The sequence below is a fragment of the Aeromonas sp. QDB30 genome, assembly GCF_027707645.1.
Taxonomy (GTDB): domain Bacteria; phylum Pseudomonadota; class Gammaproteobacteria; order Enterobacterales; family Aeromonadaceae; genus Aeromonas; species Aeromonas caviae.
In genome coordinates this window covers 1-41,184 of sequence record NZ_JAPCIY010000036.1, presented here as the reverse complement: position 1 = coordinate 41,184, position 41,184 = coordinate 1, and the positions used below count along the sequence as shown (strand labels likewise).

The following is a 41,184-nucleotide window of genomic DNA, read 5'->3' as shown; positions in this document are numbered from 1 at the left end:
CTGCCAGGCACCCAATACAAGAAACCCCGCTCACTCGAGCGGGGTTTTTTATTGCCTGAAATTCAGCACTCACTGGAAGGCAAGCGGGCACTATGGTGCTGTTCGTCGTTCACTTGTTGCCTGCCTGTACCGGAAAAAGTTGCGGCTGCTCTGGCCGCATTGAACCCACATGTTGGCTCTCTCCGTTTTCATCATTTTTAGCGTAATAACCCAGTCGGAGCCGTTCTGTCTAAACCCGCCGCCCGCGCTGCGATTGGGGTTGTATCTGAATCATAACTCGGTAGAGTAAGGGGCATTCCGGGTTTGCCCGTGCCATGGTTTCGGTTTTTTTTCTGGTATGGGACTCTCCGCCTGTTTTTATTCACCTTCACTCAGTGGTACCGATATGGAACAAGTAAACAAGTCAACCTTCAACGATGTGCTGGAATATGTGCGTATGTCCCGCCGTCAGAACAAGCTCAAGCGTGAAATCGCGGACAACGAGAAAAAGATCCGTGACAACCAGAAGCGGGTACTGTTGCTCGACAACCTGAGTGACTATATCAAGCCCGGCATGAGCATTGACGAGGTTCAGGCCATCATCGCCAACATGCGGACCGATTATGAAGAGCGTGTAGATGACCATATCATCAAAAATGCCGAGCTTTCCAAGGAGCGCAAGGAGCTGAGTACCAAGCTGAAGAGTATGAGCACCAGCAAATAATACCGCCCCGCTCTCGTTAACACCGGCCTCTGGCCGGTGTTTCATTTTCATGCCGCAGCTCGGATCTCTTGCCGCGTTGCAACAATCGGCTCCCATTTTCACAATCGCCCTGTTAACATCGCTGCAAAGCGGTCAATAGATTTCAAGCCCTTGACTTGAAACGACTAAGCTTGATTGAAAGACAATAAATTGCGCAACCATGGTGGGGCTGATATGGGCGCATCAAAACAGACGGATTCAAATAAAGTGGCATCTCAGGATTCATCCGTACCTAATGCGGACGGGCAACAGCAGCGTAAACGCCGACCCTGGTGGCGCTGGTTGTTCTGTTTTATCTTCTTGCTTTGCCTGGCTGCCGTGATCGCCCTGGTGGGTTATGAAATGAAGACCTCCCGACTGCAGTCACAGGAGATCTCCCGCTATGCGGCCACCCTGACCTATCAGATCGAACCCGGCCCCAGCAAGCAAATTGCCTTCCCCGACGACGGCCCGTTCGACAAGCGACTCGGTTATGTGCTGATGCCCATGATCCAGGAACGTCTCGTTCAGCGTGGCTACCAGGTGAGCGAACAGGTCCGTTTTTCCGATGCGCTCTACAACTACGCCAGCCACGGTTTCTTCGTGCCTTATACCGAGAAGGTCCAGGCAGGATTGACACTCTATGACTGCCGTGCCGAGCCTTTCTACCAGTACAAGTATCCGACTCATTACTATCCGGATTTCAATGCCATACCGCCCCTGGTCATCCAGTCTCTGCTGTTTATCGAGAACCGTGAACTCCTGAGCAACAAGGAACCGCTGGCCAACCCGGCCGTAGACTGGCCGCGATTTGCCAAGGCGGCGCTGTCTCAGGTGGGCAAGGCGCTGGATATGCAGGATCAATCTGCTGGCGGCAGCACTCTGGCGACCCAGGTGGAGAAGTATCGTCATTCTCCCGATGGACTGACCGTTTCGCCGACCGAGAAGATCCGCCAGATGGTCTCGGCCAGCGTTCGTGCCTATCGGCTGGGGCCCGAGACCCTGGAGGCCCGCAAGCTGGTTGCCTGGGCCTACCTCAACTCGGTCCCGCTCTCTGCAGCGCCCGGTTATGGCGAGGTGCACGGTCTCGGTGATGGCCTCTGGGTCTGGTTTGGCGCCAATGTTGATGAGGTGAATCGACTGCTGGATCCCGCTCGCAACCAGGATTCTACCCTGGCCGAGCAGGGGCTTGCCTTGCGCCAGGTTGTCTCCCTGATGATCGCCCACCGCCGTCCTTCCTATTACCTGGCGCAGGGTAGAGAAGCACTGTCTACCCTGACAGACAGCTATCTGCGACTCTTCGTGCAGGAGGGAATGATCACGCCCCCCCTGATGGAGTCGGCTCTCAAGGCCAAGCTGGTCTTCCGCGATTTCCTGCAGGCACCTGCCATCACTCGAGTCAACAACAACAAGGGACTGCAGGTGGCTCGCACTCGTCTCAGTCGTCAGCTCGGGGTGCAGCTTTATGATTTGGACCGCATGGATCTGACGGCCAACACCACCCTCAATATGCCGCTGCAGAACGAGGTGTCACGGTATCTGCAGCAACTGGCAGACCCTGCATTCGCAGCCCAGGTGGGTCTGTTTGGTGAGCGCCTGCTCTCGCCGGAGAAGACGGGTGATGTGAAGTACAGCTTTACCCTGTTCGAGAAGACGCCGGAAGGGGTCAAGGTGAGGGTGCAGACCGACAACACGGACCAGCCGTTCGACATCAATGAGGGCAGCAAGCTTGAACTGGGATCCACCGCCAAGTTGCGGGTACTGACGACCTATCTCGAAATTGTCACCGAGTTGCATGACAGCTACGGCAACATGCCGGTGGAGAGCCTGCGAAAGATCGAAGTGTCCGATCAGGACAACATCAGCCGCTGGGCCATCGCCTATCTGATGAGTGCCAAGGACAGAAGCCTGCCGGTGATGCTGGAGGCCGCACTGGACCGCAAGTATTCCGCAAGTCCCTATGAAGGCTTCTTTACCGGCGGTGGCATGCACACCTTCAACAACTTCCGCAAGGAAGACAACGGTCGCATCCCGCCCATTCGCGATGCGCTGCGGGAATCCATCAACCTGCCCTTCGTGCGCTTGATGCGGGACATCGTCCGCTACAGCCTCTACAAGGAGGGAAATCGTGCCCAGTTGTTGAAAGATGACAGGGATCCTCGCCGTACCGAGTATCTGGCCAAGTTTGCCGACAAGGAGGGCCAGACCTATCTGCTGAGGTTCTGGCGCAAATATCGTGGCAAGAGTGCAGAAGAGCAGCTCGATACCTTCCTCGATGGTCTCAAACCCAGCGCGGTGCGTCTCGCCGCCGTGCATCGCTATCTGATGCCGGAAGCCTCCCAGGCCGATTTTGCCGCTTTCCTGGCCAAGCGCCTGCCGCGGGAGAAATTGACCGAGAAGCGCATAGAGCAGCTCTATACCAATTACGGCCCTGGCAAATATTCTCTGCCGGATCAAGGTTATATCGCACGGGTGCATCCACTTGAGCTGTGGTTGCTTGCCTATCTCAAGGAGTTTGACAAGGCCACCTTTACCGATGCGGTAACCGCCAGCCGTGACGAGCGTCAGGAGGTCTACAGCTGGCTGTTCAAGACCCGTCATCGCAGTGCCCGGGATAGCCGGATCCGCACCATGCTGGAGGTTGAGGCCTTCCTCGACATCCATCAGCGCTGGGCTCGCCTGGGTTACCCGTTCGATCACCTGGTTCCGTCCCTGGCGACCGCACTGGGCAGCTCGGGCGATCGTCCTGCTGCGTTGGCCGAGCTGATGGGGATCATCCAGAACGGCGGTATTCGTGCGCCGACCCTGCGCATCGAGCACCTCTCCTTTGCCAAGGGGACCCCCTTCGCCACCGTCTTTGAGCCGGCGAACACCCAGGGGGAACGGGTGATGCCTGCCGAGGTGGCCAACGCCTTGCGCAATGCACTCTCCAAGGTGGTGGAAGGGGGGACGGCGCGGCGCATCGCCGGGGCCTTCGCCTTGCAGGATGGTACTGTCCTGGCCCTGGGGGGCAAGACGGGGACCGGGGACAACCGGATCGAGACGGTCGGTCGCTACGGCAATGTGACCAGTTCACTGGCTCGCAACCGAACTGCGACGTTCGTCTTCTACATCGGGGATGATCACTTCGGCACGCTGACGGCCTATGTACCCGGCAGCCAGTCCGACAAGTTCCGCTTCACGTCGGCGCTGCCTGTACAGGTGCTCAAGGGGATGGCACCCCTGCTGGTCCCCTATCTGCAACCTGCTACTCATACCCAGTGCATGGCAGGCAGCTGAGCGGAAATCGCATGAAAAAACGGGGCCATTTCGGCCCCGTTTGATTGTGTACTGCACGCCGCCATAAGGCGGACGTGAGTCATCACTTACAACAGATCTTCAATTTCACCGCGCAGGTACTGGTACATCTCGCGATAGGCTACCGGCGGCTTGTTCAGCTCCCGCTCCTTGTTGGCGGTGCGGATCAGCTGACGCAGCTTCTGGCGATCCAGCTCGTGGAACTGGGACATCAGCTCGTTGAGGGCGCTGTCGCCTTCGGTGATCAGCCGCTCGCGCCACTGTTCGAGGCGGTGCAGGCGGGCGTTCACGGTGGAGTGACGCATCTTGATGATGGAGAGGGCCTCTTCGATGGGGGCGACATCGCGGCTACGCATCAGACGGCCGATGAACTGGAGATGGCGGCGGAAGGACTCATCCTTCTTCGGCTTGAGCTTGCGGCCCAGCTCGACCGCTTCGGCAAGCTCTTCATCCAGGGGGATCTTCTCCAGCTCGCTGTGACTCAGGGAGACGATCTCTTCCCCCATCTTCTGCAATGCCTCGGCATCACGCTTGAGCTGGCTCTTGCTGGGGCCCCAGTCTTCCCACTCGTTGTCGTCTTGATATTGACTCATCGGTCTCTGTATTCCTGTCATTCACGTTTGGCGGATATGTTACCAGCTTCTCCCGCTGGGCGCAGGGGTCTGATATGCTTAGCCCCTTTCCTTCCCTTCATACAGATGTGAGTTATGGACCAGCAAGATCAAATCCGCCAGGATCAATCCCATCTCGAGGCCGTGGTCGCCGAGGCCCTTGAGATAGCGAAAGGGCTGGGCGCCGGGCTTGCCGAAGTCTCCATCAGCAAACAGACCGGCCTCTCGGTGAACACCCGGGGCTGCGAGCTGGAAAGCATCGAATTCAACAAGGATGGCGCACTCGGCATCGCCGTCTATCGCGACGGTTGCAAGGGGTCCTCCTCCACCACGGATCTGACCAAGCCGGCCATTCGCGCCGCTGTGGAAGCGGCCATGGAGATCGCCCGCCACACCTCTCCCGATGACTGCGCCGGTCTTGCGGATGCGGATCTGCTGGCCTGGGATGCCCCGGACCTGCAACTGTGCCACCAAATCGAGCTGGATCCCCAGCGTGGCATCGCGCTGGCCATCGAGTGCGAGCGGCTGGCCCTGGGGCGGGATGCCCGCATCAAGCACTCTGACGGAGCCAGTTTCTCCAGCCACCTGGGCGTCAAGGTTTATGGCAACAGCCACGGCTTCGTCAAAGGCTATGCTGCATCGCGCAACTCCCTGAGCTGCGTACTGATCGGCGAGCAGGATGGCGACATGCAGCGGGACTACGGCTACTCCTCCAGCCGCTCCCTGGGCGGGTTGTGGAGCCCAGGGAGCATCGCTGACGAGGCGGTGGAGCGCACTGTTTCCCGCCTGGGGGCTCGCAAGATCAGCACCCGCCATGCCCCTGTGCTGTTCCACCCCGATACCGCTGCCGGCCTGTGGGGCCATCTGGTGATGGCCATCAGCGGGGGCAACCTTTATCGCAAGTCGAGCTTCCTGCTGGACAAACTGGGCAAGCAGATCCTGCCCGAGTGGCTCACCATCCAGGAGTTCCCCCACTTGCCGGGAGGACTTGCCAGCACCCCGTTCGACGGGGAAGGGGTTCGCACCCGCGACATGGACATCGTCCGCAGCGGCGAGCTGATGAGCTGGCTGCTCACCTCCTACTCCGCCCGCAAACTGGGCCTGACCACCACGGGCCACGCCGGGGGCATCCATAACTGGCAGGTCTCCAATACCGGCCAGGACTTCCAGGGCATGCTCAAAGAGATGGGCACCGGGCTGCTGGTGACCGAGCTGATGGGGCAGGGGGTCAACATCGTCAATGGTGATTACTCCCGCGGCGCAGCCGGTTTCTGGGTTGAAAATGGCGAGATCCTCTATCCGGTGGAGGAGATCACCATTGCAGGCAATCTGGCCGACATGTTCAGCCATATCGTGGCGGTGGGCAGTGATGAGGATGAGCGTTCCAGTCTCAAGACCGGCTCCGTACTGGTCGAGCAGATGAAACTGGCGGGGCACTGATCCCCTCCGTCCGATCTGGACTATGGTGTCTAGTCCTGAGATAGGTCTACACATTTTCAGCTAGCTTTTAGCACTCAGAACCCCCGATGCGTCACATCAGGGGTTCTGTATTTCAATGCCTGATGCGGTTGCTCCAGGTTATAAGTATCCACTGCCTTTCGCACTTTTCCCCGCCTGCGCCAGCCTCTGCAGGCTTTGCAGCAGTGACTCTCTTTTCAAGATCTCAGTGCATTTTGGTGACAGTTATGAGTATCTGTCATCAAGCATTTGACCCCGTGTTGTTCATGCAATGACTGATACAACCCCGAACAATACTGCACCTGGTGGTCCGAATGATGAATAAGCTCTCCGTGGTCACGTTGTTGCTTCAGTGTTTTCTCGATCACCATCGACTCGGCATTCATCTCTTAGTTGCCACTATTTTGCGTGAGCAGGTGTCCGTCACCTAGCTCAGGTAGAGCGGCCCTGAGTGTCATAACGCGTCTGCGTCTGTTTATAGGTGAGCTTGCCTTCTTCAATCTGCTCGACCAGGGCCAGTTTAAAAATCAGAGTAATTGTGTTGTGTTCGTTTACGCCCTGTCCCATCGAGATCTCCATCTATTCGGAGGAGAAGATGCAAACCATATTCAGGCAGATGCGCCGATCAGATGTCGGCCAGCTGCAATGCCTGGCGGTAGTACTCGTTGGCCTTGTTGGTCAGCCGGCGCTTGTCCATCACCTGGCCGAGGGCGTGGTAGAGGGCGGCATCCGGCGCCTTCGCCACTTCCTGCTCCAGCAGCCGCTGGGCTTCGTCCAGTTGACCGGCCAGCAGGCAGACCCGGGCCAGCGCGGCTTCGGCGCCCGGCTGATCCTGGATCTTTCTGAGCAGGGTCAGCATGGGCTGGTAGTCGTCCAGTTTGAGCTTGGGCAGGCGGGCGAACAGCTCGGGGGAGGGATCCTTGCGCAGGGCCTCCAGCCAGAGATCAGCGGCTTCGGCATCGGCCCCCAATCGGCGCAGGCGATCCCCGTAACTGGCCAGCAGCACGGGATCCTGGCGCTGTTTGCGGGGCAGACCCTGCCAGACCGTGCGCAGGGTGTCGAGGGAGCCGCTGGCGGCCTCCAGACGACCGCACCACGCCTGGTGCAGCAGGGTCTCTTCCTGCTGGGCGGTCAGCTTGCCCACCTTGCGCAGGGCAGGGGCGAGATCGATGAGGGCCGCCCAGTCTTCACGGGCCAGATACACCTGACGCAGCTGATCCAGCACCATGGGGTGGCGCGGGTTGAGGGCATAGATGGACTCGAGGCGACCGAGGGCGCTGTCGTACTGGCCCTGCTCAATCTGCAACTGGGTCTGGATCAGGGTCAGTGCCAGCTCTGCCTTGGGGTTCTCTTCCTGGGCTTTCTGCAGGTAGTGGTCCCGGCGCACGTCGTCACCCCGGGCCTGGGCCACCCGGGCGGCGCTCAGGTAGTTGAGCAGCGGGGTGTCGCTGTTGTCGGCGCCCTTGATGAGGAGCTTCTCGGCCTGGTTGTAGTGCCCCTCTGCCATGGCCAGGGTGGCATTGACGGTTTGCAGGTTGGCCTTGCGGCGGCGGCGGGAACCGAACCAGCCCTGGGTCTTGCGGCGCAGGCCGAACAGGCGGGCCAGCACCCATTCCACGATGAGCAGGGCACCGTAGAACAGCACCGCCAGGATCACCGCGCTGGTGACCGAGGATTCCACCGTGTAGTTGCCCAGCGAGATGAGCACATAGCCCTTGTTGCCGGAGGCTTCGGGACCGAAGATGAGGCCCGCCACCATCACGGCGACTATGACGATCAGACGAATCATGGTCTCCTCCTCAGTTGCCGGCCAGGATGCGTTGCAGGCGTTCGGTTAGCACCTGTTCCAGCATGGTCTGGGTCTTGAACTGATCCGGGTAGTCAAACTGGATCTGCTCGCCTTTGAGCTTGTCGAGCTCGGACTGCATGTACTGGGTGGCGCTGTTGTCGGCATCGAAATACTGGGTCAGCCAGCGCTGGGCCTTCTCCAGGCTGTCGACATAGAGGGACTGCTGTTCACGATAGACGGCGAGCTGGGCCTGCAGCAGCTTGGTCTTGAGGTTCTCCCGCAGGAAGATCTCCTGCTGCGGGGAGAGCAGGGCTTCCACGGCGCCATCGCGGCGACGAATGGTGATGAAGTTTTCGGTGAACTTGACCCAGTTCTTCTTCAGGTTGCTCTGCCACTCGTCCGGGTTGGTGCTGACTGTCTGGTCGGGCTCGCTCTTGGCTTCCGGCATGCTGACGGTGGAGAGGGGCAGCAGCTCGATCTGGTCCGAGAGGGCGGCCAGCTTCAGGGTCAACCCCTCGCGATCGACCCGTGGCATCCCCTTGAGCTTGGCGATGTCTTCCGCCAGCGCCTTGCGAATGGGCATCAGGCTGGGGTCGTTGAGCGCCTTGATGCGCTCGTCGGCGTTGCCGAGCAATGTGATGGCGGAGACGATGTCGTGTTCGAGCCACAGCTTGCGGCCCGCCATGCGCACCAGGTATTCGGATTCGGCCAGCATCCAGTCATTGGGGCGCTTGTCGTCCAGATCCAGCACCTTGGTCTGCAAGGCGTCCAGCGCCTCCTGCAACTGCTGCTGGCTCTTGCCGAGGGCACCGATCTGTTCGGCATCCTTGCTGCTGCCCTGATCAATCCTGGTCATGGCGTCGGCCAGTTGCTGCTTGAGGGCTACCAGTTCGGCCTGCTGGGCAACGGCGTTCTGGTGTCCGTGCACATAGAGACCACCGGCCAGCCCCAGGGCCAGCAGGATGGCGATGCCGCCAAGCACGGTGCCAGAGCTGCCCTTCTTGCTCCCAGTCGTTCCGGGCGCGGGCTTGTTGTTGTCGGCCACGGTGGCCGCGGCACTCGGCTGGACTTCTTGCTGTTCAGTCATTCCATCTTCCTCAGTTCCAGGGCGGCCACCAGAGCCTGGTTGGATGCACCTTGGGCAATCACGATACGGGTAAAACCAGCCCCTTCTGCCATCTCGGCCACCCGGGGACTGGGCACCACCAGCAGGCGGTCATAAAGCCAGGGGTGCTGCGGGCCGGGCACCAGGGCCAGCAACCGCTGCAACAGTTCGCCACTGGTAATGAGCAGGCTGTCGAGCCCGGCTGCCTGCCAGTGGCGGATCAATGCGTCCCCGTCAAGATCGGGGTAGTGGCGCTCGTAGGTGGCACAATAGTGCACCAGTGCGCCCCGTGAGGCCAGCGTCCGGGCGATGAGATCCCGCCCGTCGTTGCCGCGCAGGATCAGCACCCGGCGGCCACTCACCCCTTGCAGTGCCGGCAGGGCCAGCAGCCCTTCGCTGCGGGGATCGGCCGGGCACAGGGCCTGGATGCCCGCCTCGGCAAAGGCATCCGCACTCGCCTGGCCGACTGCAAAGTAATCAATATGTGGCCAGGTCTGACCAGTTTGCAACAGAAAATAATGTGCAAAATGAACGGCATGCATGCTGACGGCGATAACGAGGTCCGCCTCTCGCAGCATCTCACCCAGGTGAGGGAGGTCGCATCCCGGTCGGGTTTCCAGCAACGGACAGCAGAGCGGTGCATGACCCAGCTGGCGCAGCATCTGCACCAGCTGGTTGGCCTGGGCGGCCGGGCGCACCACCAGGGGGATCATCAGGCGGCGCTCCGGGCAGATGACCGCGAACCGGTCTGTGCTGCACTCATGCCCGGTAGACCTCGGCGAGGATGACGTCGGCGCCAGCGGCCAGCAGGCGCTGGGCCAGGGTGTGGCCCAGTGCCTCGCCCTCTGCCAGGGGGCCGCGGATCTCGTCGCGAATGACGCGGGCACCGTCCGGGCTGCCCACCAGGCCGCGCAGCCATACCTCTTCTCCCTGTACCAGGGCATAGGCCCCGATAGGCACCTGACAGCCCCCTTGCAGGGCGCGGTTCATGGCGCGCTCGGTCAGCACCCGGATGCGGGTCTCGGGGTGTTCGAGCGGCGCCAGCAGGGCGTGCAGCTCGTGATCGTCGAGGCGGCATTCGATGCCGACCGCCCCCTGGCCGTTGGCGGGCAGGCTCTGCTCGGGCTCGATGAAGGCGGCGATGCGATGGGCCATCTCCAGCCGTTTCAGGCCGGCGGCGGCCAGGATGATGGCGTCATATTCACCGGCATCCAGCTTGGCGAGGCGGGTGTTGACGTTGCCCCGCAGGTCGCGGATCACGAGATCAGGGCGGGCAGCGCGCAGCTGGCACTGACGGCGCAGGCTGGAGGTGCCGACCACGGCCCCTTGAGGCAGCTCGTCTATCTGGTTGAAATGGTTGGAAACAAAGGCATCGCGCGGGTCTTCGCGCTCACAGATGGTGTGCAGGCCGAGTCCGTCGGGGAACTCCACAGGTACGTCTTTCATGGAGTGGACAGCGATGTCGGCACGCCCTTCCAGCATGGCAGTCTCCAGTTCCTTGACGAACAACCCCTTGCCGCCGACCTTGGCGAGGGGGGTGTCGAGGATCTTGTCACCCTGGGTGCTCATGGGCACCAGTTCGACCTGCAGATCCGGATGGAGTGCCTCCAGCCGATCTTTCACAAAATTGGCCTGCCACAGGGCCAGTGGGCTCTTTCGAGTGGCAATTCTCAGGGTTCGGGCTGCCATATCAATCAGTTGTTTCATCTTTTGAGAGGAAAACGATCTTACCACCCTTTGCAGGGGCTTTCATGGCGCAGCCCGCAAAAGCGGGGCCAAGCTCAAAAACGGGGGCTGAAAATTATTTTCATTCAGCCAACAATTGATTTTAACTCATTGAAAAAAGTCATTTTTATTGCTTTCCGATGATACCGTTACGAACGGGGTCAGAAATAATCCGGTGATTGTGTGCGGGCTTGTTTACCACTGCTGTTTGCATTGTTAACATGATCACACTTTTTTGACGTCTCCCCGTTTTGGTGCGTCATTTCTCTTCCCCATAGGTAGGGCATTGCTGGTTAAACTCGACACGCTGGTGGCGCGCTACGACGAACTCAATCGTCTCAAGACGCAACGAGCGCTGGATCTCATGAGTCGCTACGGGCAGCAGGTTTTCCACTTGCTGCCTGTCATGCTGCACTTCAATCACCCCCTGTTGCCCGGTTATGTGGCAGGGGATGTGCCTCATGGTATCTGGAGTTTTGTCGCCAACGAGGCCCAGCAGGCCTTCATCCAGGATCTCTGCCAGAACGCCAACTGCCAGGGCGGTCTCAGTACCCACGACAAGTCCATCCAGGGCCTCTACTCCATGGGGAGCACCTCCTCCATCGGTCAGTGCTGCCACTCGGATCTCGACATCTGGGTCTGTCACGTGGCCGGTCTGTCGAGCGAGCGCCTCGCCCTGCTGGAACAGAAGTGCCAGCACCTCTCCATGTGGGCCGAGCAGCGGGGGGTCGATCTCAACTTCTTCCTGATCCCCGAAGACAAGTTCCGCCAGCGCAACGATGCCCAGATGCAGGGGGAGAGCTGCGGCAGCGCCCAGCACCTGCTGCTGCTCGACGAGTTCTACCGCAGCGCCATGCACATCGCCGGCAAGCGGCTGCTCTGGTATCTGGTGCCGGCCGAATATGACGATCACTACGACGACTACGTCAACGGCCTGTTTGCCCACGGCAAGTTGAGCCAGGATGACTGGCTCGATCTGGGGGGCTTTGATCGCATTCCTGCCGAGGAGTACTTCGGCTCCGCCCTGTGGCAGCTCTACAAGGGAATCGACTCCCCCTACAAGGCGGTGCTCAAGTCGGTGCTGATGGAGGCCTACTCCCACGAGTATCCCAACACCCGGCTGCTGTCGGTGACCAGTCGCGACTGGTTCCAGCACAACGAGGGGATGCACTACCGCCTCGACAACTACTGCCTGATGCTGGACAAGGTGACCAACTACCTCAAGTCCATCGGCGACATGCAGCGCCTCGATCTGGTGCGTCGCTGCTTCTATCTGAAGGTGTGCGACGGGCTGAGCCATCCCAAGGAAGATCACTCCCCGGACTGGCGCCGGGAGCAGATGGCCCAGCTGGTAGCCTACTGGGGCTGGAGTCCGGAGCGCCTTTACCACCTTGATCACCGCCAGGAGTGGAAGGTCGAGGACGTCAAGGTGGCCTACGCCGAGTTGCTGGAGGCTCTGATGCAGAGCTACCGCAATCTCATCCAGTTCGCCCGACGCAACAACATCAGCGAGTCCATCAACCCGGAAGACATCGGCATCCTGTCGCGCAAGCTCTATGCCGCATTCGAGAGCCTGCCGGGCAAGGTGCAGCGCATCAACCTCAAGATTGCGCCGGATCTCGGCGAGCCGGATCTCAGCCTGGTCCAGGTACCCCACGGCCGCCTGAATCGCGCCGGCTGGTATCTCTACAAGCATTCCCTCGAACCCGCCGACATCATCGGCCGGGCGCCGCTCGAATATAACGGCTACATCAGCAAGCTGGTGGCCTGGGCCTATTTCAACGGCCTGCTGACGCCCCAGTCCCGGGTGCACCTGTTCAACCAGGGCTCGGATCTGCACATCGACAACCTGCACCAGTTCTGTCGCGATCTCTCCGGCACCTTCCCGGTCAAGTATCCCCGCGCGACCAACCTGGCCCTGAGCCGGCCGTGCGAGATCCGCCAGCTCTCCATCTTCCTGAACCTGGAGACGGACCCGTCCAGTCACTGGGTGGGGCAGGTGATCGAGTTCGATGCCAACGCCGCCGATGTCTTCTCGTTCGGTCGCAACCAGGAGTGTCTGGTGGGATCCGTGGATCTCGTCTATCGCAACTCCTGGAGCGAGATCCGCACCCTGCACTTCGAGGGAGAGGAAGCCGTGGTGGACGCCCTCACCACCATCCTCGGCAAGATGCACCAGGACGCCGCGGCCCCCGAGATGATCGAGGTGTTCTGCTACAGCCAGCACTTCCGCTCCCTGGTGCGCACCCGCTTCCAGCAGCTTGTGGCTGAATGCATCGAGTTGCGTCTGGCCCGGGACAAGCAGCAGCTGGTCAAGACGCTGGCGCTCGGCAAGGAGAAGTACGGCATCTTCTTCGAGCGGCGCGGGGTGTCGGTCAAGAAGCTGGAGAACGCCATCGACTTCTACCGCCACATCTCCCACAACAAGCTGGATCACCTGCCGCTGCGCCTCGACAAGACTCACAGCCAGCACCTGCCCGGCATCGTCGACGCCTACGCCAGCGAAGGGCTGGTGCAGTTCTTCTTCGATACCCGGGATGCAGGCACCAACATCTATATCCTGGACGAGGCGAACCGGGTGGAGATCTACCAGCACTTCGCCGGCAGCAAGGACGAACTGGTACAGGGAGTGAACCGGTTCTACACCTCGGGTCACGAGCGATTCAGCAATGCGGGTCAGTTCAGCAACTTCAACCTTCCCCAGTACTACGAAATCGTGCAGGTGGGTGACAAACTCGATGTGATCCCCTACCGCAGCCAGAGCCCGCAGCGGGACACCCCAGGAGCGGCGCGGGAAGTAGGATGATGCGCTGATAGCCGCACCGGCAAGATGGCAAACGGCCTGCATGATGCAGGCCGTTGTCGTATCCGTGGTGCGGGAATCTGGTGTGGAGGGGGCCGCGGCCAGTGGGGGATGCCGTCGAGCATCGCCGTCAGGGATGAAAGCAAACGGCCTGCTGATGCAGGCCGTTGTCTTACCCGTGATCCGACAATCAGGCACCGAGGCGGGCCAGCAACCAGCGGCGAATGTCGCCCAGCTGGGGGCGACAGATCTCGTGGCGCATGGGGTATTCGTGCCACTCGGGGCTGAGTCCCGCCGCTTCCAGCCGGTTCTTGGCGTCCCAGCCCATGGAGAGGTTCACCACGTCGTCATAGATGCCGTGCATGTAGCAGATGGGCAGGGCGCGTGCGGCCTCACTCATCTCGCCGGGCAGGGCATCGGGTACCGCCAGGTAGGTGGACATGCAGAGCAGGCCTGCCAGGGGCACCGGATGGCGCAGGGCGGTGAAGGAGGCGATGACGCCCCCCTGGGAGAAGCCGGCCAGCACGATGCGCTCGGGGGTGAAACCCTCGGCCACCAACTGGTCGATCAGCGCGGCGATACGGGCCGCTGACTCCCTGACATGGGACTCCACGGCGCGATCCGCCGGATCCTCGAAGCTTTTGATGTCGTACCAGCCGCGCATCCGGTAGCCCATGTTGATGGTGATGGGGCGCTCGGGCGCATCGGGCAGCAGATGGCGGACGGGCAGGTCGGCGGGCAGGGCCAGCGCCTCCACCAGCGGGGCGAGGCCGGCGCCGGAGTCCCCCAGCCCGTGCAGCCAGATCACCGCATGGCGGGCACCTTCGGGATGCAGATCCGTCATGAGAAGACCACGGGCTCGCCGGCCTGGGTGGTGCAGGCCCGGGTCAGCAGGGCCTTGAGCTCGTCGCCGAAGCGGTTGTCGATCCAGCTGTCACCGCGCAGCTCGAAGTGGAAGCCGTTCTCCCGGGTAGCGACCCAGATCTGGTGCAGGGGCTCCTGCTTGTTGATGATGACCTTGGTCTTGTTCTCGAAGCTCAGGGTCAGCACCCCGCCTGCGCGTTCGCAGTCGATATCCGGATACCCCTCGTCGATGGTGTCTTCCACATACTGGAAAAAGGCGTCGGTCAGGGCGTGATACTCGTGATCCTTCATCGGTTTATCCTGTTGCTTTTAACAATGTGAGTGCGATTATAGAGGGCCAAAAATTTTTTCGCAGCGAACCATTATGATTACCCAGTTCACCAAGTGCCTGTTTGCCGCGTCGCTGTCGCTCGGGTTGGCCGCCTGTGGCCTGACGGGGCCGCTCTACATGCCGCCGGCCGAACAGCCCGCACCTGCAGAGCAGACACAGCCCAAGACAGAGAGTACACCGCAAGCCGCCTCGCCTGCGACCGCTACACCGGCCTCAGAGGCCGCGCCGCAATAATCTAGGAAGGAACCGCCCCCTTGGATCACTTTAACTACGACGCAGACGGTCAGCTTCAGGCCGAACAGCTTCCCCTGCAACAGCTTGCCGACCAGTACGGCACTCCGCTCTATGTCTACTCCCGCGCCACCCTGGAACGCCACTGGCATGCCTTCGACCAGGCGGCTGGCGACATTCCCCACCTGATCTGCTATGCGGTCAAGGCCAACTCCAACCTGGCCCTGCTCAATCTGCTGGCACGCCTCGGTTCGGGCTTTGACATCGTCTCCGGCGGCGAGCTGTCCCGGGTGCTGGCGGCGGGCGGTGATCCGGCCAAGGTGGTCTTCTCCGGCGTCGCCAAGAGCGAAGCCGAGATGCGCCTTGCGCTGGAAAAAGAGATCCTCTGCTTCAACCTGGAGTCCGAAGCCGAGCTGGAGCGCCTCAACCGGGTCGCAGGCAGCATGGGCAAGAAGGCGCGGGTCTCGGTGCGGGTCAACCCGGACATCGACGCAGGCACGCACCCCTATATCTCCACCGGCCTCAAGCAGAACAAGTTCGGCATCCCCATCGAACAGGCGCCCGCCATCTACCGCAAGGCAGCGGCCATGGCCCACATCGAGATCAAGGGGGTGGATTGCCACATCGGCTCGCAACTCACTGAATTGAATCCCTTTATGGAGGCGGCGGACAAGCTGCTCAAGCTCATCGACGAGCTGGCGGCGGAAGGCATCCACATCCATCACCTGGACGTGGGCGGCGGTCTGGGGGTCAACTACGGCGCCGAGCAGCCGCCGCACCCCACCGAGTATGCCGAGGCGCTCAAGCAGAAGCTGGCGGGCCGGGATCTGACCCTCTTGTTCGAACCGGGCCGCGCCATCGTCGCCAACGCCGGTGTGCTGTTGACCCGGGTCGAGTTCCTCAAACCCGGCGAGACTCGCAACTTCGCCCTGATCGACGCCGGCATGAACGATCTGCTGCGCCCCTCCCTCTACGGCGCCTGGATGAACATCATCGAGGTGGACAGCCGGGCGACCCACGAGAAGGCACTCTATGACGTGGTGGGCCCGGTGTGCGAGACCGGCGACTTCCTCGGCAAGGAGCGTACCCTGGCGATTGCCGAGGGCTCCCTGCTGGCGGTGCGTTCCGCTGGCGCCTACGGCTTTACCATGTCCTCCAACTACAACACCCGACCCCGTGCGGCCGAGGTGCTGGTGGACGGTGACCAGGCGCACCTCATCCGTGAGCGGGAGCAGTTGGCGGATCTCTGGCGTGGCGAGCACCTGCTGCCGTGATGGATGGATTTTCAGCGTTCCTCCATGTGAGAGCGTGATTAACGGTGAGACAGGAACGCGCGATGTTGATTGAGTTTTCCAAAATGCACGGCCTCGGTAACGACTTCATGGTGGTGGATGGCGTCACCCAGAAGGTGTTCTTCAGCAACGACATCATCAAGAAGCTGGCGGATCGTCACTTCGGTATCGGCTTCGACCAGCTGTTGCTGGTGGAGCCGCCCTATGACCCCGAGCTCGACTTCCACTACCGCATCTTCAATGCCGACGGCAGCGAGGTGGAACAGTGCGGCAACGGGGCCCGTTGCTTCGCCCGTTTCGTGCGTCTCAAGGGGCTGGTCAACCGGGATCGCATCGCGGTCAGCACCGCCCGGGGCCGCATCACCCTGCAGCTGGAAGGGGAGAACCAGGTCACGGTCAACATGGGGGTGCCCCAGTTCGAGCCGGGCAAGATCCCGTTCCGTGCCCAGAAGGCGGAGAAGACGTATCTGCTGCGGGCCCAGGATCACACCGTGATGTGCGGCGCCGTCTCCATGGGCAACCCTCACTGCGTCATCGAGGTGCCCTCGGTGGCCGATGCGCCGGTGGAGACCCTGGGACCCATCATGGAGCGCCACGAGCGCTTCCCCGAGCGGGTCAACGTCGGCTTCATGGAGATGGTCAACGCCAGCGAGATCAAGCTGCGAGTCTTCGAGCGCGGGGTGGGGGAGACCCTGGCCTGCGGGACCGGGGCCTGTGCGGCCGTGGTGATAGGCATCAGCCAGGGCAAGCTCAAGGAGCGGGTCACCGTCACCCTGCCGGGTGGCAAGCTGACCATCGCCTGGAAGGGACCGGGTCAGCCCGTCTACATGACGGGGCCGGCCGAGCACGTCTTTGACGGCCAGATAGAGTTGTAGACAAGGAGCGGGTGATCCCGCTCCATCAACGGATCATATCGGGGCCCTTGGCCCCTTTTTCGGATGGATCAACCAAGTTATGAGCGAACTCAAACGGCAGGAATCACTGGTGGATGAAGCCACAGTGCTGGAGTACCTGGCCCGTTATCCCGAGTTTTTCCTGCGTCACGGGGCCATGCTGGACAAGATCCGCATTCCCCATGCGCAAAAGGGCACCATCTCCCTGGTGGAGCGCCAGCTGGACAGACAGCGGGAGCGCATCGAGCAGCTGGAGCAGGAGATCACCGAACTGATGGGGGTCGCCAGCGAGAACGAGCGGATCTTCCGGGTCTATGCGGATCTCTACGGGGAGATCTACGGCTGCCAGACCCTGTTCGAGCTGAGCGCCGTGATGGGCAAGGCCTTCGTCCAGCGGCTGCGACTCACCGGCCTGCGGCTCTGGCTCAATCCCAGGCATTTCCAGCTGAGCGGCCCCGAGCAGCGTTTCCTGGCGCAGGGCAAACAGCTCGAACAACTGCTGGGGCAGCGCCTGCCCGGCACGGACTACTATTTCGGTCGCCTCAACCAGAGCGAGAAGCAGGCGCTGTTTGGCAATGATGTGCTGGTCAACTCGGTGGCCCTGATGCGGCTCGGGGAGCTCGGCGTGCTGGCCTTCGCGAGCTCGGATCCCAGCCACTTCACCCCCCACAACGACACCCTGCTGCTGGGTCAGCTGGGGCGTCTGCTGCAGCTGCGTCTGCCCGAGCTGGCCCGTGGCTAAGGCAACGACCCGATCCCCTGCCAAGGTGCTCCCTGCCGCCGACCCTCTGCCGGTCGCACTGGCGGGGGAGCTGGACGCCTTTATCGAATACCTGAGAGTCGAGCGCCAGCTCAGCCCCCACACCCGCAGCAACTATCAGGCTCATCTGGAAGCCATGACCGCCGAGCTGGTGAAGCTCGGGGTCGACGACTGGGCCCGGCTCGAGGCGAGCCAGGTGCGCAGCCTGGTGACCCGGATGCACAAGGGGGGGTTGGCGCCCCGTTCCCTTGCCACCAAGGTGTCGGCCCTGCGCAGCTTCTGCGACTGGCAGGTGCGCCAGGGGCGGCTCACCGCCAACCCGGCGCGGGGCATCGTCACCCCCAAGCAGGGGCGGCCCCTGCCCAAGAACCTGGACGTGGACGAGATGTACCAGCTGCTCAACATCACCGACGAGCAGGATCCGCTGGCGGTGCGGGATCGCGCCATCATGGAGTTGATGTACTCCTCCGGCCTGCGCCTTGCCGAGCTGGTGGGGCTCAACCTCGCGGACGTGAAGCTCGAGGAGCGCCAGCTCAGGGTGATCGGCAAGGGCTCGCGGGAGCGGGTGCTGCCCATCGGGCGGATGGCGGTGGAGTGGTTGCACAAGTGGCTCAAGGTACGCCCCCTGCTGGCCGGTGACGAGGGGGAGGCATTGTTCGTCTCCAAGCGCAGGCAGCGGCTCTCGGCCCGCTCGGTACAGGAGCGGCTCGACGGCTGGGGCAACAAGCAGGCTCTCAATGCCCACGTGCACCCCCACAAGCTGCGCCACAGCTTCGCCACCCACATGCTGGAATCCTCCGGCGACCTGCGGGCGGTGCAGGAGCTGCTGGGGCATGCGGATCTCTCCACTACCCAGATCTATACCCACCTCGACTTCCAGCATCTGGCCAAGGTATATGACAGTGCCCACCCGCGGGCGAAGCGGGATCCGGAAACGCCGGAGGATGAGTGATGTGGTGTGCGATCTGCGGGGATGACAATCTCCACGTCGCCCCGGTCAGGCGGGAGCTCGCAACGCCAGAGGATGAGGAGTAAAGAGGAACAGCCATGCAGTTTTACCGTCGCTGGCAGCCGGTGGCCGCCATCTCGTTCGATCTGGACGACACCCTCTATGACAACGGCCCCGCCATCGCGCGGGCGGAACAGTGGATGCTGGACCACCTGCGCAGCGAATACCTGGCTACCGCCATGCTGGACAAGCCGCGCTGGCTCGCGCTCAAGCGCCAGTTGCTGCTGGACCACCCGGCGCTTAGCCACGACGTTAGCCTGGCGCGCCAGCGTGGCATTCGCGAGGCCCTGGTGCAGGGGGGCATGGAGCCCGGGCTGGCGGAGCAGCAGGCCCGGGCGGTGTTCACCGGCTTCATGGCCGAGCGCTCTAAGATAGAGGTGAGCGAGGCGACTCACGCCCTGCTGGCTCGTCTGGCGGCGCGCTACCCGCTGGCGGTGATCACCAACGGCAACCTGGATCTGGAGCAGGCGGGTCTGGCTGGCTACTTCACCCTGGTCTGCAAGGCGGGAGCGGGAGCCAGAATGAAACCGGCGCCCGACATGTTCGTGCAGGTGCAAGAAGCCCTGGGGCTGGCCCCCGGCCGCATCCTCCATGTGGGGGATCACCCGGTGACCGACGTGCTGGGTGCCAGGCTGCACGGCTTTCGGGCCGCCTGGCTCAACGAGAGCGGTCAGTCCTGGCAGTCGCTGTCGCTGCTGCCGGATGTGGAGCTGGGGCAGCAGCAGGATCTGGCCACCCTGCTGCTCTGAGCTGGTGATGAGGGACAGATTCCGTGATCTATATCTGGCAATAACAACAAGGGAGCAAGGGCGTGAAGGGAATGAAGGGTGTCATCTGGCTGGCGATCCCCGTGATGCTGGCGGGATGCGATCTGGTACAAGACCGTTACCGGATGGAGTTCAGGGACGGATCCTGGCGGGAGATCGCCATCTCCCCGTTTTCCAACGAGGCGCGCTGGCGCGAGGGGTGTGCCACCGGCGAGATCCAGGTGGACATGACCCTGCCCCTGAAACGGGGCAAGGTGGTGAATGGCCGGGAGCAACTGCTCATCGGCGGCGAGCTGTTCGAGCTGGAGGATGCCCGTCTCTATCGCGGCAACGGCATGGTGCTCGGGCAGGCCCCGGACCATATCCAGCGGGGCCTCAAGGGGCTGGATGTCTGCCGAACCCTGCGCCCTGATCGCGGGGCCCTGCCCAAGCTCAAGGGCAAGGGATTCGGCGACTAGCCCGTCTGCTGCCTGAACGGGCAGGAGGCGTCGCCGAAAGCAGTGGGCAGCTTGATGGCGTGGGGGGGTCACAGGCCCGTCACGTCGGATGCCTCTGGGTAGCCCCCGATGTACGAGGCCCTGCCCAGGCTCAAGGGCAAGGGGTCGGCGACTAGCCGACCTGCTGCCTGAACCGGCGACAGGCGTCGCCAAAGGCGGTGAAGAGCTTGATGGAGTGGGGGTTCTCGCTGGCCTTCCACTCCGGGTGCCACTGCACCGCCAGCAGGAAGGGGGAGAGGGCGGGAGCGTGGATCGCCTCGATCAGCCCGTCTTCGGCATGGGCCAGGGGGGCCAGCCCCTTGGCCAGCGTCTTGATCCCCTGCCCGTGGAGGGAGTTGACCGGAATCGACGGCTGCCCCATCAGCTCGGCCAGCCAGGTACCGGGCACCAGCTCGACCTGATGGCTCTCGCCATACTGCTCGTCCACCGGGTCATCCGCATCCTCCCGATGATCGTCATAACCCGGCTCGCAATAGACCTTCTGGTGAATGTCGCCTCCCAGGGCCACGTTGATCTCCTGCATGCCGCGGCAGATCCCGAGGATAGGCAGGCCACGGTCGAGGGCGGCGCGCACCAGGGGAATATCGAACAGATCCCTGTCCCTGTCCTGGGGCTTCTCCGGGGTGAGGTTCTCCTGGCCATAAAGGGCAGGATCGATGTTGGATCCGGCACCGCTCAGATAGACCCCGTCGGCGAGGTCCAGATACTGCTCCAGATCCTCGGTGCCACAGCAGGTGGGCACCAGCAGCGGCACGCAGCCGCTGATCTCCACCAGAGGCTTGATGTATTTGTGGGTCATGACCTGGTAGGCGTGGCCACTGCGGGCCTGGGCCCCCATGGTCATCAGCACGACGGGTTTGTTATGGGAACTGGGGTTGGGCATAGGTCACCTTGGCTATCCTTGGCGGTCTCATCCTGCGCCTTGGGAAGGCCCTTGCCGCCTCGGCTCGCAAGGGCATGCCTCAAGGCATGGTCGTGGGATCAGGGTCGCGCCAGCGTGCCAGAATCGTCGGTCAGCCTTGGCAACGACAGCCTGGATCCTGCCTCCAGTCTGCCAAGGCCGTTCAATATGTCAAACAAAATGATGCAATTATGTTAACCGCTGATGCCGAGATAGGGCTGTGAGTCCCATTTAAAGGGGCTTGAGGGGGGATGCCTGGTGCGGCGAGCGATTTGATGGTGGATATATTAAACATCTGGCCGGGCGGCCGGATAGCAGAAGGGGCCCACAGGGCCCCTTGTCGACTCAGGTGTTCAGGATGAAACGCTCGATCACCTGGGCGACCCCGTCTTCATCGTTGCGCCCCGTGGTGTGCTGTGCCAGCGCCTTGATCTCGTCGGTGGCGTTGCCCATGGCGACCCCGAGTCCGGCGTAGGCGATCATGTGGTGATCGTTGCCCGCATCCCCCACCGCGATCACCTGGGAGGCATCCAGCCCCAGGTGCTCGGCCAGGGCGGCGACGCCGGTGCCCTTGTTGCTGCGCTTGTTCATGAACTCGAGGAAGTAGGGGGCGCTGCGCACCACGGTATAGCGCTCGTGGAGTTCGGCGGGCAGCTGGGCGATGGCACGGGAGAGCAGGGGCTCTGGGTCAATCATCATCACCTTCATGATCTGCTCGTCGTCGGGCAGGGTGGCGAAGTCCACCAGGTTGATGGGTTGACCGATGAGGCGGGATTCGTGCTCGGTGTAGGGGCTGATCCTGGGGCTGATGAGCCCCTGGCGGACGGAGAAGCCGTGGATGTTCACCCCCAGCTCACAGGCCAGGTGGGCGATGGCACGGGCGTCGCTGCCGGTCAGCAACTGGCTGCGGATGATGCGTTGCTCGGACACCTGCTGCACCAGGGCGCCGTTGTAGCAGATGACGTAGTCATCCTGGCCGGTGAGGCCCAGCTCGGTCAGGGCGGCGGTCATGCCTTCCAGCGGGCGGCCGGAGGCTAGCACCACGGTCACGCCCCTGGCGCGGGCTGCCGCGATGGCGGCCTGGGTGCGGGGGGAGATTCGGCCCTCTGGGGTCAGCAGGGTGCCATCCATATCCAATGCGATCAGCTTGTACATCTTCTCACTACCTGAGTCTGGCCGGCCCGCCCGATGGGGCCATGGGGAGGCCGAGTGTAGCGAAAATCGCCGCCGGGATCACGCCGCCTGCCGAAGCGGGGGCACGTTGCCCCTCAGCGCTGGCCCTGGTAGGGGGTCAGTTGCAGCTGATCTTCCCGGATGGCGAAGTGGATGGGGCCGTGCTCGATGTCGACCCTGTTGTGGTGATGGGCCATCTCCACCTCGACGCCGGGGAAGAGGCGCTGGGTGGCGATGATGTCCATGTTGGCCATGAGCGCCTGCAGCTCCCGCTGCGCCTCGGCGAGCTGTTCGTCCAGGCTCTTGCTCTCGTCGAACTGGCGGGTGCGCAGCGCCTTGATCTTCTGCAGGGTCTCGGGATTGCGCTTGTCACGGGGCAGTTGCAGCAGCCGCAGGATGAGATCCTGCAGCTTGTCTATCTGCTCGGCGCAGGTCTGTTTGCGCTGGCGCAGCGCCAGCTCCTGCTCCTTCTGGCTGAAATAGCCACCGAGGATCTGCAACCGGGTCCGGTTGGCCGCCGAGGCTCCGAGCACCGGGGCCATGATGAGCCGGTTGGCGATGTTGATGCCGCCGATGAGGTGCCCCTTGCGCATGGTGCTGTCCCCCACCTTGAGATCCTGGCCGCTGCGGCAATAGCAGTGGCTGAGCTGGCTCAGGATATGGATGTCGCCATCGGCCTCCAGCCTGGCGTACTGGGCATAGCTGGCGTGGATCTCCCCCCCGGCGTTGAGGTGGCAGAGGTATTCGTCGTCCGCCAGCTTGCGCCCTATGATGCCGTTGCGCACCGTGATGGTGCCGCCGGATTCGATGTAGCCGCCCTCGACGAAGCCGCCGATCACCACGTCCCCACTGGTCTTGACGCGCATGCCGGGCATGACGTCCCCGGTGACCAGCAGCGATCCCTCGAACTCGACGTGACCGTGGCGGATGTCGACCTGCTTGACGTTGAGTACCTCGTCGACCCGCATCCCGGCACGCTCCTGACAGGGGAGCCCCGGGCGGGTCGCCAGCAGCAGGTCCGGGTCCTCGGGGGAGAGGCAGGTGCCGTCACCCGGCGTCATGGCGCTCTCCTTGCCGTGGCGGGCGGTCAGGGTCTGGCCCGTCACGGTGAAGCCGTCGATGCCCTGGGTGGCGGGGTGCCTGCGCATCAGCAACGCCCCCGCCTTGACGGTGAGCAGGGTGCCGAGGTCGCGCATGTCCACCTTGCCGTGATCCCGCTCCTGGGGTTTGAGGATCCGCTCGGCTGCGGTCTCCACCAGCCGCTCCAGGCGGGTATCCAGGCCGTGCCTGGCGGCCTTGCCGAGGGCGATGACGGGATTGAGCTGGGCACCGGGTGCCGCCTCACCCGCTGCCTGGATGGCGGCGGCAAGGAGTCGCTCGCTCACCCCCTGCTTGACCGTGCTGGCCGCCAGGGCCTCCTGCAACTGGGCCAGGGTCAGGGGCTGGCCGCCCCAGTCCGCGGTGATCTGCGCCCTGGCGCTCATCTGGTCCTTCTCTACTTGGATGAGCAGCCTGGCATCCTGGCGCCGGGCAATGGGGACTGGCGGATGCGCGGGGGCATCCGGCTCTGCGATGAGGGCGTTGAGCAAGGTGACGGCTTCACGGATCCCCTCGCCGAGGGGTTCGTAGCGCCGGCAGTTGGAGAGTCGCAGCAGGGCCAGGACGTCGCTTTCCTGGATGGGCTCCGTGAGGCCCGGGGTGATGCGCAGGCAGACATAGCTCATGTCGGCCGACAGCTGAAACCACGCTTTGCTTAACACCGGGCCCTCCTTCGTTGTCCCTGTCCGGTTTACCCCATGCCGGGGCCTCTCCTTGCCGGCATCCCATGCCGCCGGGGCGGATCCAACGCGCAGTATTCGGGTATTTTTCCTTCCGGGTCAACGATCTGAATGCAAATGGGTGAGCCGGGTTGAGGAAATTTCGGCTGACGGGAGAGGGGCAGAGCCGGCCATGTCATGGGCTCCATTGCAGTTTTTTAGCGCAATATGCTGACGTTTTATGCTTTCGCTATCCAGAGTGTCCATCACGTTGAGGTAGGCGATGCAAATCACCTTGCCAGACAGGAAGAGAAGGATTTTAATCTGCCGCCGCCCCAGGGCGAGGACTCTGGTCGCCACCGATCAGCCCCTTTTTCTGTCCAACCGAACGAGCCCCATGACCGCCCAAGGCCACCTGCTGTTTTCCGTCACCTGCGTCCTGCTTGCCCACAAGGTCGAACTGACTCCGGCCCTGGCCGATGCCAGCCTGTGGCACATCGTTCCCATGGCCCTGGCGAGCGCCCTGCTGCCGGATCTCGATCACCCCCGCTCCCTGCTCGGGCGGCAACTGCCCTGGATCTCGGGGCCGCTCTCCCGGCTGTTCGGCCATCGCGGCTTCACCCACAGCCTGCTGGCGGTGGGGATGGGGGTCTGGGGGCTGGCCCAGGTGGAAGCCCCCTGGTTGCTGTCGGGGGCGGTGAAGGATGCTCTCATCGTGGGCTATCTCAGCCATCTGCTGGGGGACTGGCTCACCCCCATGGGCATTCCCCTGCTCTGGCCCTGGCGTCGGCGCTTTCGCCTGCCCGGCCTGCCCCTCAAGAGCGGCGGGGGCTACGAGAGGGCCTTCTGCCTGCTGACCCTGGCGCTCGCCGGGTACTGGGTCCATGGCGGCGCAGGCTTGGCTCACTTCTAGCCCCGGGCGCCCTCCTGGCATCTGGCCGTTCGGGTCAGGGTGAGGTAATCGGCGAGCACCGGCAGCCCCAGCAGGTGGCGGCGCAGCATGTCGAGGGCGGCGAAGGCGAGGATCCGGCGACCGCTCGCGGGATCCGGGTGGCTGACCCTGAGCGTCTGGCCGTGCAGTTGCCCGTCGGCGCAGAGCAGCAGCGGCACGCCGTCCGGCCCGGCACGGCCTATGGTGAGGCTCAGGGGAGCGGCGGGCACCGCCAGTTGAGTCAGATCGTCGCTCAGGGTGTGGCTGAAACCGGCGGTCAGGGCCGGGTGCCCGTGACACATGGCCAGCAGGGCGCCCCGGCTCTCCCCTTCCTGCAGGTGCAGCGACCGCTCCCCCAGCAGGGCCAGGATCTGGCTGGCAGGCGTCTCGTTGCCACGCCCCACCAGCCAGGGGGCGATGGCCGCAAGCAGCCTCGCCTCGGCGGCGTCCATGTCGGCGGTGCTGGCACCGTGACCGATGAGCTTGAGCTCGATGAGGGGCATGGAGGAGCGGTAGCCCAGCTCGATGCCGGCAGGCCAGGGGGCCGCATCCAGCATGTCGCTGAGGGCGGACTCCGAGACGCCGAAGGTGTAGAAACGGCGCAGCTCGGTGTCGGTTTCTTCCCCGGCCAGCGCCCTGAGGCGGGGCATGATCTGTTCGCGCACCATCTGCTTGAACTCGAACGGCACGCCCGGGGTGAAGAAGAGCCGGCTCTGGCCGTGGCTGGCCGGGTGGCAGACCACAAAGCCGCAGGCGGTGCCCACCGGGTTGTCGAGGATCTCGCAGTCCCGGGGCAGCCAGGCCTGCTTGGTGTTGCTCCGGGCCATGGTGCGGCCCCGGCTGGCATAGCGTTCGGCCATGGTGGCGAGCCAGTCCGGGAACAGGGTCAGGGGCTGGTCAAACGCCTCGGCCGCGGCCTGGGCGGTGAGGTCGTCCGCCGTGGGGCCGAGCCCTCCGCACACCAGGACCACCTCGGCGCGGTTGGCGCTCTCCTGCAGCACGGCTGTCAGATCCGCGAGGTTGTCCCCCACGGTGGCGCGGCGGCGCACCTGCCAGCCTTGCTCCAGCAAGAGGGCGCTGAGCCAGGCGGCATTGGTGTCCACCACCAGGCCGGTCACTATCTCGTCGCCTGTGCTGATGATCTCGATGCGCATGGGGACTCCTTGGGTGGGGCCAGCCCTCTCAGGGCTTGCCGTGTTCGAAGTAGTAGCTGATCCGGGTGCGGGGGTTGAGGTATTCGAACACCGCCGGGGGCAGGCGTTTGGGCTGGATCACCTTGGCGATGGTCAGCCCGGCCGCGTCGAGGTCGATGATGGCCGCCTCCTGGCGCGGAATGCGGGGGTCGTATACCAGCACGGCGGGGTAGAGCAGGCGGGAGGCGTTGACCGACATCACCAGCCCCACCTGGCCGTTGGAGAGCTGCACCACGCTACCCGGGGGGTAGACCCCCATCAGCCGGATCAGCATGCCGAGGTGATCGGCGTTGAACTGGGACTTGCGCTGCTTGTAGAGGCTGCCGAGGGCCGCGTAGGGCACCTTGGCCTCCAGGTGGCAGAGGTTGTCGTACTCGTTGATGAGGGAGACGATCTGGGTGAGGGGATCGAGCTGATCGCCCTTGAGCCCCTGGGGGCCGGTGCCGTCCAGGTACTCGTGGTGGTTCTGCACTATCTGCTTGGCTGCTTCCGGAAAATCGCTGACCAGCCCCAGCAGTTCCAGGCCGTAGCGGGGATGCTGGGCCATCAGGTTCTGCTCCGGCTTGGTCAGCGGCTCCGTCTTGCGCAGGATCTGGCTCGGGATCCTCAGCTTGCCGATGTCGTGGAACAGGGCCCCCATGCCGACCTGGCGGATCGCCTCGGCCGGCAACTTGCACTCCCGGGCGAGCAGCATGCTGAGCACGCTGACGTTGAGGGAGTGAAACTGCAGGCTGTTGCCATCATCGCTGTCGGAGACCAGGTGCAGCACCATCTCGTCCACCGAGAGGAGCTGCTCCGTCATGGCGTTGATCAGCTCCTGGGCCTCGCTGATGGCGTTGAGGGGGCGGGACTGGATCTTGCCCATGAGGTTGCGCACCTGGGCCAGGGATTGGCGGAACTGTTTCTCGCACTGCTGCAGGTCGCGGCGATAGCGCTGCAACTGCTCGATGCGCCGCAGTTTCTCCTGCTGCATCTCCTCCTGGCGGGCGACAAGACCCTCTCCTTCAACCTCATCCGCCTGGGACTGGGTTTGTCCGAGGGGCTTGGGCGGCGTGTCGCTCTTGTCGGGAATGATGGTCACCAGCTTGAGGCCAAGGCGACGAATGAGCTCGATCTCCTCCTCGCTCTTGAGCTTGAAGCTGGAGAACAGAAACGGGTGCTCACGCCATCCCAAAGGCAGGGAGACATAATTGCCGACTTGCAGCCGTTCTACGGAGATCTTGATTCCTGTCATGGGGTTGGGCACGAGGGACACACTGAGCCGTATGCTAGTCAAAGGGCGGGGTGAATACAAAAGGTATCTGATGACAGCGGGAGCGCTTTATTATAGGCTTCTAGATGTCCAGACATATTTACCGATGCAGTACAGGGAGTCAGCATGCCGATCAAGATCCCGGACCAGTTGCCCGCCGCCGAAGTGCTGGGGCAGGAGAACATCTTCGTGATGACGGAATCCCGGGCCGTCACCCAGAACATCCGCCCGCTGCGGGTGCTCATCCTCAATCTGATGCCCAAGAAGATAGAAACCGAGATCCAGCTGATGCGGATGCTCTCCAACTCGCCCTTGCAGGTGGACGTGGATCTGTTGCGCATCGACGATCGGGAGTCGAAAAACACGCCCCAGGCGCACCTGGAGAACTTCTATCACGATTTTGAGCAGGTGAGAGGCAACAACTACGACGGCATGATCATCACGGGGGCGCCGCTCGGGCTGGTGGAGTTCGAGGAGGTGGTCTATTGGCCCCGCATCGTCGAGATCATCGAGTGGTCCCATCAGCATGTCACCTCCACCCTCTTCCTCTGCTGGGCGGTGCAGGCGGCGCTGAAAGCCTTGTACGGCATGGAAAAGCAGACCCACGGCGAGAAGCTCTCCGGGGTCTATCGCCACCACCGCCTCGACGAGCACGAGGCGCTGCTGCGCGGCTTCGATGACGAATTCGTGGCGCCCCACTCCCGCTATGCGGCCTTCGACGGGGATCTCATTCGCGCCCACACTGATCTGCAGATCTTCGCCGAGTCGGAAGAGGCGGGCGTCTATCTGGCCGCCACCAAGGATTGTCGCCAGGTGTTCGTCACCGGCCATCCGGAATATGACGCTCTGACCCTGGATGGGGAATACCGGCGGGATCTGGCGGCCGGGCTCACCCCCGTCATTCCGGTCAACTATTACCCGAACAACGACCCAAGCCAGACCCCGCGCGCCACCTGGCGTAGCCACGGTCACCTGCTGTTTTCCAACTGGCTCAACTATTACGTCTACCAGTTGACCAGCTACAAGGTGGAAGACATCGGCAAGGTGTTTACCTACCAGCAGCCCAAGGGATAGAGCCCATCAGTCCGCCCCGGCCAGCCGCCGTCCACGGGTATCGAGCCAGTGACGGTGGCAGGCCAGGGTGAAGGCCCGTGGCCGTCTGGCCCGGATGAGGGTCATGGCCTCCTGCTGGGGCAGCCCCTGGGTCATCAGCAGCAGGGCGGCCGCCAGCCCGGTACGCCCGCTTCCGCCGTGGCAGTGAATGGCAAGGTGCCGTCCCTCGCGCAGCAGGGCGAGCAGTCGGGGTTGCACCCCGGGCCAGGCCTGTTCGAAGGCGGCATCCGGTGCCTCGTCATCCGCAATGGGCAGATGGAACCAGCTCATGCCTCTGGCCTGCACCAGCTGCCCGAGAGAGAGGGGCCCGCACAGGGCCAGCTCCTCCACCGTCATCAGGGTCAGCACCCCGCCGGCACCGGCCAGCTGCAACTGGGCAAGGGCGTCGGCCATGGGGACCTGCTGGCTGCCGGGGCAGGGGGTGAGCAGGAGCTGGCCGTCGAGCCGTGGAACGTCCAGGCTCCAGAAGGGATGGGCACTGAGCATGGGGTTCCTCGTGGTGGCCGGGATCAACGGGATCGGCATCCCGCGGGTGCGGCACAGCATAGAGGGGCCGGAGGCGATGTCAATCTGCGTTGTGTTCGGCCCGGTTTACGGGCAGAGTCTAAAAAAATCGAGCGATGCAAGGAGTAAAGATGAGAAACCTGGATCAACTGGACTTGGACATCCTGGCCCATCTGTTTCGCGATGCGGGCATGACCAACAAGGATTTGGCGGCCCTGGTCGGGGTGGCGCCGTCCACCTGTCTGGAGCGGGTGCGCAAGCTGCAGCAGGATGGCGTGCTCAAGGGGGCGCACTGCGAGGTGGATTACCAGGCCCTGGGCGGTCACATCCAGGCCATGGTCTCCCTGCAACTGGCCCGTCACAGCCGCCAGATCATCGATGCGTTTCGCGACGCCATCCTGGCCCTGCCCGAGGTGATCAGCCTGTTTCACATGGGCGGCAAGGATGATTTCCTGGTGCACCTGTGCGTCTCAGATACCGAACACCTGCGCAATTTCGTCTTCGATCACTTCACCTCCCGGGAAGAGGTGGTGCACCTCGAGACCTCCCTGGTGTTCGAGCACAGGTTCAGCCGCTCGCTTCCCTGCTTCCCCCACCCCTGACGGGGCGAGCCGCAAGAAAAAACCGCCCGAGGGCGGTTTTTTGTGGGCGGTTCCTCAGTTGAGAGCCAGCCGGCTGTCCTGCGCCGTCCGGTAGAGCCCCTGCTGATAGGCCAGGCTGCCCCACAGGACCAGCCCCAGGGCGGCATCTTTCATGGTGTCCGGCTGCTGCGCCGGGGTGAGCGTTTCAGTCGCATCCTCGTAGATGAAGCCTTCCGGCGCCCGCTCGGGCTGCAGGATCACCACATCCTTGCCACGCATCAGGGCGAAGTTCTTGTCGTACTGCATGATGGCGCGTCCCGGCCAGTCGGCGGGCATGCGGGTGAGATCCTTGCCCAGCATGGGGTAGTCGGCACTGATGCCCATGAGGGAGAGCAGGGTCGGGGCCATGTCGATCTGGCTGACGATGCGGGGATCCTTTCTCGGTGCTATGCCGTCCCCCAGGATGACCCCCGGGATGTGGAAGCGGGGGATGGGCACCAGGCTGGCTCCCCCGACCCGGCTGTCGTGATCGGCGATGACCAGGAACAGGGTGTCCTTCCAGTAGTCCGATGCCCTGGCCTTCTTGAAGAACTCGCCGACGGCGTAGTCCGCGTACTTGGCGGCGTTGTTGCGGGTCTGCTTGGGCTGCTCGTACAGGGCGATGCGGTTGTCGGGGAACTCGAAGGGATCGTGGTTGCTGGAGCTGAACACCAGGCTGAAGAAGGGTTTGCCCTCCTTGTGCAGCGCCGCGAAGGTCTCGTTGGCCTTGGCCATCAGATCTTCATCCGAGGCGCCCCAGGATCCCTCGAACACCGGGTTCTTGAAGTCCTTCTGCTCGACGATGGTGGTGAAGCCGTTGCCGAGGAAGAAGCTGCGCATGTTGTCGAAGTGGCTCTCGCCGCCATAGATGAAGCTGGTGTCATAGCCTCGCTGCTTGAGCAGGTCGGCGATGGTGAAGAAGTTGGTCTGGCTCTTGCCGAGCTTGACCACGGCCTGGGCCGGGGTCGGTGTGAAGCCGGTGAGCACCGCCTCGATGCCGCGTACCGAACGGGTACCGGTGGCGTAGAGCTGCTCGAACGCCCAACCCTCTTTCGACAAGGCATCGATGTTCGGGGTGAGCGGCAGGCCGCCGAGGGAGCCGACGAACTGGGCCCCCAGGCTCTCTTGCAGCAGGATCACCAGGTTTTTGGGCTTGCCCTGGTAGCTGGCCGTGTTGAAGGTCTGGCTCGGCAGATCGGCAGAGGTGAAATCGCCGAGAGGGCGACCGCTCTCCTCGCGGACTATGTCGAGTACCTGATGGTCAGCCATCTTGCCGTAAAACTGGCTGGCGTCCTCCTCGGCCCCCATCTGCTTGATGGCAAAGAAGAGGGAGTAGGCGGAGTTGACGGTGAGGGCGTTGACCAGGGGATCGTCGGCAAAGGCCACCATGGCCGGATTCAGGGCGCGATGGCCGAGACTGGAGCGGGCGCCGAGGAAGCCGACGGCGAGGATCAGCAGGGCGAAGGCGGGGCGCCAGTACCAGCGGGGGAAGCTTAGGTCACGCACCAGGCGGCCGCTCAGCCACCAGCCACCGCCCAGCACGGCGCCGCTGAAGATCACGGCCAGCAGCAGCTCGCCCTTGCGGCCAGCCCACAGCATGGAGAGCACCTCCTTCGGATAGATGAGGTACTCCACATAGAGGCGGTTGGGGCGCACCCCGTATTCGGTGACGAAGGCGGGAGTGGAGATCTCGAGAAAGAGCATCAGCCAGAGCCCCAGGGTGAGCCAGATCCGGATAAGCTGCATCCAGAGCCGCCCCGGCGCGTGGGGTCCGGCCAGCAACTGGGTCAAGACGGCGGGTACGCCCCAGACCCAGCAGAGGGTGGCGACGTCGACGCGAATGCCTTGCAGCAGCATCTCCTGCCAGCCAGAGACGGCATCCACCCGTTCCAGTTGCCAGAGCCCCAGGCCAAGGCGGCTGACGGTCAGGGAGATGAGCGCGATCAATGAAAAGACGGCGATGGGCCAAACCGGTCCCAGCCATTGTCTGATGGTGGTCATATTGTTCCTGCAAACCTGTTTGCGCCCAGTCCCCGGACGCATTGTTGTTATGGTGCAGGAGTATGACAGTGGCGCCTGGCAAAGGTTGCATGGGGGTGAGGTATAAATGGAGAAGCTGGCACGTTTTATGATTTTTTTGTGACGGGATGCAGGGTTCGAAGAGAGCATAAAACGCTGGGGAAACTGTGATCCTGCTGGCACATCGAGACAATGGTCGTGCCTATAATGGCGCCGGATTTCTCAATCGGAGCCGAAGGGATGCCGGTCTTCATCGATGTGGAATATATGCAGGGCTGGTCTTTGTTCGTGGTGCTCTCCGACGGCACCACAGGCGTGCTGGATCTCACCCCCTGGCGCGGCCAGCCGCTGTTTGCGGCCATGGAGACCGAGCGTCGCTTCGCCCGTGTCTTCATCGATGATCGCCATCAACTGGCGTGGCCCTCGGGCTTCACCCTGGCGGCCCACGAGGTCTACCACCTGATCCTGCCCATCGACGAGCGCGCCGCCTTCCCCGATCGCAACATGCATCGTTTCTGACATGCTAACTCGTTGAGTCAGGTAACGTTTTCAGTCACAGACCCGCGTCGGTCAGGTCGTTATCATGACCCCAGTGCGGCGCTTTGGGCGCCCATCCACCACAGCGGGAACATAACAATGAAACAAGGAACGTTGCGTCGTGGCGGCCTCATCGGGGCCGCCCTGTTACTGACGGCTTGCGGCAGCGGGGGAGGCGGTGGCAGCAGTGACCCCCAGCCCCCGGTGGTCAATCCGCCCCCTGCGTCGGCCAGCCGCGCCTGCTACGGCAATGATCAGCCAGCCTGCAACCTGCGCACCTACCAGGTGATGGTGGAGTCCTTCGTCGACGGCGACGGTAGCGCCAACTACGGCGTCGGTTACGGCCCCTCCCGGCACAACGGCGATCTGCAGGGGATCATCGACAGCCTCGACCACATCAAGAGCCTCAACGTCAACGCCATCTGGCTCACGCCGGTGTTTGACTCCTGCGCCGGCCAGGCCGGGGACGACCGGCTGGATGCCACCGGCTACTTCGCCTGTGACTTCTTCAACGTGGATCCCAACTTCGGCAGCAACGCCCAGCTTAAAAAACTGGTGGACGGGGCGCACCAGCGCGGGCTCTATGTCTTCCTCGACGGGGTGTTCGGCCACGTCAACAAGGTGGGGGTGAGCAAGCCTTCACCAGAGGGGCGGCTGCCTGCCCTCAAGAGCGGCGGCGCAGGCTACCCGGGTCAGCTGGTGGATTACGGCCAGCCCGAGAGTCTGGCCTACTTCAAGGAGGTGGCCCGTTACTGGGTCGAGCAGTACGGCATCGACGGCTGGCGCCTCGATCAGGCTTATCAGTTGGGGCTGGATGACTGGCGCGCCATTCGCAGCGAGGTGGCCCAGGCCAGCGCGGCGCGCAAGGCCGCCGGCCAGCAGTGGGGCACCCTCGGCTACATGGTGGGGGAAGTGTGGAAGGGCGCCGACGAGATCCGCGCCCAGGCCTATGGCCCGAGCGACAACCCGGCGCTCTCTTCGGCGTTCGACTTCCCCCTGCGCTACGGTTTGGTACAGGCGCTGGCGGTGGAAGAGTCCGGCAAAGGCGGGCAGGGGGCCAGCGTGCTCGACGCCAGCTGGAACAAGGTGGAGAACTACCCGGACCATGCCATGCCCAACCTGATGCTGGGCAACCACGATCTGGTGCGCTTCGGCGATCTGCTGGAGCGGGGCAACTTCAATGGGGCGGATTACTGGCAGCGCCACAAGGCGGCCTTCAGCTTCATGGCCGCCCGCTCCGGTCCCATTACCTTCTACTATGGCGAGGAGTTTGGCGACGAGGTGCCTGGCTTTGCCAGTCAGGTGGGGGGCGACTGTGCGGCCCAGGGGCTCTGCGATGATCACGTGGCCCGCAGCGATGGCAAGGTGCCCGGTGTCACCGGCTTCGTGCCGAGCAGCGAGCAGAGCGATCTGAAGCAGTGGCTCAGCCAGCTGCTGGCCCTGCGCGCCGCCCACCCCGCCCTCTATCAGGGGGAGCGGGTCAAGCTGGTGGCCGAGGGGAGCGTCTATGGCGACATCAAGCAGACGGCGGGCGAGCAAGTAGTCTACCTGCTCAATGTCTCCACCACGCCTCAGAGCTACGCCGTGCCGGTCGGCAAGCTGCGCAGCGGCAGCGCCCTGGTGGATCTGCAGAGCGGCGAGAACCTGGCCATCGGTGGCAGCAGCGTGACGGTGGACTTGCCACCCCTCACCGGCCGCTTCCTGCTGGTACGCTGAGGGAGGCGGGCAACAAAAAGGGCTCCATGATGGAGCCCTTTTTCATGGTGGCGGCTTACTTCTCGATGCCGCTGCCCAGATCGTCCCGGCGGGAAGAGACCGAGGGCTCGGCCCCGTGGCGCCAGTGTTCCAGCCGGTTGTGCACCCCGCGGCGCAGGCTCTTGAAGCTGGCTTCCAGGTAGTCCACCCCCACCAGGATGGAGAGGGTGACGACGGTGAGCAGCAGCGCCTGATGCAGCATGTCCATGCCGATGAGGGCGCCGAGGGCGGCCAGCATCCAGATGGCGGCGGCGGAGGTCACCCCCAGCACCTGACCATCCCGGGTCATCATGACCCCGGCCCCGAGAAAGCCGACCCCGGTGATGAGCTGACCCAGCACCCGCGCCTGATCGGCGCCCTGAGGACTGACGGCGGCGCCGATGGCGAGAAAACAGTAGGTGCCGAGCACGATGAGGGAAGAGGTGCGGATCCCCACCGGTTTGCCGCGAAGCTGCCGCTCCAGCCCCACCAGGGTGCCACACACCAGACAGACCAGGATGTTCTCCCAGCCAAGGGGCGCGATGTCCCACCACTGCATTGTCATCATATCCACCTCTGCTCGCGATGCTTGTTATCCTGTCGCGCTCTGCCCCCGGTTCTCCAGCCGCTGGCGGAAGGCCCGGGCGAGGCGCTCGTAGAGGTCCTTTGCCTCCCTGTCTTCAATATCGCCACGTATCCAGGGGTTGTCGATGATTTCCAGCAACACGCAGCCCTGACCCTGCTGGCGCAGATCCACCCCGAACAGGCCGTTGCCGAGCTGGTGCACGGCGCGGCGGGCGGTTTGCAGCACCCGCTCCGGCACGTCGCTGAGGGGCAGCGCCTCGATGCGGCTCATGTCGAGGGGGTGTTTGCGGCGACGGATGCGGTTGCCGGGTTCGGGTCGGTAGCGGCGGCAGGCGAACAGCGGCGAGCCGTCGAGAAAGCCGATGCGCCAGTCGAACTCGGCAGGGATCCGGCTCTGGACCAGCAGCAGGGCGGAGCGGGCCAGCCCCTCATCCAGCAGGCGGGCGAGCTGGATGTCATCGCCGGCCATGGCGAGGTCGCGCCCCTGGGCGCCGTCGGGGATCTTCACCATCAGTGGCAGACCGAGGCGCTGCACCAGTTCGTCCACATGCTGGCGGCCGCGGCGGGTCACGACGGTGGTGGGGGGCATGGGCACGCCGCTGCGCACCATCAGCTCGTAGAGATAGAGCTTGTTGCTGCAGGCGAGGATGGCACGGGAGCTGTCGATGACCGGCATCTTGAGCTGCTCGGCACGGCGGGCAAACTCGAAGGTGTAGTGGCCGACCGCGGTCTCGGCGCGCAGCCAGAGGGTGTCGAACTCCGGCAACCGTTCGATGGCCGAGGGAGGCAGGATCTCGGCCTGGATCCCCTGGGCAGCGGCCGCCTTGATGAAACGCTCCAGCGCCAGGGCATCGCTGCTGGCGCGGCCGTCGTTGGGGTCGACCAGGATGGCGAGCTGGTAGCGTGGTGCCGTCTGCTCCTCGTCCCCCGTGCCCACCAGCGCCTGGGCGTGCTGCACCATCAGCGCCTTCTCGCTCGGGCTCAGCGCCAGCGGTGACAGGCTCTCCTGCTGGCGCACCGACCAGCCGTGGCGACCGCGCTTGAGGGTCAGCTCCTGCAGCGGCAACTGGCTCAGGCCGTAGTAATAGCGGGCGAGTCCCGCCAGCTCGCTCTGTTCGCACTGGCCGAAGATGGCGCGCACCCGGATCCTGTCTTCGCTCTGCTGGGCCAGCCAGCCCTGCAATTTGCGCCACAGTTTGGCGGGGGGCTGCTGGGGTTGCAGCCGGCTGATGGCCTGCAATCCCGGCAGGCAGTGGTGGCCGCGGGCCTGGGCCAGCAGGGAGCAGTAATAACCGGCCCCCAGGTGTTCCAGGCTGCGGCAGAGGTTGATGATGCGCGGACGCCCCCCTGTGGTGGGCAGACCGTGTTGCAGGTAGGTGCGGGCGGTCAGCAGATAGTCGGCATGGCAGGGCCAGTCGCCCGGCTCCTCGACGATGACATAGGTACTCATATTTTCAGGCTCCACAGAAAGGACTGCCAGAAACGGCAGGATCCCCAGTGGGCTTCGATGCACCGACAAGCACGACAATGGCGCGAGGGGAAACAAGAGGTTACAGTGCCTAATATTCTGCCTTGGTAACTTGTGATACAAGTCGCATTTCTGGTGCTGAGGATAAATAACCGAACAAGGACTCCCCGTGTTGACCGTGCGCGCCGCCCGAGCCGATGATTTGGGCGCCATCGTGAAGCTGGAACGCTACTGTTTTCCCCCCGAGGTCGCCTTCGGCCGCAGCCGCTGGCACTATCTGCTCAATCAGGCCAAGGGGCGCACCCTGCTGCTGCAAGACGAGAAGGCGCAGGTGATGGGCTATGTGAGCGTGCTGGAGCACAAAGGCTGGGATCGTCTCATCATCCAGACCCTCGCCATCCGCTGGACCGTCCGCCGTCAGGGGTGGGCACGCCGCCTGCTGGAGCAGGTGATCCGGGAAGGGCGCGAGGCCGGCTGGGGGGCGATTCGCCTCGAGGTCGCCGACGCCAACCCAGAAGCCAGGACCCTCTATCAGGGGCTGGGGTTTCGCCCCGGGGTACGGCTGCCCGATTATTACGGGCCAGGCCAGCATGCCCACCGCCTGGTGCTGGCGCTGGGGGATGAGCGGCAGGCGCCATCATGAGTTGCGAGGATTGCCTGGCCACCGCCATCAGGGCCAAGCTCGGGCGCTGCCCGGTCTGCGCCGCCCAGACCTTTCTCATCGGGGTCGTCGGCTGGCTGGTCTGGTGGTGGTGCGGCGCCGATACCTCGGTCAACGCCCTGACCGGCCTGCTGTTTGCGCTGGGGGGCTCGGGTCTCTTCCTGCTGCATCTGGCGGTGTTCGCATGGCGAAAGCTGGGCAAGCGCGACATATAACGTGCTGATTTTTCAAGAAGACAAATAACAATGGAGGTTCACATGATTGCAATGGTAACGGGCGCCTCGTCCGGCTTTGGTGAGGCCATCAGCCGCCTGCTGGTGAGCGCTGGCCACCGGGTGATCGGCACTGGGCGTCGCGCCGAACGGCTGGCCGCCCTGTCCGAGGAGCTGGGCGAGCAGTTCCTGCCTCTGGTGTTCGACGTCCAGGACAAGGCTGCCACCCGCGCCGCCATCAAGGGGCTGCCGACCGAATGGCAACAGGTGGACCTGTTGGTCAACAACGCTGGCCTGGCACTGGGGCTGGAGCCTGCCCACAAGGCGGATCTGGAAGACTGGGAGCAGATGATCGCCACCAACATCAGCGGCCTGACCTTGATCACCCGGTTGCTGCTGCCGGGCATGGTGACGCGCAACCGCGGCCACGTCATCAACATCGGCTCCATCGCAGGGACCTATCCCTATCCGGGCGGCAACGTCTACGGCGCGACCAAGGCGTTCGTGAAGCAGTTCAGCCTCAACCTGCGTGCCGATCTGGCGGGCACGGCCATCCGCGTCACCAACGTGGAGCCCGGCCTGTGTGGTGGCACCGAGTTCTCCAACGTGCGCTTCCACGGCGACGACGCCAAGGCGGCCACCGTCTATCAGGGGGTGCAGGCCATCCTGCCGGAAGACATCGCCAATACCGTACTCTGGATCAGCGAGCAGCCCGCCCACGTCAACATCAACAGCATCGAGATCATGCCGGTGGCCCAGACCTTCGGCCCGCTCCACATCAGCCGTCGCTGATGTCATGACGAGCCGACTTCTGTCCACAAGAGGCGCCTTCGGGCGCCTTTTTTTGATGGGTCTGGTCGCACTCGTCATGGAGTGCAGAAGGAGGCGTGCTGCGACCCGTGCTGAACCATCGAAAGAGGGAGGACTCAAGTTGGCCTGCATTTTGCTGTCTCCGGCCCATGGCGGGGAAACCATCCCCGGAGCCGGCGAGGCCGGCAGTGAGCGTGGAGCCTTCATGGATATCAAACCCTATGGTCATCAACTCGCCCAGAGCGCGTCCCAGAACCGTGCCCTGGCGACCCTCAGCGACAGCGATGACAAGCAGAGCGGCTGGTCTCAGCAGGTCAGCCTCTCCAGTCAGGTGCTGACCGGCAAGGCGCAGCAGGCACTGACCTACGAGCATCTGGCCAGGAACGGCAAGAACACAGTCCTGACCGGTGGCGTCAAGGATGCGCGGGTGCAGCAGATGGTGGACAAGGCCCTGGGCTTTGATCGCAAAAAATTTGACGATCTCGAGCGTCAGCTCAAGGGGATAGCGGATGACAAGACGCTCTCTGCCGAGGAGCGCGAAACGCAGAGCAAGGACCTGGCCGCGCAGCGCGATGCCATGCTCAAGGAGGCCATGGATCGCCTCACCGGCAAATCCGCCTCCCAGGTATGACGTGATTCAAACGGAAATCTTTGGGCGTTAAAGGCAAGGGGTTGCCCCCTTGCCACGGGGCCGGCAGGCCGTGGGAGGCACGGCCTGACGTGGTCAGGGCTCAGGGACTCTGGGGGGCGATCCCGATGGCGATGGCGGTGGTCTGCACGGCCTTTATCTGGTCCCCCTTGGCGATGAGGGCGAACTGGGCCGGATCCTGCACCTTGAGGGCCAGGGTATGGTCGACCCCCTTGACCCGGATGGTCTGATGCGCCTTGTCCACATCGATGACGTCGGCATAGATGGTTACCTGCATGCCGGCGCCGGCAGCGGGTTTCTCCCCGGCGGCCGCCTTGCCCCCTTCCACTTCCACCACCCGTTTTCTCACCCCGGCGGTGCCCTTGAGCAGGGTCAGGTCCAGCAGTTGCAGATATCTCAAGGCCACGACATCTCCCACCTTGAGCTGGGGAAGGTTGGTCACCCCCTCCCCGGCGATCAGATCCAGGGTCTGCCCTTCGGCATTTTTCAGGCTGACCTTGCGGGTGGCCAGGTCGATGGCGGTGACGGTTGCCCTGGCGGTCAGTTCTTCGGCCAGGCTGGCTTGTCCGGGGGCCACGGCCACATGGGTGGTGACCTCGGCGGCATAGAGCAGGGGAGGGGCACAGAGGGTGAGGGCACCCGCAATCCAGGCGTGCTTCAGTTTCATGATAGAGACCCTGTGAGTGGGAAAGGGACCCCGGGAGGGGCTTGAGGGGGCGACGAACTCGTCTTCCCGCTATCACCATAGCAAAGCCGGGCAGGAGCGCCCGGCATCGGCAGGCTGGCATCGTATTTTTGACGACAGGCTCCCGTTTTTGACCTGATGGCACGGCAGGCGCACAATTCCCCGGCATGCAATCAACCGAGGGCTCTGCCGTGTACAACTTCCAATATGCCAATCCCACCCGCATCTGTTTTGGTGAAGGCCAGATCGCCAGGCTGCCCGAGCTGATCCCGGCCGGCAGCCGTCTGCTGGTGCTCTACGGGGGTGGCAGCATCAAGCAGAACGGGGTCTATGAGCAGTTGACCCAGGCGCTGGCGGGCCGGGAGTGGCTGGAGTTTCCCGGCATCGGCGCCAACCCCCAGTACGATCAGCTGATGGAGGCGGTGGCCCTGGTCAAGCGCGAGCGCATCGACTTCCTGCTGGCGGTGGGTGGCGGCTCCGTGGTGGATGGCACCAAGTTCGTGGCCGCCGCGGCCTGCTTCGAGGGGGACGATCCCTGGGAGATCCTGCGGGACAAGGCCCCCATCAAGGCAGCGCTGCCGCTGGGCTGCGTGTTGACCCTGCCGGCCACCGGCTCGGAGAGCAACCCCGCCGCCGTGGTGAGCCGGGGGGAGGCCAAGCTCTCCTTCTACAATCCGCTGGTGCAACCGGTGTTTGCGGTGCTGGATCCCGCCACCACCTACAGCCTTCCACCGCGCCAGGTGGGCAATGGCGTGGTGGATGCCTTCGTCCACATCCTCGAGCAGTACCTCACCTTCCCGGTGGGGGGCGAGGTGCAGGACCGGCTGGCGGAAGGGCTGCTGCAGGTGCTGGTGGACAACGGTCCGCGGGCGCTGGTGGAGCCCACCAACTACCAGGTGCGTGCCAACCTGATGTGGGCGGCCAGCCTGGCCCTCAACGGCCTCATCGGTCGCGGTGTGCCCCAGGACTGGTCCACCCACGCCATCGGTCACCAGCTCACCGCCCTGCACGGGCTGGATCATGCCCAGAGTCTGGCGGTGGTGCTGCCCTCCCTGCTGCGGGAGCAATCGGCCCAGAAGCAGGAGAAGCTGGCCCAGTTCGCCGAGCGAGTATGGCACTCCAGCCGCGAGGACAAGGCACTGCGCATCGAGGAGGCGATCATCCGTACCGAGCAGTTCTTCCAGCAGATGGGGGTGGGTACCCGCCTCGCCGACTATGGTCTGGATGCGCGCTGCATCCCGGGGATCTGTTCCAACCTCAAGCTGTTCGGCCTGACCGCCCTCGGGGAGCAGCAGGACATTGATCCCGACAAGGTAGCGCGGATCCTCTCTCGCGCCCTCTAGGCCTGAGTCCCTTGGCCAAGGGGCGATCTGGACAATAAGTGCGGCCAGGATCCTGTCCCACGCGCTTTGATATCTGGCTGACGGCCGGAAAAGAGAACGCCCCGATCATCGGGGCGTTTTGCAGGGTGTCACCGGGGCACCGCCGTTTATTCGGCGCTGCGGTCCAGCTCGCGCTCCAGCGCTGCCGCCTTCTGGCGAGCCGGATAGGTGTTGAGTCGCTGCCAGTAGGCCTCAAGGTGCGGGAACTGGGCCAGCTGGCCGCTCTGGGCCAGCAGATCCACCAGGAAGGAGTTCAGGATGTCGGCGCCGGTGAGGCGATCGGCCACTAGGTAGCTGCGGTTTGCCAGCACCTCATCGAGATAACCCAGCACCTTGGCGCACTCGGCTTTGGCGTAGTCCGGCAGGAAGCGCATCGGGCTGCCATCCTTGCGCACGAACATGTCGAGCAGCAGCGGCAGAATGCCGGAGCTCTCGGCGAAGTGGAGCCACTGCAGGTATTCGGGATACTCCGGGCTGTCGGTGGCCGGTGCCAGCCGTTCCGGAGCGTGGCGGGCGATCAGGTACTCGGTGATGGCGCCCGATTCCGCCAGCACCCGGCCGTCAAACTCGATGACCGGCGACTTGCCGAGGGGGTGGACGGCCTTGAGCTCGGGCGGCGCCAGAAAGGTGGTAGCATCGCGCTGGTAGGCCTTGATCTGGTAGGGCAGGCCCAGCTCTTCAAGCAGCCAGATGATGCGCTGGGAGCGGGATTTGTTCAGGTGGTGCAGGACTATCATGGAAACCTCGACGCAGTGACGGAAGGCGGTGATCATGTACAGGATCTTTAGCTACAACCAATTGAAATAGATAGAAAAAAGGCTTCGTTTGTGATCTGATTTAATCGC

At 63.5% G+C, this 41,184-nt stretch carries 40 protein-coding genes and 1 pseudogene; 21 read left to right on the top strand and 20 right to left on the bottom strand.

Translation table 11 applies throughout. The annotated features are described in order from the left end of the window. The first annotated feature begins 385 nt into the window (after positions 1-385). Together tmaR and PG896_RS12340 are read left to right on the top strand one after the other, a co-directional pair. On the top strand, positions 386-703 hold the full coding sequence (gene tmaR / locus PG896_RS12345) for a PTS system regulator TmaR (protein WP_010672687.1): 318 nt from the start codon (positions 386-388) through the stop codon (positions 701-703). 213 nt (positions 704-916) lie between these two features. Continuing rightward, positions 917-4,000, top strand: coding sequence for a transglycosylase domain-containing protein (locus PG896_RS12340; protein WP_103858865.1), 3,084 nt, complete (start codon positions 917-919; stop codon positions 3,998-4,000). Between the two features lie 86 nt (positions 4,001-4,086). Here PG896_RS12340 and yjgA read toward each other — a convergent pair whose 3' ends face one another. Beyond that, positions 4,087-4,611 carry a ribosome biogenesis factor YjgA gene (gene yjgA / locus PG896_RS12335; protein ID WP_010672689.1) on the bottom strand — a complete coding sequence of 175 codons (525 nt, stop codon included), beginning with the start codon at positions 4,609-4,611 and terminating at the stop codon, positions 4,087-4,089. Positions 4,612-4,725: 114 nt separating this feature from the next. On the opposite strand from yjgA, the gene pmbA reads away from it, so the two are divergent. After that, the gene (gene pmbA, locus PG896_RS12330; RefSeq protein WP_161470154.1) at positions 4,726-6,069 is read left to right on the top strand and encodes a metalloprotease PmbA; all 1,344 of its coding nucleotides are present in this window, start codon (positions 4,726-4,728) and stop codon (positions 6,067-6,069) included. A gap of 74 nt (positions 6,070-6,143) precedes the next feature. On the opposite strand, the pseudogene PG896_RS12325 reads toward pmbA, so the two are convergent. The 6 genes and pseudogenes from PG896_RS12325 to hemC form a co-directional block, all read right to left on the bottom strand. After that, positions 6,144-6,538: pseudogene (locus PG896_RS12325) on the bottom strand (integrase core domain-containing protein); the annotation flags it as partial. Continuing rightward, on the bottom strand, positions 6,520-6,654 hold the full coding sequence (locus PG896_RS12320; protein ID WP_010672691.1) for a hypothetical protein: 135 nt from the start codon (positions 6,652-6,654) through the stop codon (positions 6,520-6,522). The pseudogene PG896_RS12325 and the gene PG896_RS12320, both read right to left, overlap by 19 nt. A gap of 58 nt (positions 6,655-6,712) precedes the next feature. Beyond that, on the bottom strand, positions 6,713-7,876 hold the full coding sequence (locus tag PG896_RS12315) for a heme biosynthesis HemY N-terminal domain-containing protein (RefSeq protein ID WP_042015365.1): 1,164 nt from the start codon (positions 7,874-7,876) through the stop codon (positions 6,713-6,715). A 10-nt stretch (positions 7,877-7,886) separates the two neighbouring features. Continuing rightward, the gene (locus PG896_RS12310; protein WP_039039811.1) at positions 7,887-8,963 is read right to left on the bottom strand and encodes a uroporphyrinogen-III C-methyltransferase; all 1,077 of its coding nucleotides are present in this window, start codon (positions 8,961-8,963) and stop codon (positions 7,887-7,889) included. Further along, the gene (locus PG896_RS12305; protein ID WP_043154056.1) at positions 8,960-9,694 is read right to left on the bottom strand and encodes a uroporphyrinogen-III synthase; all 735 of its coding nucleotides are present in this window, start codon (positions 9,692-9,694) and stop codon (positions 8,960-8,962) included. Before PG896_RS12305 ends, PG896_RS12310 begins: the two co-directional genes overlap by 4 nt. A gap of 46 nt (positions 9,695-9,740) precedes the next feature. Beyond that, a complete protein-coding gene (gene hemC, locus PG896_RS12300; protein WP_041212362.1) occupies positions 9,741-10,670 on the bottom strand; it encodes a hydroxymethylbilane synthase in 930 nt (309 codons plus the stop codon). Between the two features lie 322 nt (positions 10,671-10,992). Between hemC and PG896_RS12295 the strand changes: the two genes are divergently transcribed. After that, positions 10,993-13,512, top strand: coding sequence for a class I adenylate cyclase (locus PG896_RS12295; RefSeq protein WP_052815595.1), 2,520 nt, complete (start codon positions 10,993-10,995; stop codon positions 13,510-13,512). A 187-nt stretch (positions 13,513-13,699) separates the two neighbouring features. Here PG896_RS12295 and PG896_RS12290 read toward each other — a convergent pair whose 3' ends face one another. Together PG896_RS12290 and cyaY are read right to left on the bottom strand one after the other, a co-directional pair. After that, positions 13,700-14,353 carry an alpha/beta hydrolase gene (locus PG896_RS12290; protein WP_052815597.1) on the bottom strand — a complete coding sequence of 218 codons (654 nt, stop codon included), beginning with the start codon at positions 14,351-14,353 and terminating at the stop codon, positions 13,700-13,702. Beyond that, positions 14,350-14,664, bottom strand: a complete 315-nt coding sequence (gene cyaY / locus PG896_RS12285) for an iron donor protein CyaY (protein ID WP_010672698.1) — start codon at positions 14,662-14,664, stop codon at positions 14,350-14,352. The genes PG896_RS12290 and cyaY overlap by 4 nt, the downstream gene beginning before the upstream one ends. A gap of 73 nt (positions 14,665-14,737) precedes the next feature. Here cyaY and lptM point away from each other — a divergent pair, with 73 nt between their 5' ends. From lptM to PG896_RS12250, 7 genes are all read left to right on the top strand, one after another. Next, a complete protein-coding gene (lptM, locus tag PG896_RS12280) occupies positions 14,738-14,938 on the top strand; it encodes an LPS translocon maturation chaperone LptM (protein ID WP_010672699.1) in 201 nt (66 codons plus the stop codon). 20 nt (positions 14,939-14,958) lie between these two features. Beyond that, on the top strand, positions 14,959-16,209 hold the full coding sequence (gene lysA, locus PG896_RS12275; RefSeq protein WP_039039806.1) for a diaminopimelate decarboxylase: 1,251 nt from the start codon (positions 14,959-14,961) through the stop codon (positions 16,207-16,209). A gap of 62 nt (positions 16,210-16,271) precedes the next feature. Continuing rightward, the gene (gene dapF, locus PG896_RS12270) at positions 16,272-17,102 is read left to right on the top strand and encodes a diaminopimelate epimerase (protein ID WP_029313578.1); all 831 of its coding nucleotides are present in this window, start codon (positions 16,272-16,274) and stop codon (positions 17,100-17,102) included. A gap of 79 nt (positions 17,103-17,181) precedes the next feature. Continuing rightward, positions 17,182-17,862, top strand: a complete 681-nt coding sequence (locus PG896_RS12265; RefSeq protein ID WP_010672702.1) for a DUF484 family protein — start codon at positions 17,182-17,184, stop codon at positions 17,860-17,862. Next, positions 17,855-18,832: a tyrosine recombinase XerC gene (gene xerC / locus PG896_RS12260; protein WP_049637244.1), complete on the top strand. Its 978-nt coding sequence runs from the start codon at positions 17,855-17,857 to the stop codon at positions 18,830-18,832. The genes PG896_RS12265 and xerC overlap by 8 nt, the downstream gene beginning before the upstream one ends. Positions 18,833-18,927: 95 nt before the next feature. Further along, positions 18,928-19,638 carry an HAD-IA family hydrolase gene (locus PG896_RS12255; RefSeq protein WP_270835760.1) on the top strand — a complete coding sequence of 237 codons (711 nt, stop codon included), beginning with the start codon at positions 18,928-18,930 and terminating at the stop codon, positions 19,636-19,638. Positions 19,639-19,709: 71 nt separating this feature from the next. Continuing rightward, positions 19,710-20,114 carry a hypothetical protein gene (locus PG896_RS12250; RefSeq protein WP_043154050.1) on the top strand — a complete coding sequence of 135 codons (405 nt, stop codon included), beginning with the start codon at positions 19,710-19,712 and terminating at the stop codon, positions 20,112-20,114. Between the two features lie 151 nt (positions 20,115-20,265). Here the strand turns inward: PG896_RS12250 and PG896_RS12245 are convergent, their stop codons facing one another. The 3 genes from PG896_RS12245 to PG896_RS12235 all read right to left on the bottom strand — a co-directional run bounded on the left by PG896_RS12245 (position 20,266) and on the right by PG896_RS12235 (position 23,987). After that, positions 20,266-21,036, bottom strand: coding sequence for a gamma-glutamyl-gamma-aminobutyrate hydrolase family protein (locus PG896_RS12245; protein WP_043154048.1), 771 nt, complete (start codon positions 21,034-21,036; stop codon positions 20,266-20,268). Positions 21,037-21,399: 363 nt separating this feature from the next. Beyond that, on the bottom strand, positions 21,400-22,209 hold the full coding sequence (yidA, locus tag PG896_RS12240) for a sugar-phosphatase (RefSeq protein ID WP_161470160.1): 810 nt from the start codon (positions 22,207-22,209) through the stop codon (positions 21,400-21,402). Positions 22,210-22,322: 113 nt separating this feature from the next. Next, on the bottom strand, positions 22,323-23,987 hold the full coding sequence (locus PG896_RS12235) for a DUF342 domain-containing protein (RefSeq protein WP_333563596.1): 1,665 nt from the start codon (positions 23,985-23,987) through the stop codon (positions 22,323-22,325). A gap of 394 nt (positions 23,988-24,381) precedes the next feature. Between PG896_RS12235 and PG896_RS12230 the strand changes: the two genes are divergently transcribed. Next, positions 24,382-24,897, top strand: coding sequence for a metal-dependent hydrolase (locus PG896_RS12230; protein ID WP_010672710.1), 516 nt, complete (start codon positions 24,382-24,384; stop codon positions 24,895-24,897). Here PG896_RS12230 and PG896_RS12225 read toward each other — a convergent pair. Next, entirely contained in the window at positions 24,894-26,069 is a 1,176-nt protein-coding gene (locus PG896_RS12225) for a CinA family nicotinamide mononucleotide deamidase-related protein (protein WP_270835759.1), read from the bottom strand. The genes PG896_RS12230 and PG896_RS12225 overlap by 4 nt on opposite strands. Positions 26,070-26,097: 28 nt before the next feature. Then, positions 26,098-27,342 carry an HD-GYP domain-containing protein gene (locus tag PG896_RS12220; protein ID WP_041212363.1) on the bottom strand — a complete coding sequence of 415 codons (1,245 nt, stop codon included), beginning with the start codon at positions 27,340-27,342 and terminating at the stop codon, positions 26,098-26,100. A 144-nt stretch (positions 27,343-27,486) separates the two neighbouring features. Here PG896_RS12220 and metA point away from each other — a divergent pair, with 144 nt between their 5' ends. Continuing rightward, entirely contained in the window at positions 27,487-28,434 is a 948-nt protein-coding gene (gene metA / locus PG896_RS12215) for a homoserine O-acetyltransferase MetA (protein WP_010672713.1), read from the top strand. A 6-nt stretch (positions 28,435-28,440) separates the two neighbouring features. On the opposite strand, the gene PG896_RS12210 is transcribed toward metA, so the two are convergent. Then, on the bottom strand, positions 28,441-28,959 hold the full coding sequence (locus PG896_RS12210) for a phosphatase domain-containing protein (RefSeq protein ID WP_010672714.1): 519 nt from the start codon (positions 28,957-28,959) through the stop codon (positions 28,441-28,443). A gap of 149 nt (positions 28,960-29,108) precedes the next feature. Between PG896_RS12210 and PG896_RS12205 the strand changes: the two genes are divergently transcribed. After that, positions 29,109-29,579, top strand: a complete 471-nt coding sequence (locus PG896_RS12205; protein WP_010672715.1) for an Lrp/AsnC family transcriptional regulator — start codon at positions 29,109-29,111, stop codon at positions 29,577-29,579. 54 nt (positions 29,580-29,633) lie between these two features. Here the strand turns inward: PG896_RS12205 and PG896_RS12200 are convergent, their stop codons facing one another. Beyond that, on the bottom strand, positions 29,634-31,598 hold the full coding sequence (locus tag PG896_RS12200; protein ID WP_069785414.1) for an LTA synthase family protein: 1,965 nt from the start codon (positions 31,596-31,598) through the stop codon (positions 29,634-29,636). Positions 31,599-31,856: 258 nt separating this feature from the next. Here PG896_RS12200 and PG896_RS12195 point away from each other — a divergent pair, with 258 nt between their 5' ends. Both PG896_RS12195 and PG896_RS12190 read left to right on the top strand, forming a co-directional pair. Continuing rightward, a complete protein-coding gene (locus tag PG896_RS12195; RefSeq protein WP_039039795.1) occupies positions 31,857-32,135 on the top strand; it encodes a DUF2442 domain-containing protein in 279 nt (92 codons plus the stop codon). A gap of 117 nt (positions 32,136-32,252) precedes the next feature. Next, a complete protein-coding gene (locus PG896_RS12190) occupies positions 32,253-33,869 on the top strand; it encodes an alpha-amylase family protein (protein ID WP_270835758.1) in 1,617 nt (538 codons plus the stop codon). A 55-nt stretch (positions 33,870-33,924) separates the two neighbouring features. Here the strand turns inward: PG896_RS12190 and PG896_RS12185 are convergent, their stop codons facing one another. Both PG896_RS12185 and PG896_RS12180 read right to left on the bottom strand, forming a co-directional pair. Continuing rightward, positions 33,925-34,455 carry an MgtC/SapB family protein gene (locus PG896_RS12185; protein ID WP_039039793.1) on the bottom strand — a complete coding sequence of 177 codons (531 nt, stop codon included), beginning with the start codon at positions 34,453-34,455 and terminating at the stop codon, positions 33,925-33,927. Between the two features lie 24 nt (positions 34,456-34,479). After that, positions 34,480-35,922: a RimK family protein gene (locus PG896_RS12180; RefSeq protein ID WP_043154036.1), complete on the bottom strand. Its 1,443-nt coding sequence runs from the start codon at positions 35,920-35,922 to the stop codon at positions 34,480-34,482. A 187-nt stretch (positions 35,923-36,109) separates the two neighbouring features. Between PG896_RS12180 and PG896_RS12175 the strand changes: the two genes are divergently transcribed. From PG896_RS12175 to PG896_RS12160, 4 genes are all read left to right on the top strand, one after another. Then, positions 36,110-36,583, top strand: a complete 474-nt coding sequence (locus tag PG896_RS12175) for a GNAT family N-acetyltransferase (RefSeq protein ID WP_041212264.1) — start codon at positions 36,110-36,112, stop codon at positions 36,581-36,583. Next, positions 36,580-36,816, top strand: a complete 237-nt coding sequence (locus PG896_RS12170) for a DUF3624 domain-containing protein (protein ID WP_041212265.1) — start codon at positions 36,580-36,582, stop codon at positions 36,814-36,816. Before PG896_RS12175 ends, PG896_RS12170 begins: the two co-directional genes overlap by 4 nt. A gap of 42 nt (positions 36,817-36,858) precedes the next feature. Further along, complete coding sequence (locus PG896_RS12165; protein WP_104455164.1) at positions 36,859-37,605, top strand: SDR family oxidoreductase; 747 nt, start codon at positions 36,859-36,861, stop codon at positions 37,603-37,605. Between the two features lie 223 nt (positions 37,606-37,828). Continuing rightward, entirely contained in the window at positions 37,829-38,254 is a 426-nt protein-coding gene (locus tag PG896_RS12160; RefSeq protein WP_104456047.1) for a hypothetical protein, read from the top strand. 100 nt (positions 38,255-38,354) lie between these two features. On the opposite strand, the gene PG896_RS12155 is transcribed toward PG896_RS12160, so the two are convergent. Then, positions 38,355-38,939, bottom strand: a complete 585-nt coding sequence (locus tag PG896_RS12155) for a hypothetical protein (RefSeq protein WP_201956632.1) — start codon at positions 38,937-38,939, stop codon at positions 38,355-38,357. Between the two features lie 185 nt (positions 38,940-39,124). Between PG896_RS12155 and PG896_RS12150 the strand changes: the two genes are divergently transcribed. After that, on the top strand, positions 39,125-40,300 hold the full coding sequence (locus PG896_RS12150) for an iron-containing alcohol dehydrogenase (RefSeq protein ID WP_201956630.1): 1,176 nt from the start codon (positions 39,125-39,127) through the stop codon (positions 40,298-40,300). Positions 40,301-40,446: 146 nt separating this feature from the next. On the opposite strand, the gene PG896_RS12145 is transcribed toward PG896_RS12150, so the two are convergent. Then, on the bottom strand, positions 40,447-41,076 hold the full coding sequence (locus PG896_RS12145; RefSeq protein WP_182976278.1) for a glutathione S-transferase family protein: 630 nt from the start codon (positions 41,074-41,076) through the stop codon (positions 40,447-40,449). Positions 41,077-41,184 lie beyond the last annotated feature (108 nt).

What these genes read in the sequence shown, in the direction of transcription:
- pmbA (WP_161470154.1), top strand. Translation starts at nt 4,726, where the DNA reads ATGGACCAGCAAGATCAAATCCGCCAGGATCAATCCCATCTCGAGGCC.
- lptM (WP_010672699.1), top strand. Translation starts at nt 14,738, where the DNA reads ATGATTACCCAGTTCACCAAGTGCCTGTTTGCCGCGTCGCTGTCGCTC.
- PG896_RS12310 (WP_039039811.1), bottom strand. Translation starts at nt 8,963, where the DNA reads ATGACTGAACAGCAAGAAGTCCAGCCGAGTGCCGCGGCCACCGTGGCC.
- PG896_RS12165 (WP_104455164.1), top strand. Translation starts at nt 36,859, where the DNA reads ATGATTGCAATGGTAACGGGCGCCTCGTCCGGCTTTGGTGAGGCCATC.
- tmaR (WP_010672687.1), top strand. Translation starts at nt 386, where the DNA reads ATGGAACAAGTAAACAAGTCAACCTTCAACGATGTGCTGGAATATGTG.
- PG896_RS12250 (WP_043154050.1), top strand. Translation starts at nt 19,710, where the DNA reads ATGAAGGGTGTCATCTGGCTGGCGATCCCCGTGATGCTGGCGGGATGC.
- PG896_RS12320 (WP_010672691.1), bottom strand. Translation starts at nt 6,654, where the DNA reads ATGGGACAGGGCGTAAACGAACACAACACAATTACTCTGATTTTTAAA.
- PG896_RS12180 (WP_043154036.1), bottom strand. Translation starts at nt 35,922, where the DNA reads ATGAGTACCTATGTCATCGTCGAGGAGCCGGGCGACTGGCCCTGCCAT.
- PG896_RS12290 (WP_052815597.1), bottom strand. Translation starts at nt 14,353, where the DNA reads ATGACGGATCTGCATCCCGAAGGTGCCCGCCATGCGGTGATCTGGCTG.
- PG896_RS12265 (WP_010672702.1), top strand. Translation starts at nt 17,182, where the DNA reads ATGAGCGAACTCAAACGGCAGGAATCACTGGTGGATGAAGCCACAGTG.
- PG896_RS12205 (WP_010672715.1), top strand. Translation starts at nt 29,109, where the DNA reads ATGAGAAACCTGGATCAACTGGACTTGGACATCCTGGCCCATCTGTTT.
- yjgA (WP_010672689.1), bottom strand. Translation starts at nt 4,611, where the DNA reads ATGAGTCAATATCAAGACGACAACGAGTGGGAAGACTGGGGCCCCAGC.
- metA (WP_010672713.1), top strand. Translation starts at nt 27,487, where the DNA reads ATGCCGATCAAGATCCCGGACCAGTTGCCCGCCGCCGAAGTGCTGGGG.
- yidA (WP_161470160.1), bottom strand. Translation starts at nt 22,209, where the DNA reads ATGTACAAGCTGATCGCATTGGATATGGATGGCACCCTGCTGACCCCA.
- PG896_RS12170 (WP_041212265.1), top strand. Translation starts at nt 36,580, where the DNA reads ATGAGTTGCGAGGATTGCCTGGCCACCGCCATCAGGGCCAAGCTCGGG.
- PG896_RS12255 (WP_270835760.1), top strand. Translation starts at nt 18,928, where the DNA reads ATGCAGTTTTACCGTCGCTGGCAGCCGGTGGCCGCCATCTCGTTCGAT.
- cyaY (WP_010672698.1), bottom strand. Translation starts at nt 14,664, where the DNA reads ATGAAGGATCACGAGTATCACGCCCTGACCGACGCCTTTTTCCAGTAT.
- PG896_RS12220 (WP_041212363.1), bottom strand. Translation starts at nt 27,342, where the DNA reads ATGACAGGAATCAAGATCTCCGTAGAACGGCTGCAAGTCGGCAATTAT.
- PG896_RS12305 (WP_043154056.1), bottom strand. Translation starts at nt 9,694, where the DNA reads ATGATCCCCCTGGTGGTGCGCCCGGCCGCCCAGGCCAACCAGCTGGTG.
- PG896_RS12225 (WP_270835759.1), bottom strand. Translation starts at nt 26,069, where the DNA reads ATGCGCATCGAGATCATCAGCACAGGCGACGAGATAGTGACCGGCCTG.
- PG896_RS12230 (WP_010672710.1), top strand. Translation starts at nt 24,382, where the DNA reads ATGACCGCCCAAGGCCACCTGCTGTTTTCCGTCACCTGCGTCCTGCTT.
- PG896_RS12210 (WP_010672714.1), bottom strand. Translation starts at nt 28,959, where the DNA reads ATGCTCAGTGCCCATCCCTTCTGGAGCCTGGACGTTCCACGGCTCGAC.
- PG896_RS12150 (WP_201956630.1), top strand. Translation starts at nt 39,125, where the DNA reads ATGCAATCAACCGAGGGCTCTGCCGTGTACAACTTCCAATATGCCAAT.
- PG896_RS12245 (WP_043154048.1), bottom strand. Translation starts at nt 21,036, where the DNA reads ATGCCCAACCCCAGTTCCCATAACAAACCCGTCGTGCTGATGACCATG.
- PG896_RS12145 (WP_182976278.1), bottom strand. Translation starts at nt 41,076, where the DNA reads ATGATAGTCCTGCACCACCTGAACAAATCCCGCTCCCAGCGCATCATC.
- PG896_RS12155 (WP_201956632.1), bottom strand. Translation starts at nt 38,939, where the DNA reads ATGAAACTGAAGCACGCCTGGATTGCGGGTGCCCTCACCCTCTGTGCC.
- dapF (WP_029313578.1), top strand. Translation starts at nt 16,272, where the DNA reads ATGTTGATTGAGTTTTCCAAAATGCACGGCCTCGGTAACGACTTCATG.
- PG896_RS12315 (WP_042015365.1), bottom strand. Translation starts at nt 7,876, where the DNA reads ATGATTCGTCTGATCGTCATAGTCGCCGTGATGGTGGCGGGCCTCATC.
- PG896_RS12185 (WP_039039793.1), bottom strand. Translation starts at nt 34,455, where the DNA reads ATGATGACAATGCAGTGGTGGGACATCGCGCCCCTTGGCTGGGAGAAC.
- PG896_RS12200 (WP_069785414.1), bottom strand. Translation starts at nt 31,598, where the DNA reads ATGACCACCATCAGACAATGGCTGGGACCGGTTTGGCCCATCGCCGTC.
- PG896_RS12195 (WP_039039795.1), top strand. Translation starts at nt 31,857, where the DNA reads ATGCCGGTCTTCATCGATGTGGAATATATGCAGGGCTGGTCTTTGTTC.
- PG896_RS12160 (WP_104456047.1), top strand. Translation starts at nt 37,829, where the DNA reads ATGGATATCAAACCCTATGGTCATCAACTCGCCCAGAGCGCGTCCCAG.
- PG896_RS12340 (WP_103858865.1), top strand. Translation starts at nt 917, where the DNA reads ATGGGCGCATCAAAACAGACGGATTCAAATAAAGTGGCATCTCAGGAT.
- PG896_RS12190 (WP_270835758.1), top strand. Translation starts at nt 32,253, where the DNA reads ATGAAACAAGGAACGTTGCGTCGTGGCGGCCTCATCGGGGCCGCCCTG.
- hemC (WP_041212362.1), bottom strand. Translation starts at nt 10,670, where the DNA reads ATGGCAGCCCGAACCCTGAGAATTGCCACTCGAAAGAGCCCACTGGCC.